This is a genomic window from Thermodesulfobacterium sp. TA1, assembly GCF_008630935.1.
Taxonomy (GTDB): Bacteria; Desulfobacterota; Thermodesulfobacteria; order Thermodesulfobacteriales; family Thermodesulfobacteriaceae; genus Thermodesulfobacterium.
The window spans coordinates 564,182-621,852 of the sequence record NZ_CP043908.1 but is presented as its reverse complement, the minus strand read 5'-3'; the positions used below and the strand labels follow the sequence as shown (position 1 = coordinate 621,852).

General features: G+C 35.9%; 55 protein-coding genes and 1 tRNA gene (1 of these 56 cut by a window edge). 19 read left to right on the top strand and 37 right to left on the bottom strand.

The genetic code is table 11. The annotated features are described in order from the left end of the window. The 5 genes from F1847_RS03270 to rpsU form a co-directional block, all read right to left on the bottom strand. On the bottom strand, positions 1–439 hold the beginning of the coding sequence (locus tag F1847_RS03270; RefSeq protein WP_150071672.1) for an Lrp/AsnC family transcriptional regulator. 536 nt of this gene lie to the left of the window's left edge; only the first 439 of its 975 coding nucleotides appear in the window; its start codon is at positions 437–439; its stop codon lies off the left edge, out of view. A gap of 3 nt (positions 440–442) precedes the next feature. After that, complete coding sequence (locus F1847_RS03265) at positions 443–1,984, bottom strand: sigma-70 family RNA polymerase sigma factor (RefSeq protein ID WP_150071671.1); 1,542 nt, start codon at positions 1,982–1,984, stop codon at positions 443–445. An 11-nt stretch (positions 1,985–1,995) separates the two neighbouring features. Beyond that, a complete protein-coding gene (gene dnaG, locus F1847_RS03260; RefSeq protein WP_150071670.1) occupies positions 1,996–3,759 on the bottom strand; it encodes a DNA primase in 1,764 nt (587 codons plus the stop codon). A gap of 170 nt (positions 3,760–3,929) precedes the next feature. Further along, entirely contained in the window at positions 3,930–6,230 is a 2,301-nt protein-coding gene (locus F1847_RS03255) for an endonuclease MutS2 (protein WP_150071669.1), read from the bottom strand. A gap of 29 nt (positions 6,231–6,259) precedes the next feature. Next, complete coding sequence (gene rpsU, locus F1847_RS03250; RefSeq protein WP_028841050.1) at positions 6,260–6,472, bottom strand: 30S ribosomal protein S21; 213 nt, start codon at positions 6,470–6,472, stop codon at positions 6,260–6,262. 140 nt (positions 6,473–6,612) lie between these two features. On the opposite strand from rpsU, the gene F1847_RS03245 reads away from it, so the two are divergent. Genes F1847_RS03245 through F1847_RS03230 form a run of 4 tightly spaced genes read left to right on the top strand, consistent with a single transcriptional unit; the run spans position 6,613 to position 11,448 of the window. Continuing rightward, positions 6,613–8,640: a GspE/PulE family protein gene (locus tag F1847_RS03245; RefSeq protein WP_150071668.1), complete on the top strand. Its 2,028-nt coding sequence runs from the start codon at positions 6,613–6,615 to the stop codon at positions 8,638–8,640. Beyond that, complete coding sequence (gene fdhD / locus F1847_RS03240; protein ID WP_150071667.1) at positions 8,640–9,431, top strand: formate dehydrogenase accessory sulfurtransferase FdhD; 792 nt, start codon at positions 8,640–8,642, stop codon at positions 9,429–9,431. The genes F1847_RS03245 and fdhD overlap by 1 nt, the downstream gene beginning before the upstream one ends. A 1-nt stretch (position 9,432) precedes the next feature. Next, positions 9,433–10,830, top strand: coding sequence for an MBL fold metallo-hydrolase RNA specificity domain-containing protein (locus F1847_RS03235; protein WP_206202426.1), 1,398 nt, complete (start codon positions 9,433–9,435; stop codon positions 10,828–10,830). Between the two features lie 36 nt (positions 10,831–10,866). Then, positions 10,867–11,448, top strand: a complete 582-nt coding sequence (locus tag F1847_RS03230; RefSeq protein WP_150071666.1) for an RNA ligase partner protein — start codon at positions 10,867–10,869, stop codon at positions 11,446–11,448. Between the two features lie 7 nt (positions 11,449–11,455). On the opposite strand, the gene lptE is transcribed toward F1847_RS03230, so the two are convergent. From lptE to F1847_RS03205, 5 genes are all read right to left on the bottom strand, one after another. Further along, positions 11,456–11,992: an LPS assembly lipoprotein LptE gene (lptE, locus tag F1847_RS03225; protein ID WP_150071665.1), complete on the bottom strand. Its 537-nt coding sequence runs from the start codon at positions 11,990–11,992 to the stop codon at positions 11,456–11,458. Beyond that, a complete protein-coding gene (leuS, locus tag F1847_RS03220; protein ID WP_150071664.1) occupies positions 11,949–14,534 on the bottom strand; it encodes a leucine--tRNA ligase in 2,586 nt (861 codons plus the stop codon). The genes lptE and leuS overlap by 44 nt, the downstream gene beginning before the upstream one ends. Further along, positions 14,531–14,731, bottom strand: coding sequence for a ferredoxin (locus F1847_RS03215; protein ID WP_150071663.1), 201 nt, complete (start codon positions 14,729–14,731; stop codon positions 14,531–14,533). The genes leuS and F1847_RS03215 overlap by 4 nt, the downstream gene beginning before the upstream one ends. Next, positions 14,731–15,957, bottom strand: a complete 1,227-nt coding sequence (gene icd / locus F1847_RS03210; protein WP_150071662.1) for an isocitrate dehydrogenase (NADP(+)) — start codon at positions 15,955–15,957, stop codon at positions 14,731–14,733. Before icd ends, F1847_RS03215 begins: the two co-directional genes overlap by 1 nt. A 121-nt stretch (positions 15,958–16,078) precedes the next feature. Further along, positions 16,079–18,445 carry a Lon protease family protein gene (locus tag F1847_RS03205; RefSeq protein ID WP_150071661.1) on the bottom strand — a complete coding sequence of 789 codons (2,367 nt, stop codon included), beginning with the start codon at positions 18,443–18,445 and terminating at the stop codon, positions 16,079–16,081. 388 nt (positions 18,446–18,833) lie between these two features. On the opposite strand from F1847_RS03205, the gene F1847_RS03200 reads away from it, so the two are divergent. Next, positions 18,834–19,247, top strand: coding sequence for a glycine zipper family protein (locus tag F1847_RS03200; protein WP_206202424.1), 414 nt, complete (start codon positions 18,834–18,836; stop codon positions 19,245–19,247). 3 nt (positions 19,248–19,250) lie between these two features. Here the strand turns inward: F1847_RS03200 and F1847_RS03195 are convergent, their stop codons facing one another. The 5 genes from F1847_RS03195 to fbp all read right to left on the bottom strand — a co-directional run bounded on the left by F1847_RS03195 (position 19,251) and on the right by fbp (position 23,556). After that, positions 19,251–20,450, bottom strand: a complete 1,200-nt coding sequence (locus F1847_RS03195) for a pyridoxal phosphate-dependent aminotransferase (RefSeq protein WP_150071660.1) — start codon at positions 20,448–20,450, stop codon at positions 19,251–19,253. A gap of 45 nt (positions 20,451–20,495) precedes the next feature. Next, positions 20,496–21,137: an energy transducer TonB gene (locus F1847_RS03190; protein WP_168194250.1), complete on the bottom strand. Its 642-nt coding sequence runs from the start codon at positions 21,135–21,137 to the stop codon at positions 20,496–20,498. 139 nt (positions 21,138–21,276) lie between these two features. Further along, the gene (locus F1847_RS03185; protein ID WP_150071658.1) at positions 21,277–21,675 is read right to left on the bottom strand and encodes a biopolymer transporter ExbD; all 399 of its coding nucleotides are present in this window, start codon (positions 21,673–21,675) and stop codon (positions 21,277–21,279) included. Between the two features lie 16 nt (positions 21,676–21,691). Continuing rightward, positions 21,692–22,417, bottom strand: a complete 726-nt coding sequence (locus tag F1847_RS03180) for a YkgJ family cysteine cluster protein (protein ID WP_150071657.1) — start codon at positions 22,415–22,417, stop codon at positions 21,692–21,694. After that, complete coding sequence (fbp, locus tag F1847_RS03175; RefSeq protein ID WP_150071656.1) at positions 22,417–23,556, bottom strand: fructose-1,6-bisphosphate aldolase/phosphatase; 1,140 nt, start codon at positions 23,554–23,556, stop codon at positions 22,417–22,419. Before fbp ends, F1847_RS03180 begins: the two co-directional genes overlap by 1 nt. A gap of 98 nt (positions 23,557–23,654) precedes the next feature. Between fbp and F1847_RS03170 the strand changes: the two genes are divergently transcribed. The 8 genes from F1847_RS03170 to dtd all read left to right on the top strand — a co-directional run bounded on the left by F1847_RS03170 (position 23,655) and on the right by dtd (position 28,522). After that, the gene (locus tag F1847_RS03170; protein WP_150071655.1) at positions 23,655–23,951 is read left to right on the top strand and encodes an EscU/YscU/HrcU family type III secretion system export apparatus switch protein; all 297 of its coding nucleotides are present in this window, start codon (positions 23,655–23,657) and stop codon (positions 23,949–23,951) included. Between the two features lie 64 nt (positions 23,952–24,015). Next, the gene (locus tag F1847_RS03165; RefSeq protein WP_150071654.1) at positions 24,016–24,447 is read left to right on the top strand and encodes a glycine cleavage system protein H; all 432 of its coding nucleotides are present in this window, start codon (positions 24,016–24,018) and stop codon (positions 24,445–24,447) included. After that, the gene (gene fabD, locus F1847_RS03160) at positions 24,444–25,397 is read left to right on the top strand and encodes an ACP S-malonyltransferase (RefSeq protein WP_150071653.1); all 954 of its coding nucleotides are present in this window, start codon (positions 24,444–24,446) and stop codon (positions 25,395–25,397) included. Before F1847_RS03165 ends, fabD begins: the two co-directional genes overlap by 4 nt. A gap of 69 nt (positions 25,398–25,466) precedes the next feature. Beyond that, positions 25,467–25,685: a ferredoxin family protein gene (locus F1847_RS03155; RefSeq protein WP_150072749.1), complete on the top strand. Its 219-nt coding sequence runs from the start codon at positions 25,467–25,469 to the stop codon at positions 25,683–25,685. Continuing rightward, complete coding sequence (vorB, locus tag F1847_RS03150; protein WP_150071652.1) at positions 25,672–26,757, top strand: 3-methyl-2-oxobutanoate dehydrogenase subunit VorB; 1,086 nt, start codon at positions 25,672–25,674, stop codon at positions 26,755–26,757. Before F1847_RS03155 ends, vorB begins: the two co-directional genes overlap by 14 nt. Beyond that, on the top strand, positions 26,724–27,482 hold the full coding sequence (locus F1847_RS03145) for a thiamine pyrophosphate-dependent enzyme (protein ID WP_150071651.1): 759 nt from the start codon (positions 26,724–26,726) through the stop codon (positions 27,480–27,482). Before vorB ends, F1847_RS03145 begins: the two co-directional genes overlap by 34 nt. A gap of 12 nt (positions 27,483–27,494) precedes the next feature. Further along, positions 27,495–28,067 (top strand): 2-oxoacid:acceptor oxidoreductase family protein, encoded by a 573-nt coding sequence (locus F1847_RS03140; protein ID WP_150071650.1) that lies wholly within the window; start codon positions 27,495–27,497, stop codon positions 28,065–28,067. Further along, positions 28,064–28,522, top strand: a complete 459-nt coding sequence (dtd, locus tag F1847_RS03135) for a D-aminoacyl-tRNA deacylase (RefSeq protein WP_150071649.1) — start codon at positions 28,064–28,066, stop codon at positions 28,520–28,522. Before F1847_RS03140 ends, dtd begins: the two co-directional genes overlap by 4 nt. Positions 28,523–28,612: 90 nt before the next feature. Here the strand turns inward: dtd and F1847_RS03130 are convergent. The 3 genes from F1847_RS03130 to F1847_RS03120 all read right to left on the bottom strand — a co-directional run bounded on the left by F1847_RS03130 (position 28,613) and on the right by F1847_RS03120 (position 30,109). Continuing rightward, a tRNA-Arg gene (locus F1847_RS03130) sits at positions 28,613–28,686 on the bottom strand. A 57-nt stretch (positions 28,687–28,743) separates the two neighbouring features. Next, on the bottom strand, positions 28,744–29,493 hold the full coding sequence (locus F1847_RS03125; RefSeq protein ID WP_150071648.1) for an NAD-dependent deacylase: 750 nt from the start codon (positions 29,491–29,493) through the stop codon (positions 28,744–28,746). Continuing rightward, entirely contained in the window at positions 29,486–30,109 is a 624-nt protein-coding gene (locus tag F1847_RS03120) for a DUF429 domain-containing protein (protein ID WP_150071647.1), read from the bottom strand. Before F1847_RS03120 ends, F1847_RS03125 begins: the two co-directional genes overlap by 8 nt. 165 nt (positions 30,110–30,274) lie before the next feature. Here F1847_RS03120 and F1847_RS03115 point away from each other — a divergent pair, with 165 nt between their 5' ends. Beyond that, positions 30,275–31,138, top strand: a complete 864-nt coding sequence (locus F1847_RS03115) for a zinc metalloprotease HtpX (protein ID WP_150071646.1) — start codon at positions 30,275–30,277, stop codon at positions 31,136–31,138. 24 nt (positions 31,139–31,162) lie between these two features. Beyond that, positions 31,163–32,896 (top strand): ABC transporter ATP-binding protein, encoded by a 1,734-nt coding sequence (locus F1847_RS03110; protein WP_150071645.1) that lies wholly within the window; start codon positions 31,163–31,165, stop codon positions 32,894–32,896. Here F1847_RS03110 and F1847_RS03105 read toward each other — a convergent pair. From F1847_RS03105 to F1847_RS03070, 8 genes are all read right to left on the bottom strand, one after another. Further along, the gene (locus tag F1847_RS03105) at positions 32,893–33,900 is read right to left on the bottom strand and encodes a glycosyltransferase family 9 protein (RefSeq protein ID WP_150071644.1); all 1,008 of its coding nucleotides are present in this window, start codon (positions 33,898–33,900) and stop codon (positions 32,893–32,895) included. The genes F1847_RS03110 and F1847_RS03105 overlap by 4 nt on opposite strands. Further along, positions 33,897–34,457, bottom strand: coding sequence for an HAD-IIIA family hydrolase (locus F1847_RS03100; protein ID WP_150071643.1), 561 nt, complete (start codon positions 34,455–34,457; stop codon positions 33,897–33,899). The genes F1847_RS03105 and F1847_RS03100 overlap by 4 nt, the downstream gene beginning before the upstream one ends. A gap of 7 nt (positions 34,458–34,464) precedes the next feature. Then, positions 34,465–35,925 (bottom strand): Rne/Rng family ribonuclease, encoded by a 1,461-nt coding sequence (locus tag F1847_RS03095; protein WP_150071642.1) that lies wholly within the window; start codon positions 35,923–35,925, stop codon positions 34,465–34,467. Positions 35,926–35,928: 3 nt separating this feature from the next. Beyond that, on the bottom strand, positions 35,929–36,771 hold the full coding sequence (locus tag F1847_RS03090; protein WP_150071641.1) for a purine-nucleoside phosphorylase: 843 nt from the start codon (positions 36,769–36,771) through the stop codon (positions 35,929–35,931). A 31-nt stretch (positions 36,772–36,802) separates the two neighbouring features. After that, the gene (locus tag F1847_RS03085) at positions 36,803–38,875 is read right to left on the bottom strand and encodes a polyribonucleotide nucleotidyltransferase (RefSeq protein ID WP_150071640.1); all 2,073 of its coding nucleotides are present in this window, start codon (positions 38,873–38,875) and stop codon (positions 36,803–36,805) included. 227 nt (positions 38,876–39,102) lie between these two features. Next, positions 39,103–40,086: an NrfD/PsrC family molybdoenzyme membrane anchor subunit gene (gene nrfD / locus F1847_RS03080; protein WP_150071639.1), complete on the bottom strand. Its 984-nt coding sequence runs from the start codon at positions 40,084–40,086 to the stop codon at positions 39,103–39,105. 2 nt (positions 40,087–40,088) lie between these two features. After that, complete coding sequence (locus F1847_RS03075; RefSeq protein WP_150071638.1) at positions 40,089–40,646, bottom strand: 4Fe-4S dicluster domain-containing protein; 558 nt, start codon at positions 40,644–40,646, stop codon at positions 40,089–40,091. Positions 40,647–40,670: 24 nt separating this feature from the next. Next, positions 40,671–40,928 carry a hypothetical protein gene (locus tag F1847_RS03070; RefSeq protein WP_150071130.1) on the bottom strand — a complete coding sequence of 86 codons (258 nt, stop codon included), beginning with the start codon at positions 40,926–40,928 and terminating at the stop codon, positions 40,671–40,673. Here F1847_RS03070 and F1847_RS03065 point away from each other — a divergent pair. Further along, positions 40,884–42,083 (top strand): IS110 family transposase, encoded by a 1,200-nt coding sequence (locus F1847_RS03065; protein WP_150071129.1) that lies wholly within the window; start codon positions 40,884–40,886, stop codon positions 42,081–42,083. The genes F1847_RS03070 and F1847_RS03065 overlap by 45 nt on opposite strands. A 26-nt stretch (positions 42,084–42,109) precedes the next feature. On the opposite strand, the gene F1847_RS03060 is transcribed toward F1847_RS03065, so the two are convergent. Then, positions 42,110–44,308 carry a molybdopterin-dependent oxidoreductase gene (locus F1847_RS03060; protein WP_150071637.1) on the bottom strand — a complete coding sequence of 733 codons (2,199 nt, stop codon included), beginning with the start codon at positions 44,306–44,308 and terminating at the stop codon, positions 42,110–42,112. Positions 44,309–44,548: 240 nt separating this feature from the next. Further along, positions 44,549–45,829, bottom strand: coding sequence for a cytochrome c biogenesis protein ResB (locus F1847_RS03055; RefSeq protein ID WP_150071636.1), 1,281 nt, complete (start codon positions 45,827–45,829; stop codon positions 44,549–44,551). Between the two features lie 144 nt (positions 45,830–45,973). Between F1847_RS03055 and F1847_RS03050 the strand changes: the two genes are divergently transcribed. The 3 genes from F1847_RS03050 to F1847_RS03040 are packed head-to-tail and all read left to right on the top strand — an operon-like array spanning position 45,974 to position 48,286. Further along, positions 45,974–47,209, top strand: coding sequence for a S41 family peptidase (locus tag F1847_RS03050; RefSeq protein ID WP_150071635.1), 1,236 nt, complete (start codon positions 45,974–45,976; stop codon positions 47,207–47,209). Continuing rightward, positions 47,210–47,845, top strand: coding sequence for a site-2 protease family protein (locus F1847_RS03045; protein WP_150071634.1), 636 nt, complete (start codon positions 47,210–47,212; stop codon positions 47,843–47,845). Positions 47,846–47,857: 12 nt separating this feature from the next. Further along, complete coding sequence (locus tag F1847_RS03040) at positions 47,858–48,286, top strand: EamA family transporter (RefSeq protein ID WP_150071633.1); 429 nt, start codon at positions 47,858–47,860, stop codon at positions 48,284–48,286. Between the two features lie 5 nt (positions 48,287–48,291). Here F1847_RS03040 and F1847_RS03035 read toward each other — a convergent pair whose 3' ends face one another. The 9 genes from F1847_RS03035 to F1847_RS03000 are packed head-to-tail and all read right to left on the bottom strand — an operon-like array spanning position 48,292 to position 57,665. Further along, positions 48,292–49,029: an ABC transporter permease gene (locus F1847_RS03035; RefSeq protein WP_150071632.1), complete on the bottom strand. Its 738-nt coding sequence runs from the start codon at positions 49,027–49,029 to the stop codon at positions 48,292–48,294. Continuing rightward, the gene (locus F1847_RS03030) at positions 49,029–49,862 is read right to left on the bottom strand and encodes an ABC transporter ATP-binding protein (RefSeq protein ID WP_150071631.1); all 834 of its coding nucleotides are present in this window, start codon (positions 49,860–49,862) and stop codon (positions 49,029–49,031) included. Before F1847_RS03030 ends, F1847_RS03035 begins: the two co-directional genes overlap by 1 nt. Further along, a complete protein-coding gene (locus tag F1847_RS03025) occupies positions 49,859–51,694 on the bottom strand; it encodes a VWA domain-containing protein (protein WP_150071630.1) in 1,836 nt (611 codons plus the stop codon). Before F1847_RS03025 ends, F1847_RS03030 begins: the two co-directional genes overlap by 4 nt. Beyond that, a complete protein-coding gene (locus tag F1847_RS03020; protein ID WP_206202422.1) occupies positions 51,672–52,412 on the bottom strand; it encodes an ATP-binding protein in 741 nt (246 codons plus the stop codon). Before F1847_RS03020 ends, F1847_RS03025 begins: the two co-directional genes overlap by 23 nt. Further along, positions 52,409–52,681, bottom strand: coding sequence for a hypothetical protein (locus F1847_RS09275; RefSeq protein ID WP_206202420.1), 273 nt, complete (start codon positions 52,679–52,681; stop codon positions 52,409–52,411). Before F1847_RS09275 ends, F1847_RS03020 begins: the two co-directional genes overlap by 4 nt. 54 nt (positions 52,682–52,735) lie before the next feature. After that, the gene (locus F1847_RS03015) at positions 52,736–53,509 is read right to left on the bottom strand and encodes an ABC transporter ATP-binding protein (RefSeq protein ID WP_150071629.1); all 774 of its coding nucleotides are present in this window, start codon (positions 53,507–53,509) and stop codon (positions 52,736–52,738) included. 1 nt (position 53,510) lies between these two features. Next, entirely contained in the window at positions 53,511–54,512 is a 1,002-nt protein-coding gene (locus tag F1847_RS03010; protein WP_150071628.1) for an iron ABC transporter permease, read from the bottom strand. Continuing rightward, positions 54,499–55,500, bottom strand: coding sequence for an ABC transporter substrate-binding protein (locus tag F1847_RS03005; protein ID WP_150071627.1), 1,002 nt, complete (start codon positions 55,498–55,500; stop codon positions 54,499–54,501). The genes F1847_RS03010 and F1847_RS03005 overlap by 14 nt, the downstream gene beginning before the upstream one ends. Then, a complete protein-coding gene (locus F1847_RS03000) occupies positions 55,470–57,665 on the bottom strand; it encodes a TonB-dependent receptor (RefSeq protein ID WP_168194249.1) in 2,196 nt (731 codons plus the stop codon). Before F1847_RS03000 ends, F1847_RS03005 begins: the two co-directional genes overlap by 31 nt. Positions 57,666–57,671: the final 6 nt, after the last annotated feature.

The following is a 57,671-nucleotide window of genomic DNA, read 5'->3' as shown; positions in this document are numbered from 1 at the left end:
TCCATACAACCGTAGAAATCTTAAAAACCTTTAACGCAGGTAAAAAAAGGTATTCTTTGACTTGACAGGTCTTGCAAAGGGCTTCTGCTTCTGCTAAAAGGTCCTTTCCGGGAGGGACTACCAAAATAAACCAAAGGTTATAGGCATGGTCCCTAAGATAGTTATGGCTTACTCCGTTATGACTGTTTATAATCTCTATCGTTTGAAAAAGATCTTTTTCTTTGGCTTTTACGGCAAAAAGTCCAGATTTATGTCCAAAAAAAGAAGGGTTAAATACCGCGGAAACCTGCCTTATTATATTCTTTTTCTGTAATTCCCTAATCTTTTCTAAAAAAAACTCTTCGTCTAATCCGACCTTTTCAGCCAACCTTAAAAAAGGCCTACGCTCTAAGGGAAAATCCTTTTGGATAACTGATAGAATCTTTTTTTCAACATCCATAAACTAAGAGCCATAGATAAGAAAATTTTTTAAAAGTTTTATCCTCTGTGGATATTTTAGTTTTCTTAAAGCGATGTTTTCTATCTGCCTTATCCTTTCTTTAGTAACTCCAAATTTATTACCTACTTCTTCTAAGGTATAAGATTCTCTTTCTCCTATTCCAAACCTAAGCCTTATAATTTTTTCCTCTCTTGGAGACAAACCTTTAAGTAATTCTCTTATTTTTTCTGACAAGTCTTGATTAAAAGCAATTTCATCAGGTTTAATAGCCTTATGGTCTTCTATAAAATCTCTTAAAGTAGAGTCTTCCTCCTCTCCAACGTTGGTTTCAAGAGAAATGGGTTGTTTCATGATTTTAAAAATGTAGTTCAATTTTTCTATAGAAAGTCCGGTTTCTTTTGAAAGTTCTTCTAAAGTTGGGTCTCTTCCATATTCTTGATAAAATTTGTTTGAAATAATTTTACTTATTTTATAGATAGTCTCTATTATATGAAGGGGGACCCTTATAGTCCTTGTATTTTCTGCTAAATATCGGGTAATCGACTGTCTTATCCACCAAGTAGCATAGGTGCTAAATTTAAAACCTTTTCGGTAATCAAACTTTTCTATGGCTTTAAGAAGACCTATGTTACCTTCTTGTATCAAGTCAGAAAGAAACATACCCTTAGGAGAGTATTTACGAGCTATAGAAATGATAAGTCTTAAATTAGATTTTACTAATTCTTCTTTACAAGACTTTATGACTTGAAAGGCTTTTACAATCTTTTCTCCGCTTTGATATACCTTTTCTAAAGGTTCTCCAAAAAATTCATCAAAGTGTTTAATAAATTTCCTATATTCATTTACTTCTTTAATCAGTTTTTCTAAGTCTATTTTTTCTATAGAAAACCTTTTGGCTAAACGGGGAAAGTTAATCTGTTTCCCATTAACTGAAAAAAGCCTCTCTATCGTGATAGGTTTGATGGAATACTTGCTTTGCAGTTTATTTTTTAATCGGTTTAAGTTGTTAATTCTTTCGTAGGTTTCTAGAATTTCACAGCAAAGTTCATCTAAGAGAAGTTTACTTGGTCTTACTTGATAAATAAGTTCTATGGTCTTTTCAACCAAAAATTCTCTATTTTCTTGGGTATAGAAAATCTCTAAAATGTCGCTTAAATTTTGTTTAAGGGCTTGAAGCCATTTCTCAAACTCTTCTTTTCGTTTTTGCAACTCCTCATAGTCTTTAAAGAGGAGTCCCATTTTACCATGTCGTTCTGACTGAACTACCAAATGAAAAAATTTAGCAACCGTAGCATAGTAGTTAAAAATTTCACTTAAGATTTCCTTTTCTTTTTCTTCTATTGTTTTTCCTATCCTAACTTCATCTTCTTTAGTAAGAAGTTTATGAGCAAAAACTTCCTTAAAATAAATTTTTATTGGATCTTCACTCTTTACTCCGGATTTCTTCTCTTCTTCAGATAACAAAAAATCTTCTGAAGGGAATTCCTCTAAAATTAATTCTTCTTCTTCAAAAAGACAAAAAGTTTTTTTATTTCGGAGGCTCATTTAACCCTCCTTTATTTTGTTAATTTATCTATCCTATTCAGCCCATCTATCTTGCTAATCAAAGTTGTTTTTAAGAGACATAGGCATTGGTCCTTTTCTTCTTTGGCGCCTATGGTTTCTAAATTTTTTATGTTTTCTGCCAATTTTTTAAGCTCTAACTTGATTAAAGATTTATGAATAAAAGTCTTGATGTCATTAAGAACCTCCTCTCGATTTTCAAAAGAGGGGCTAAAAAGAAGGTCGCTTAAGATTGTTTGAAATTCAGGGTCTGAAATATCAGGAAGCTTACCTGGTTCTTTTTTCAAACCTTCGGTTAATTTTTTCAAAAAAAGGGCATACTTAGAAAAACAGCCTTCTAAATATTTTAAAAGCCCTGCTTCCTCTAAAATTCCCAAATCTTCAGGATAACTAACCAAATATTGGGCTATCATTTTTAAACAACTATCTTCTTTAGTCTCTGTTGAATTATTATCACAAGAAGGAATAAAAACTCGAGTTTTATCTGATCTACCTCTTGTGGTTAAACTTCTTAGAATTTCTGTCTCAGGTAAATCTAATCTAAAACTTAATTCCTTAGCTATTTTTTTCCTTAAAATAGGGTCTTCTATCCCTTGAAAAACCTCTATAATTTCACGATAGGCTTTAGAAGAATTTTGTCTAAACATCTCTTGATAACAAGCAACCACAAAAGATACCCCATCTTGGGTTAATTCTTTAATTTTTTCCATAAAATAAGCTCTATCTAAAGATCCCTTTCTAACAAAAGAATCTGGATCTTCCCCTTCTGGCAAAGAAACACACTTAGGTAAAATACCCTCTTTTATAAAAAGAGACACAGCCCTTACCATAGCCTTTTTTCCTGCCTCATCCCCGTCATAAAGCAAAATAATTTCTTCTGTCAAGCCTTTAAGAATTTTAACATGAGAAGTGGTAAGGGCTGTACCACAAGTAGCCACCACATTTCTTATCCCTGCCTCCCATAAAGAAAGAAAATCAAAATAACCTTCCACCAAAAAACAGGTCTTTTCCTTTTTGATATATTCTTTAGCTTGATAAAGACCATAAAGAATTTCTGACTTTTTATAAATCTTAGATTCTGGAGTGTTTAAATATTTAGGTTCATCTTCTTTAAGAAGTGTCCTTCCGGCAAAACCAACACATTCTCCTTTCAGATTAAAAACAGGAAAGATTACCCTAAACCTAAAAAGGTCTACAAAAGAGCCATCCTGCACTTGCCTTATCAAACCTAACTCTTCTGCAGCCTTAAAATCCTCTTTAGAGGTCCTTAAATAACTGGTTAACACCCTACCTTCTTGAGGGGCAAAACCTAAAAGAAATTGTTTTATGGTATCTTCAGAAAGACCTCTTTCCTTAAAATATTCTCTTGCCTCTTCAGCCCCAGGATGAAAGAAAAGTAAATGATTATAAAACTTGGCTACCTTGTAAGCAAGGCCAACCAGCTCATTTTCCCTCTTCTTTTCAGAAAAAACCTTTTCTTCTATGTAGATACCAGCCTTTTCTGCCAGCTCTAAAAGAGCTTCTTTAAAGGTCAAGCCATTTACTTTCATGTAAAAGTTGACTACATCTCCAGCCTCACCACAACCAAAACACTTAAAAATCTGTTTTTCAGGACTAACCACAAAGGAAGGGGTTTTTTCTGAATGAAAAGGACAAATTCCTACAAAATTTCTTCCCACCTTTTTTAACCTTACATAATTAGAAACTACCTCTACTATATCGTAAGCCTCTTTTATTTTTTCAAAAAGTTCCTCCAAGGGCCCCTCTGTAGATCTTTATCGTTTTTTTAAAGCTTAAAAATAGACAAAATTAGTAATCGGCAGGCAATCTGGCGTAATCCTTTAAGGATTAAAATAAACCGAAAAAATTTCATCAAATTTTTTATAATACACTTTTAAAAATATGCAATAGAGGGATAAAATCCTCTTTAATGATTTTTTTCTAAAAAAACCACCGTAACCCCTGTGCCTCCCTTTTCAGGATCTGCAAACCTAAATTCTTTTACCAAAGGATGATTTTTAAGATGGTTTTGAATGGCTTCTCTAAGCCTTCCTGAACCATGGCCATGAATAAGGTGAACCTCAGAGACCTCTTCTAAAAACCCCCGATTAAGTTCTCTTTCTAACATTTCTAACGCCTCATCTACCGTTAAACCTAAAAGATTGACCCTTATCCTAAGATCTTTAGGTGCCTTAGGTTGAGTTTTAGAGTAAAAAGAGTAAGGTGGTTTTTTTTCTACAAACTCGGCTTCTACAGAAACCTTAGACAACCTTTCCAAAGGTAGTTCTAACTTTAGATTACCACATAAAACCTCTGCTATCTTATCTCTGATCTTTATTACTCGACCTTTCTGATTAAATCCTTTTATCAAAACATAGTCTCCTTCTTGGATAGAACCATCCTCGGTTTGGCTTTCTTTTAAAACTTTAGTTATAAATCCCTCAAACTCTTTGATGCCCCATTTTTTACCAACATTTTTTGCCGCAGCCATTTTTTCTATTAGCTTTTTAAATTCTGTTTCCCATTCTTTAAACTTAAGGTCAAGTTTTTGGATATAAGTTTTTTCAAGTTCTTCTTTCTGCTTTTGAAGATGTAGTTCTCTTTCTTTTAAGGATTTTTCTCTTTCTTCTAAGGAGTCTTTAAGTTGTTTTACCTTTTCAAACTCTTTTTCCCATAACTTATACCATTCCCAATATTCTTTGTTCTGTAAATATTCTAAAGCCCTCTCTAAAATTTTTTCTGGAATGCCTATTTTTTTAGCCAGTTCAAAGGCTAAAGAATCTCCGTAAATATCGTAAACCAACCGATAGGTAGGTTCTTTAGTCTGAAGGTCATATTCCATCGTAGCTACTTTTAATCCCTTTATCTTTAAACCTAAAGCTTTTAAAAACTGAGAATGGGTAGTAACTACTACCTTTACCTCTTTATGTAAAAGCTCCTCTAAAACCGCCGCTACCAAAGCCATGCCTTTTTCAGGATCAGTACCTCTCCCAGGTTCATCAAGAAGGACTAAGCTTTTTTCATCTGCTTGGTCTAAAATCTCTTTTAATCCTCTTAGATGAGAGGAAAAAGAAGACTCTCCTTGAAAAATGTCTTGGTCATCTCCGATGTCAGCGAATACCTTACGAAAAATAGGCATTTCAGCCTTTTCTGCAGGGATTAAAAATCCAGTTTGCGCCATCAAGCAAAGCAAACCTATGGTTTTCAAAGAGACAGTCTTACCACCTAAGTTTGGTCCAGTAATAAGAAGTCCATTTTCTAAAGTAAAGTCATTTTTAATAACTTTTCTTTGGTTTTCTTTTGACTCAGACAGCAGCAAAAAAGGATGAACCCCTTGCCAAATTTTAATACTACCTCGAGGTTTTAACTCAGGGAAAACTCCTCGATAAAATCTTCCCAAGGCTACCTTTCCCCAAGCTATTTCAAATTCTAAATATAGGTCTTCAAGCTCAAAAAAGACCTCTTTTTTTAAAAACAACTCCTGGGAAATCTCTCTCAGAATCTTTAATTCTTCTCTTTGCTCTTGATGACGAAGGTCTTCTACCTCGTTTGAAAGGCTTATGATAGAGGCTGGTTCTATAAAAGCCGTAGCTCCACTTGAAGAAAGTCCATGTAAAATTCCCTTTACTTTGTTTTTAAACTCAATCTTAACAGGAAGCACATACCTTCCTTCTTTTTGAGTATAAAGGTTTTCCTGTAAGTATCCCTTTTTGAAAAAGTGTTCTCTAAGCTTATCAAGTTTTACATAGAGAAGGTCTAAAGCTTCTCTAATTTTCTTTCTTATTACGTAAAGCTGATAGGACGCCTTATCCTTTAAACCCTTTCTTTCATAATCAAGCAGCCGGTCTAAGGTTTCCTCTAAAAAACTTAAATTGTGGTAAATCCCGATTAAACGTGAAAAAGGAGAACTTTTTAAGATTCCAGATAAAGTTTTTAAACTATTAAACCATTGTTTAATTTCTATAAGTTCTAAAGGAAGGAAAATAGAACGTTTTTGAGCCTTTTGAAACAGAATTTTTAAAGATTTAAGAGGGAAAAGGTCAAACCTTTCCCCTCTTTCTATACATTTCCAAAGATAATTTGTTTGTTCTTGAAGTAAATAAGCCTTTTCAGGTTCAAAATTAGGTAGTAATTGTTTTACCTCTTGTTTAGCAAAATCACTAACCAAAAACTCAGAAAAATAATTTAAAAGTTTAAACCATTCAAGCTTGACGAGAGATTTTAACACAACCTTAAAAATTTAAGAGCTAATAAAACTTATTTTTCTTTAACCTTTTGCTGTAGCTTTTTAAGCTTTTTCATCAATTTTTTACGGGCTGCCTGCATCTTTTTTCTACGTCTAACCCCAGGCTTTTCGTAAAACTCTCTCTTTTTAACCTCAGAAAGTATTTTAGTCTTTTCTACCAGTCTTTTAAACCTTTTTAAAGCCTGCTCCAAAGACTCTCCATCTTTAACGACTATCCCTGCCAAAAGATAACCCCTCCTTTTTTAAAATTTTGGTTTAGTCTAACTGGTTTTCTGAGTTTGTCAAGGTTTTAAAGATAATTTTTATGGTAATTATTATCCAAAAGAGGTTGTATTTTAAAAATTGTCTAATAAAATTAGAAAGTATGGAGAAGACGACAAAAGAATTAAAAGATTTACTCTATGCTAATCTCAACAATTTTATCGTCTTTAAAAAAATCTTAGAAGAATATGAGTTAAAAGTTCAACCTTACGAGCTTTTAGATACCCTAATAAACCTTCTTCAAAAAAAGGACCAACTTACTAAAGAAGTAGAAATTTTTCTTTTAGACAAGATTGCCCAAGTTTGTGAAAAAATTTATGAATTTCAAAAAGCCTTTAACCTCTATAAACAGCTTTTTATTTCTACTTCTAACCCTAAATACTTAGAAAAATCAGAAAAACTCCAGATTTTTAAAAAATTTGAAAAACTCAAGTTTGTGTTAAAAAAGCTCAACCTTACACAAGAAGAACTTTTAAAACTTTATACTGAAAGTTTAGAGACCAACAAAAGTATAGAATCCCTTTTGATAGAACGATATAAAGTTCCTAAATTAGAAATCCTTGACTCTGTAAAAAATGCCTATCAAATACCTGTTTTTGACTTAAGGAATTTCCAAAACTATTCTAAATTATCTCAAGTTTTAGGTATAAAAAAACAGTTTTTTTTAGATTGTCTCTGCATACCTCTAAAAGAAAAAGAAACCGGTCGTATCTATCTTGTATGTTATGACATCGAAGATCAAGAAAGCATAGAAAAGGTTAAAAAGGTTCTTCAACTTTCTTCTGAAAATATAGTTTTAAGCTTTGCGATAAAAGAAGACATTATCTCGCTTATAGATAACTATTTTTCAGAAGGGGCTTTTCCTTTACCAGAAGAAATCGGTATAGAAGAGGTACAAGAAGAAGAGGAGCCAGAAGATTTAGCGTTAATAGATAGTGCTATCGTTCAATTGGTTAACTATATTATAGAAGAGGCTTATAAAAAAAGGGCTTCAGACATACATTGGGAAAGTTTAACCGGAAAAAAGGGGCTTCAGGTAAGGTTCAGGGTGGACGGTGAATGTTTCCATTACACCACCATCCCTGAATCTCAAAAAAAACAGGTAATTTCCCGTATTAAAATCACGGCAAATCTTAATATAGCGGAAAAAAGACTACCTCAGGATGGAAAGATAAAATTTAGAACTAAAGAAGGTAAAGAGTTTGAAATAAGGGTAGCTACCATCCCTACGGTAGACAACAACGAAGATGTAGTAATGAGAATTTTAGGAGGTATAGAATTTAAAAATTTAGAAGAAATAAACCTTTCAGAAGAAAACTATCAAAACTTTAAAAAGATTTTAGACTATCCTTATGGATTGATTTTAGTGGTTGGTCCTACTGGTTCAGGAAAAACTACCACCCTTCATGCCGCTTTAAAATATCTCAACAAACCTAATAAAAAGATCTGGACAGCAGAAGATCCGGTAGAAATCGTACAAGAAGGACTTCGTCAAGTCCAGGTTAACCCTAAAATTGGTTTAACCTTTGCAAAGGTGCTTAGAGCTTTCTTAAGGGCAGACCCAGACATCATCATGATAGGAGAAACCAGAGACGAAGAAACTGCCCACACGTTAATAGAAGCCTCTCTAACCGGACATTTAGTCTTAAGTACCTTACATACTAACAGCGCTCCAGAAACCGTTACCAGGCTTTTAGGGATGGGCATAGACCCTTTTAACTTTGCAGACGCTTTACTTGGGGTGCTTGCTCAAAGACTTGCCAAAAGGCTTTGCCCAGAATGTAAACAACCCTACACCCCTAACGAAGAAGAAATAGAACGTATTAAAAGAGAGTATGGAAATCATCCAACCAAACCTTTAACTGATGAAATAATTAACCAGGCTACTTTCTTTAAACCTGTAGGTTGTCCAAACTGCAACGATACGGGCTTTAAAGGTAGGATAGCTATTCATGAACTTCTTATACCAGATGAAGAGTTAAAAAACTATATCATCAAAAACAAGCCGGCTAATGAAATCAGAAATTTAGCTATCAACAAAGGGTTTACTACCCTGAAACAAGATGGTATTATAAAGGTTTTAAAAGGAGAAACTACCTTAAAGCAGGTGCTTGCTGTAACCGTTAGATAATGTCCTTAATCCAACCGACCAAACTAAAAAAAATCTTTAAAGTAAAAAACACCGGAGAAATCTCTCAGCTTGAAGATTTGGTCGCAGTAGAAACTAAGATAAAACTTTTGATTAACGACCAAGAAATTTTATCTCTTTCTGCAACCCCGATGCACCTTAAGGAATTGGTAGTAGGATTTATTCTTACAGAAAATCTGATTAAAGACTCTTGGTGTCCAGAAGAACTGGAATTTGTCGAAAAAAACGATGAACTGATAGTTAAAATCTATACCTATGAAAAAGGAGACCTTCCTTCTAAAACTCTTACCTCAGGCTGTTTTGCCTCATACAGTTTTCTAAATGAAATACCTCCTTATCAAACCTTTGATTTTAAGGTTGATATTCAATCTATTTTTAATTCATTTAAAACTTTTGTTAGGATGGCAGAACTTTTTAAAACTACAGGTGGGTTTCATTCGGCAGCCCTTTGTGATCAAGAAAACCTACTTTTCTTTACAGAAGACATAGGAAGACATAACGCTGTAGATAAAGTCTTAGGCTACGCTCTTTTAAGGAGGCTTTCTTTAGAAGATAAGCTTATCCTTGTAAGTGGTAGAGTTTCTTCAGACATGGTTCTGAAGGTAGGAAGATGGAGAATACCTTTTTTGATAAGCCGTAGTGCCCCCACATCTTTAGCGGTTGAGCTTGCAGAAAAAATAGGTTTAACTCTTATAGGCTTTTTACGAGGAGAAAGGTTTAATGTTTACTCCCATCCTCAGCGGATAAAAAACTTAGAAAACATGGGAGGATAAAATGAGTATAAAGATAGGTTTTTACGGTGGGGCAGAAGGGGTAACAGGAAGTTGTTTCTTATTAGACATAAGAAACACCAAAATCTTGGTTGACTGTGGACTTTTCCAAGGATTTGAAAGCTCAAAAAATCAAAACCACTTTCCTTTTGACCCTAAGGAGGTCTCTTATCTTATCCTTACGCATGCCCATATAGACCACTGCGGAAGGCTTCCTCTTCTGGTAAAAGAAGGATTTAGAGGAAAAATCATCTGCACCAAACCCACCGCTCAAATCGCTAAAATAATGCTTCTTGACGCAGCTAAGGTGATGAAAGAACACTACAAAACCCTTTACAAAAAATCAGTAAGAAAAGGGTTAGACCTTCCTCCCCCTCCTCTTTATGACGAATACGACGTGTTAGAATCGTTAAATTTTTTTAAAATAATCATAAATTTTGATCAGCCGCTGATTTTAAAAGACAGAATAAAAATCGTGTTTAAAGATGCAGGTCATATCCTTGGTTCTTGCTTTGTTCAGATAGAAGACTTAGAAACTAAACAAAAGATCACCTTTTCTGGAGATTTGGGGAATAAAAACAAACCTATCGTAAGAGATTTTGACTATCCTTTGCCTACAGATTTTCTCTGTATAGAAACTACCTATGCCGATAGAGACCATAAATCCTTTGAAGAATCTAAACAGGAGTTGTTAGAGGCTATTACTGAAACCTTTAAAAGAGGTGGAAATGTCTTTATTCCTACCTTTGCCCTTGAAAGAGCTCAAGAAATCCTTTACACCTTAAGAGAGTTTTACGAACAAGGGCTTCTTCCCCAGTGTCAAGTTTTTTTAGACAGTCCTCTTGCCATCAAAGCTACCAGAATTTTTAAAGATAATCCCGAATTTTTTGACGAAGAAGCCTATAAAATTTTTACCCATAAAGACCCGTTTGATTTTCCTTATCTTGTCTTTACAGAAGACGTAGAAGAATCTAAACAAATAAATAATGTCAAATCAAGGGCTATAGTAATCGCAGGAAACGGGACGATTACTGGAGGTAGAATTCTTCACCACTTAAGAAACAACATCTATCGTCCTGAGTGCAGTTTAGTTTTCGTAGGGTTTCAGCCTAAAGGAACCCTGGGAAGATTTATCGTAGATGGGGCTAAAAAAATCCATATTTTAGGTGAGGAATTACCTGTAAGGTTAAAGGTTTATACGATAAACGGATTTTCTTCTCATGCGGGACAAAAAGAATTGTTAGACTGGCTCTCTCGTTTAGACCAAGTGAAAAAACTATTTTTAGTCCATGGAGAACCTGAAAAAATGGAGATCTTTAAAAAAATGCTCTCAGAAAAATTTCCAGAAAAATTTCCAGAAATATACATTCCAAGTCTATATGAGGAGATAGAATTGAACTAAAAACATCAACCTAAACCAATGCAAAAAGAGGAAAACATGGAAAAAGAGAGGTTAGTACCAGATACAAGTATTTTTACTAATCCAGATGTTTACAAACAATTTGGTGAAAACCCTTCAGAAGCTTTTACTAACTTTCTTCTAATGGTAGCTGAATTAGAAGGGGAAGTAAACGTGTATATTCCAAGCTCTGTGTTTGAAGAATTAAAAAGAATGCTTAGCCATTTAAAGCTTCCGCCTAAAGCAAGGTCTGTGCTTAAAGTTAAATCACCTAAAAAGTATGAACTTTATATCCCTGCTTTTTTGATGTATGAATTTATAGAAGAATTAAGAAATAGGATTAACAAAGGGCTTAGGATAGCTGAAGAAGCAGTGAAGGCCTCAACCTACAAAAAACCTGAAGAGGTTCTTAAATTTTTAAGAAGAAGATATAGAGAAGTTTTACGAGAAGGGATCGTCGACAGTAAAGAAGACTTAGAAATAATCCTTTTAGCCCTTGAGCTTGATGCCCTCGTTCTTTCTGCAGATAGAGGAGTCCTTAACATGGCAGACAAATTAGGTCTAAGGTACCTTGAACCGCAAGACATAAAGGAAACCTTAGAAGGGTTTAAACTTTGGTAAAAAGTGTTTAAAGTTTTAGTTCATTAAACATAATGTCTTGAAGGATAAGCTCAGCTAAATCTTGAGAAAGAACTTTTAAAGCTTCTTCTCTGCCAGGGTCTAAAAAAGTAACTACTTCTGATTGATTTACACGATAAATTTCATAACGGTTTATAGTCCGTTTTAAAAGAACCTTTCCGGTCTTTTGTTCTATAAGCTGATATTCTCCCTCAAAATTGATCTTTCTTTCTTTAGTAATCAAAAAGGTTTCATAAGAGACTGGGTCAAAATAAATCTTTTTTACTTCTCCTCTTAAAACCAGATCTGCCTTAGTTTGGTCATAGACAGGAACCAAAAACTTTCCTTGAGCAAACTTATGTCTTAATGCATAAGCTACATACTCACCTAAGGAGGTTTCAGAAGAGTAGTTTTTCCAGGGAGGAATATAAATAGTCTTCCATTCTTCCTTCAGATATAAAGGCCGTTGATAAACGCTATAACCACAAGAAAAAAGGAAAAGGCTAAACCACAAAATTAATAAGCTTCTTAGGTACAAAGACCACATTTTTTATGGTTTTACCCTCCAAATATTTTTTTACCTTAGGCCTTTCCTTTATCATCGCTTCTATCTCTTCTTTGGTGGCCTCAACAGAAACCTCTAACTGATCTCTTACCTTTCCGTTAACCTGAACTACAAGAATATAAGTCTCGTCCTGTAGCCAAGCCTCTTCATATTCAGGAAATCTTTCTAAAGAAACAAAACCTTTTCTTCCAAGCTCTTGCCATAACTCTTCAGCCAGATGAGGACATACAGGAGATATTAAAAGCACTACTTTCTCTAAACACTCTTTTAATAGTTTTTTGTGCTGTAAGTTATTGAGGTCTAAATCATTTAAATGGTCTTGAAGGAAATTTAAGAATTCCATAATAGCAGCAATCCCTGTGTTAAACCTAAGCCTTTTTTCAAAATCTTCAGACACTTTTTTGATGGTTTTGTGCAGTTTTTTTCTAAGCGGTACTAACCTTGTCTCAAGCCCACTAAAATCTTCGGAGGTATATTCTATTTCTCTTAAAACCTCAGCATACTCTAAAACAAGATTATAAAGTCTTTTCAAAAACCTATAAGCTCCCTCTATACCATGGTCACTCCATTCAAGGTCTTTTTCAGGAGGAGCGGCAAAGGAGATAAAAAGTCTTACAGTATCTGCCCCATATTTCTTTACCATAACATCTGGGTCTACTACGTTACACTTACTTTTTGACATCTTCTCAAACTTACCCACAATAATGTCCTGCCCACAACCATCCTTTAAACACTTTCCTTCAGGAGAAACTTCCTCTGGATAAACCCATCCATGCACAGGACATTTATAGGTTTCTTTGATAACCATCCCTTGAGTAAGGAGGCTTTTAAAAGGCTCGTTGAGATTAAAATAACCAAGGTCCCTCAAAACCTTGGTGAAAAACCTGGAATAAAGTAGATGCAAAATCGCATGTTCTATCCCACCGATATATTGATCTACAGGTAACCAGTAATGAAGGTCTTCTATGTTAAAAGGTTCAGGATAATCAGGACAGGCAAACCTTGCAAAATACCAAGAGGACTCCATAAAAGTATCAAATGTATCTGTTTCTCTTTTTGCTGGTCTACCACATTTAGGGCAGGTGGTATCAACAAACTCAGGTAAATTAGGTAAAGGAGACCTACCGGTAAAGTCTATCTGAACATCTGTAGGTAAAACTACCGGAAGGTTTTCAATTTTTTCAGGAACGATACCGCAATTCTCACAGTATATCATGGGAATAGGGCAACCCCAATATCTTTGCCTTGAAACCCCCCAATCCCTAAGCCTATAGGTTGTTTTTTTACGACCTAAACCTTTTTCCTCAAGATAAGCGGTTATTTTAGCCTTTCCTTCTATACTTGGAAGTCCTGTAAAAGGACCTGAATTTACCATGATACCAGGTTTTTCATAGGCTTCTTTGAGGTCTTCAGGGCTTAATTCTATCCCTTCTGGTTGAATAACCACTTTTATAGGAAGGCCATATTTTTTAGCAAACTCAAAGTCTCTCTGATCATGAGCAGGAACACACATAATAGCTCCTGTTCCGTATTCCATAAGCACAAAATTAGCAGCGTATACAGGAATTTTTTCGCCGGTTAGAGGATGAACGGCATAACTTTCCAAAAATAAACCCTCTTTTTCTGCCATACCAGCTTCGATCTCTCTTCTTTCTTTTCTAACCTTGTCTATAAATTTGTCTAAAACTTGGGTTAATCCTTTTTTTTCAGCCAATTTTTTAGCTAAAGGATGATCAGGAGAAAGAGAAATAAAGGTTGCTCCATAAAGGGTATCAGGACGAGTGGTATAAACTATCAAATCCTCTTCTATGTCTGGAAGGAAAAACTTAATTTCAGCCCCTTCACTTTTTCCTATCCAGTTTCTTTGCATCACGATGACCTTTTCAGGCCAATATTTCTCAAGCTCATCCAGATCCTTTAAGAGTTCTTCTGCATAAGCGGTTATCTTTAAAAACCAACCTTCCATTTCTTTATAAGTAACCTCAGTACCACAACGCCAGCAACCACCATCTTCTACCTGTTCATTAGCAAGCACAGTATGACAAGAAGGGCACCAATTAACCAAAGAAGTCTTCCTATAAGCAAGCCCACGCTCATACATCTCGATAAAAAATCTTTGTTCAAATTTATAGTAGTTTGGGTCGCAGGTAGCCAATTCTCTTTTCCAGTCATAACTAAAACCAAGCTTTTTAAGTTGGTTTTTCATGTACTCTATGTTAGAATAGGTCCATTTCGCAGGATGAACCCCGTGTTTTAAGGCGGCGTTTTCTGCAGGAAGTCCAAAGGCATCCCATCCCATAGGATGGAGCACATTATAACCTTTCATCCTTTTTACACGGGCTAAGATGTCCCCTAAGGTATAATTCCTCACATGACCCATGTGTATCCTTCCTGAAGGATAAGGGAACATCTCAAGAACATAATATTTAGGTTTAGAGGGGGCTGTCTTTGCCTCAAAAACCTTATGTTTTTCCCAAAGTTCTTGCCATTTCTTTTCTATCTCAGAAAAATCATATTTTCTCATAAAGGCACCTCCTCAGCAGAGATGGCTTTTACAGGACAGTTTTCTATGGCTTCTATACAATTACATATCTTACATCCTTCTAAATTATATACTAAAGCCTTCTTTTCTGGCCCCCAACTAAAAACCTCAGGACATACCTCTATACAATATCCGCACCCGATACAAAGCTCTTGGTCTACTTCTAAAGAAAAAATCATTACAATTTTTCCTGATAAATGTTTTCTACTATAGCCTCGGCAAACTCTGAGCACTTAACCTCTTTTGCCCCCTCAAGTTGCCGAGCTAAGTCATAGGTAACTATCTTTTGTTGAATAGTCTTAGCCAACCCTTTCCATATAAGCTCTGCAGCCTCTTTCCATCCAAGATACTCAAGCATCATCTTACCAGAAAGTATAAGAGAAGAAGGATTAACCTTATCAAGCCCAGCATACTTAGGAGCAGAACCATGGGTAGCCTCAAACACCGCATACCCATCTCCTATGTTAGCCCCTGGTGCCATCCCTAATCCACCTACCTGAGCGGCTAAAGCGTCAGAAAGATAATCTCCGTTTAAATTAGGAGTAGCAAGTACTCCATATTCTTCGGGCTTAAGTAAAGCCCACTGAAACATAGCATCTGCTATCCTGTCGTTTATAACTACCATCCCCTCAGGTAAACCTTCAGAAAACCTTTCTTTTATCTCTTCCTCTAACACTACCTTATCAGCAAACTCTGTTTTAGCTACCTCATAACCCCAAGCTCTAAAAGCACCTTCTGTATATTTCATAATGTTACCTTTATGTACCAAAGTAACCGTTCTATATCCGTTATCTAAGGCATATCGAATAGCTTTTCTAACCAACCTTGAAGTCCCAAATTTACTTATGGGTTTTATCCCTATACCAGAATCTTCTCTTATTTCTTTTTCAAAGTTCTCCCTGATGAACTCTATCAATCTTTTTGCCTCCGGGGACCCTGCAGGAAATTCTATTCCGGCATAAACGTCTTCAGTATTTTCTCTAAAAACTACCATGTTTACTTTTTCAGGGTTTTTAACAGGCGACGGGGTGCCTGGAATCCACCTCACAGGCCTTACACAGGCATAAAGATCAAGTACCTGTCTTAAGGTAACGTTTAAACTTCTAAACCCTCCACCTACCGGGGTGGTTAAAGGACCTTTTAAAGCTACTACCGAACTTTTGATAGTCTCTAAGGTCTCTTCCGGAAGATAATTACCTGTCTCTTTAAAGGCTTTTTCTCCTGCCAAAACCTCTTTCCACAAAATCTTCCTTTTTCCTCCATAAGCCTTCTCAACAGCAGCATTTAACACCTTTAAAGTAGCCCTCATGATATCAGGACCAATTCCATCTCCTTCTATATAAGGAATCTCTGGGTCATCAGGCACGATAAGCGATAAGTCTTCAGCAATTTTTATTTTACCCATCTCCTCCCCCTTAACAGAATAATAGTCTTGTTTGTTTCAAATCTACCACATCTTGATTAAACTAACAACGTATAAACTGTTTGATTTTAAAAGATTTTATTTTTAAGTCTAAAAAAGAAACCTATTTCTTAGATTTTTTCTTTTTAGAAACCTTCTTAGAAGGTTTTACTTTTTCTTTACTAAGTTCATAAAGCTTTTTAAGTCCTTTGCTAACCTCTTTATGAAAATTTTCAGCCTTCTTTCCGGTAAGAAGCTCTATAACATCATCTATAGTTTCTACAGTGTAAACATGAAATGTCCCTTTTTCTATCTCCTCTAAAATCTCATCGTCTAAGAGAAGATTATCAAAATTTTGACGAGGGATAATAACTCCTTGATTTCCAGTGAAATTTTTAACTTTACAAACTCGGTAAAAACCCTCTATTTTTTCTTTAATACCTCCTACAGGTTGAATGTTGCCAAACTGGTCTATAGAACCTGTAATCGCAAGATTTTGTTTGACAGGAATTTTTGATACCGCCGAAAGAATAGCCATAAGTTCTGCGGCTGAAGCACTATCTCCTTCTACTGGTTCATAAGCTTGTTCAAACGTTAAAGTACAGGAAAACTGAAGAGGAAAATCAGTGCTATAACGATTATAAAAATAAGAAGAAAGGATAAAGACCCCTTTAGAATGGATCGGACCGCTCATGTCTATTTCTCTTTCTATATTGACCACCCCTCGGCTTCCTGGAAAAACATTGGCGGTTATCCGAGAAGGTCTACCAAAACTATAGTCTCCAAGCACATATACACTAAGCCCATTGACTTGACCGACTTTTTCTCCTTCAACCTCTATAAGGATTTTTCCTTCTTTTATCAATTCTCGTATCTTTTCTTCTATGATGTTAACTCGATAAATACGTTCCCTAATCGCTTGTTTTATTTCTTTTTCTGTAATATACTGAGATTGAGAAAACGTGTTTGCCTCTCTTAGAAGGTCTATCAAATCCTGAATGATCAAATTTATCTTTTTTCTATTCCCTGCTTGATAAACGGCATACCTAAAAAGTTCGCTAAGTCCTGAGCTATCAAGGTTTTTCAATTTTTCTTCGTCTATTATTTTTTTTACTACCTTGGGAAAAAGAGAGATTACTTCTTCATCTATAGAAACTACTGGCTCAAACTCTGCTTTAAGCTTAAAAAGCTGAGGAAATTCAGGGTCATAGAACATAAGAAGCTGATAAAGATAAGGGTCTCCTATTAAAAAAACTTTAGCAGAAAAAGGTACAGGTTCTGGCAAAATACCTATATGGGGAACTGGTATCTCCTCTATCATCCCTCCCATAAGGTGTAATTCTTTATGAAGAAGGGTTCTTTTTAAGAGGATCCATACATAAGGATTTTTTAAAACCTCCCAAAGGTCAAGAATTACATACCCTCCGTTGGCCTTATGAAGGATACCTGGAGCTAAGCTTAGATGGTCGGCATAAAGAATACCCATCTCTGCCTTGTAGTTTATCTGTCCAAAAAGACCTTTAAGGGTAGGTATCCTTTCATAAATAACCGGAGCACCTTGGGTTTGGGAGTTATCAACCAGCACGTTTACCCTAAACATGTTTAACGCGCGGTTGATGTTGTTTTGAATCATTACATTACCTTTAAGTTTTTCCCAGTCTATAAATATTTGAATGTTCTTAACCAACTCTTGTTTTAAACTACGCAAGTATTCTTGGAAACCCTCTACCTCAGAAAATTCCTCTTCTAAGGGTTTACAAGCTTTATCAATCAAATTTTCGGCTATTTTCTGGCGCAGTTTTAAAAGGTTTTCTCCTAAGAGATTGTCAAGTTCTCTTAATTTCCTCAAATAATCTCTAAACTTAGGTTCAAAAGCCTCAAGGTTTTTGTGATACTCTTCTCTAAGTTGAGGATTGTTTAAAAGTTCTTCCTGAGAAACAGGGGCTTGTACCCTAAAAAGAGGCATCAACCTTACTCCCTCAGGACCAAAAAGCACCATTAAGTTATAAGACTTAGCTTCTTCTACTAATTGATTTATAATTTTCTCTTTCTGAGAATCTATCTCTTTAGTAAGGACGTTTAACTCTTCCTCATACTCTTTACCTTCGAAGGCCTTAAAGGTTTCTCTTTTTAAAAATTCTAAAATGTTTTCTATATGATTAGCAAACTTTTTTCCATACCCAGAAGGTAAAATTAGAACTTTGGGTTTATAAGGGTCTTGAAAGTTGTTTACATAACAGATGTCTTTTGGGGTAGGTTTAGAAGAGGCTATCTCTTTTAATCTCTTCAGGGTATAACGACTTCTTCCGATACCATTGGGGCCACAGACATAAACATTATAGTCTTCTTGATCTATGTTTAAAGCAAGGTCAAAGGTCTTTTCGACCCTTTTCTGTCTAAAATAACACTCCTCAGGTTTAATATCCTCTGTGCCAGAGGAAAACTCTACCTTTATTCTAAGATCCTCTTTTTCTACCTTTTTCCAGCCCATAATGGTAAGATTTTAAAATAAAAAATCTAAAAAGGCAAGCCTTTTGTAAAGATTATCCTAATTAACCTTCTATATACATTTCTATCTATCTCTTATACGATAGAAACTAACCACATCAAGGGTTGCTAATCTCATCGACTAAACCTTTTCTTTATTATCGATTTATAAAGTTCCTTCTTTTATTGCAAAATTACCGCAGATTCTCATAGTTAAGTCTAATTCCATGTCTATCCTTTAGTTTATTCTTGAAAGTTTTCTGAGCCTCATAGTGTTTTTGTAATTTTAAGTTGAAAGGATAGCACATTATACTTTTGTTGGTTGACTTAAAAAGAATATGGATTACCTTTTAAAAAGGTAGATTAATTCAAAAATAGTAGGAGGTATTCTTATGAAAAACAAACTTATGCAGTATGTAAGCTTTTTGGTATTGTTTTTTTTTATCGGGTTTTTGTTTACAGGTTGTGTGCCTGAAACCAGTCAAAAAACCAAAGAAGGAGCAACCATTGGGGCGGTAGCCGGGGCGGTTATCGGGGCTTTGATAGATAAAAACAACCGTTGGAGAGGGGCGGTTATAGGTGGGGTTATCGGTGGGGTTATCGGAGGAACAGCTGGAAGTATCATGAACAAGGCAGCTACTGAAGCAGCAACCACAGGAAAACCTGTAGAATATGTAAGCGAAGATAAAGTTCAAAGGGTTTATGCTACTCCTGTAGGTAAAAAAGATAATTGTGAAGAAGTAAAAGTACAATATTACGAGTACGGTAATTTAGTTAAAGAAGAAACCAAATTGGTTTGTAATTAACCCTTAGTTTAGTTCTGCCAAGGCCTGCTTTATTCTTTGGCAGGCCTCTTTTAACTTTTCTTCTGAGATAGCAAAAGAAACCCTTACAAACCGGTCGTCTCCGAAGGCAATCCCAGGAACCACAGCTACCTTGGCTTCATCTAAAAGATATTCTGCCAAGTCCAAAGAACCATTTATTTCTTTACCTTCCTTAGTTTTTTTCTTGTAATAAGCAGAAACATCGGCAAATAGATAAAAAGCCCCCTGCGGCTCTAAAAACTTTATACCTGGGATCTTTTTAAGTTCCTCACAAAGCACCTTTGCCCTCTGTGCAAAAATACGGCACATTTTTTCTACCTCTTCTTGAGATGAAGTAAGGGCTATTTCGCAGGCTTTTTGGGCAAAATTAGTAGCATGTGAGGTGCTCTGTCCCTGAATATTAGCACAAATCTTTATAATTTCCTTAGGACCAACCAACCAACCTATTCTCCAACCTGTCATAGCATAAGTTTTAGAAACCCCGTTTACCAAAAAAACCCTATCTCTTAAATTCGGGGCCACAGATAAAATATTTTTAGGTTTGGCAAAATCAAACCTTAGTTTGTCGTAAATATCATCACTTAACACCCAAAGGTTGGTTCTTTTTAATACCTCAGAAAGCTCTTTTAAAAACTTATCAGAGTAAATACAACCTGTTGGGTTTGAAGGACTGTTGAGAATGATACCTACGGTATTAGGGGTAATAGCGGCTTCTATGTCAGCGATAGAAGGCTCAAAACGGTTATCCATGTCAGAAGGGATAAACTTAGGTATACCACCTGCAAGCTCAACCATCGCAGGATAAGAAACCCAATAAGGAGAAAGGATTAATACCTCATCTCCTTTGTCTACCAAGGCTAAAAGAAGATTAAAAATAGCCTGCTTAGCTCCTGTAGTAACCAAAACCTCCTCTGGAGTATAATCAAATCCATAGTCTTCTTTTATCCTATAACAAATAGCCTTTCTTAGGGTTAAAAGTCCATAGGTTGGTATATATTTAGTAAAACCTTCGTCTAAAGCCTTTTTACAACTTTCTTTAATATAAGAAGGGGTATCAAAATCTGGCTCCCCAGCAGAAAGATTGATAACATCAACCCCTTGGGCTTTTAAGGCTTTAGCTTTAGCGTCTACCGCTAAAGTAGCAGAAGGTTTTAAATTTTTAGCTCTTTCAGAAAGTTTTAACATAATGTTTCCCCCTTTCAAATTATGGTAAAAACTATTTTAAAAAATTTACTGAAGTTTGCCAACCCCTTCTCCTCTAAATTCTACAACCACCTGAACAGGTCTATCAATCGGTAAAGGTGAGGCGCTTTTTAAACATCTTTCTACTGCAACATTAAAATCATTAACCGAAGATTTTTTTAAAAAGGTATAACTTAAGATCTTTCCATCAGGAGCGATGTTTATCTTCACCATGGCTGTTAGGTCTTTTTGATTTTTAAGATAAATAGGGATTTCAAAGTGATTCTGTAATTTTCTTTTTATCAAAAACAAATACTCTGAACTTAAAGACTGCCCTCCTTTGGTCCCATGTCCAACTTGTCCTAAAGATGACCCTCCTACCTCGGATTTCTCTTTAGGTCCTTTGAGAGAAGCTTTATCCTCAACTGCCCCTCCACCTTGTTTTAAGCTTGCAAGCTTTCGGTTTAAAAGACCTATTTCCTCCTTAGAAAGATCTAACCCTTTTTGCTTAGCTTTAGCTATTTGGGCTATTCTTTCTTCTAATAATTTCTCTTCCTTAACCTCCCTTCTACCAAGGGTTTCTTCTCTTTTAAAAGAAGCTCCCTTAGCCAAAGGTTCAGGCTGATTAAACTGAATTTCTTCTAAGCTTTTAAGTGCTGTGTGCGAAGAAAAGCTTTCTGAATTTACCATCTCAGAAAGCACCTTTACTTTTAAGGGTTCGGACTTATCGGATAAAAAACGGAGGTTAGAAAAAAGCAAAAACAAAAAACAAAAATTAAGCAATAAAGAAAAAAAGTAACAAGATAAGTCAGACTTACTAACCATGTTTTTAGTGTTCAGATTGGGTTAACAAACCTAACTCAGAAAAACCTGCTTTTTTTAACTCAGAAAGCACCTTAGCCACCACTCCGTAAGGGCAATCTTTATCAGCCTCTATTTGAATCTCTTTAGCCAGATCCTTTTTTCTGGCTTCTTCAGCCCATCGGGATAACACTTCTAAGCTTATTTCCTCTCCATAAAGTTTAATATTTCCTTCTTTAGTAACTGTAATTTTAACAGGTTGGGTTTCTTTTTGAGTTATAGGAAAATCCTTAGTCTTAGGAAGTTCGACCTCAATACCAGAGGTAAGAAGAGGAGCGGTTATCATAAAAATGATAAGAATAACCAATACTACATCGACCAGAGGGATGATGTTTATATCAGCCTGTAAGTCTTTGCCAATTTTCATACACTAAAACAGTAATTTACCATAGGTTTTCTTCAGAAAGAAGCACATCACGAATATAAACTATCCCTTTTTCTAAAAGCTTTTCCTCTGAAAGTTCAAGGTCCTCTTTAGAAAACCCTGCTACCTCTCCCCTTCTAATCATCTCTTTTAACTCGGGTAGGTTGTAAGAAAACAAAAAAATCCACTCAAGCAAATCGGCGGTTAAGGGAGTATCTAAAAATTTTTGTCTTTTTGAGACCACCTCTCCCCACAAGTCATTATAGTATAAATATTCTTCAAGGCCTTGTTCTTTAAGATAGTCTATAATCTTAATACTTCTTTCTTCATAATGACCTTTACAATGGGTCTCTCTTATGATTTTAAAAATTTCCTGTTTTTCTCCATTTTCATTTTGGGATATATACCTTGCTAAAGGATAAAGCCTGCAAGAAGAAGGCCTGTCCTGATAGACCTTACATCCCTCTTTTTCGTCTAAGAAAGGACAGGCCATAGAATATGGGTCCATGTTGATAGAAATCACCGGAAGTTGAGTGACCTCACCTATATAGGCTTCTCCAAACTTTTCTACAAACTCTTCTACTGAAAGGTTTAAAGCCCTTCTTAATCTAAGAAAATCATAGGGTGTAAGCACTAATTTTACGTCATAACAACAGCGGTTAAAACAAACAATACCTTTATAGCAGTTAAACTTTATTTGGTCTTCCCGAGAAAAATCTTTGGGGTCAAAGATAAACTGATGCATTATTCGGCGATCTCTCCTTCAGAAGAAAATTTAGGTTTTCCTGTTTCTACCAATTTAAACCTATCTTTTAACTTTTCGAGCACCTTAGGAAGGGTGGTGTATTCCATTTCTTCAGGAGGAAGTCTATGAAGTTCGAAAATCCCTTGACGTCTTAAAATGTCAGCCATCTTATTACATTCTTCCCTGGCTTTATCAAATGCTGGGTCATCGAAAAGATCTGATGGACCGACCAGATAACCATCTGCTATCTGATAACCAGCAGCTATTACACGGGGAGGACCATCAAACCTGGTAGGTTTAGCATTTTTAAAAGAAACCGGCATAAGAGGACCTGTGTGAGACCCTCTCATCCATCCTTCTACCAGCCAAGGCCTGGCAAAGGGCTCTAAGATTTCTCCTACCGCTGGGAAACCGCTTTGAGCTCTCACAATAAGGACCGGGTCGTCTTTTCCTACATACCTTCCTGCCATAAAAGAAAGCTTTTGAGTGGAGGCAGCAGCAGCTATCTCTCCGTCAGACTTTCTATAAACCGCCCTAACTACATATCGACTGGTAGCACCTATAAAAACTAAAAGGTCATAAAGCTCTTCAGGGGTTTTAAGTTGAATCCCCATACCGGTATAAGCATCCATTACATCAAAAATAAAACCTTCGTGCATAGAAGGATCTATTACCAACCCTGCGGTATTCATCGGATCAGCAAACATTTCATAAAGAGGAAGGTTCCAAGCACTGGGAGAGGTTTTATCTGCAAAAAAGACGATGACAGGTTCACTTTTCCTCTCCACAAACTCCATCTCTGCTACCCCTGGACCCATCCCTTTAACGTTTCCTGAAAAGGCATCGCTAAGAAGATCCTGCCCTGCCCCATACATCTTTAATTTTTTGGCAACCTCTGTCCCTTCTTTAAAGGCATTCCAAGCAAGTTCATGCACGTCAGAAGAATCAACCCCTTTAGTATGGGTCATAACCAAGGCTATATCATCCCCACAAACTAAAACTGAGAGGTCCCTTATTATTCCTCTATCTTTCCCTTCCTCGGCTACTTCTCTTACCTTAGCAAGCACATCTTTATGGACTGAAGAATGACCTACAAAACCTCCTATGTCTGCCTTTATCACCGATAATGTAAGTTTCATAATACCCTCCTTTACAAATTTTAAATTTTACCGAAAATAAATAAAAAATACTTTTGGAATGAATTATAGCACACACTTATAAAAAAGTAAACCTTAAAATGAAAGACCTAAACAAACAAAAAACCGCAGTAGCTATTAAGTATGAGCCAGAAGAAGAAGCGCCAAAAGTAGTAGCTAAAGGAAAAGGTTACCTTGCAGAACTTATTCTTGAAATAGCTAAAAACAATAATATTCCTATAAAAAAAGATTCCAAATTGGTCCAAGAACTGTATAAACTTGAGATAGAAAAACCTATTCCTCCTGAACTTTATAAAACAGTAGCTGCTATATTAGCTTGGGCTTACAATCTTAATCAGAAATTAAAAGATAAATTTATCAAAAATTTTCTTAAATAAAGTCTTGTCAATTTTAAAAAATTCGTTATAACACTCTTTTAACACATTCGTACGGAGGTTTTTTATGTTTAAGGTTCCTGAAGATCGCCTCTATACGGAAGGGCATCTATGGGTGAAAAAGAAGAAAAAAAAGTTGGTACGAATAGGTATTACTGAATATTTTAGTCTTAAAAATATGGAAATCATAGACATAGACCTTCCTGAAGAGGAAGAAGAGTTTGAGAAAGACGAAATCTTCGGAAGTATTGAAACCATAGAACAGGTTTTCGACCTTTTGATGCCTGTTTCTGGTAAAGTGGTTAAAGTTAACGAGAAGGTTTTAGAGGACATAGAAATCCTCAACGAAGACCCATTGGATGAAGGTTGGCTTATCGAGGTGGAAATGGTCAATCCAGGTGAACTCGAAGAGCTTTTACCTCCGGAAGATTATGAACTACGTCTCGAAGACTTAGAAGAAGCAGGTACAGAAAAGTTTTTGGAGGAAGAAGAAGAATGATTGCCTGTATATTTCCTGGACAAGGTTCTCAGTATATAGGTATGGGAAAAGAATTTTATGACCATTTTTCTTATGTAACAGACCTTTTTATAAAAAGCGAAAAGATTACAGGTATCCCGGTTAGAAAATTATGTTTTGAAGGACCGATGGAGGAGCTTACCCAAACAGAAAACCTGCAAGTATGTCTAACAGTGATTAACCTCGGTTGCTTTGCTGTATTTGTGAACGAGGTTTTAAAGGGTGATAAAAGTAAAATTTCTTTTGTAGCCGGTCATAGTCTGGGAGAATACAGTGCCCTTTTTGCGGCTGAGGTTTTATCACTTGAAGAGGTTCTTTTAGCCGTTAAGCTTAGAGGAAAGGTTATGCAAGAAGCAGGTGGTAAAACCCCTTCTGGAATGTATGCTATCATCGGATTAGAAAAAAACGAAGTCGAAAACCTCATAAATCAAGTCGAAGGCTTGGTAGTGGTGGCTAATTTTAACTCCCCTAAGCAATTAGTCATAAGCGGTGAACTTAAAGCCATAGAAGAAGTAGCCCAAAAAGTTAAAGCCTTAGGAGGGAAGGCTGTAAAACTGAAGGTAAGCGCTGGATTTCACAGTCCTTTTATGAAAGAAGCAGAAGAAAAACTTGCTCCCTTCTTAGAAAATCTTTCTTGGGAGGACCCTAAAATACCTGTAGTAAGTAATGTCTCCGGTAAGATTGAAACCGAAGCTGAAAGGCTTAAAACCCTTATGAAGTCTCAAATGACCTCTTCTGTAAGGTGGACTGACTGTGTTCAGTGTATGTACCAAAATGGGGGGAGGACTTTCGTGGAACTTGGTCCTAAAAAGGTATTATGTAATCTCATCACCCAAACTTTAGAAAACCAACCTTTTCACTGTTTTAACTTAGAAAATTTAGAAACTTTATCAAACTTAGAAAAGACTTTACAAATAAATTTGGTAAGATAAAATTAATAGATTATTTAAAAATAAAAGTAGGCCAAAACCCTCAATAAATTTTGTTAAGGAGGTAGTAAAATTTTTAAGATAAAGATAGATGAAAACAGATGTAAGGCTTGTGGATTATGTATTCATTTTTGTCCAAAACAGGTTTTAGACTTTTCTGAAAAACGAAACCTTCAGGGTTATAAAGTAGTTTATGCTAAAAACCCTGAAGCTTGCACTATGTGTGGAGTTTGCTATCTTGTATGTCCTGATATAGTTTTTACTAGAGAGGATCAAGATGAAAAAAGATAAAAAGATTTTAGTCAAAGGCGTTGAGGCTATCGCTTTAGGTGCTTTAGAAGCCGATTGTAAATGCTATTTTGGATATCCTATCACCCCACAAAACGACATTCCAGAATTTATGTCAAGAGAACTTCCTAAGAGGGGTGGGGTATTTTTGCAGGCAGAAAGCGAGCTTGCAGCCATCAACATGGTGCTTGGTGCTTGTGCTACCGGGACGAGAGCTATGACCAGTTCTTCAAGCCCTGGGATTTCGCTTATGTGTGAAACCTTTTCTTACTTAGCTGCCCTTGAATTACCAGCAGTAGTGGTTAATGTGATGAGAGGTGGCCCTGGTTTAGGGGGGATTGAAACCTCTCAAGGCGATTATTTTCAAGCTACCAAAGGCTCTGGTCATGGAGATTTTAGATTTTTGGTGTTAGCCCCGTCTAATGCTCAAGAGGCTTATGAACTAACCGCTAAAGCCTTTGAGCTTGCAGAAAAATATAGAAATCCGGTAATGGTGCTTTCTGACGCAATTTTAGGACAGATGAAAGAACCTATTGTTCTAAAAAAATTAAACATCAAAAAATATCCTATAGAAACTTGGGCTTTAACCGGAGCTAAAGGTAGAGAAAGTAGGTTTTTTAGAAGTTTATTTTTAGATGCTGAAGAGCTTAGACAACACAACCTTAAGCTTATGAAAAAATATCGCTTGATGAAAAAAGAAATAAGATATGAAGTAGATGTGGATAAGGATGTTGATGTATTGGTTGTAGCCTTTGGTTCTATGGCAAGGATAGCCAAGGAGGCTATCACAGACCTTCAAAACAAAGGTTATCAGGTAGGATATTTTAGACCTATTACTTTATATCCTTTTCCAGAAGCTCCTTTAAAAGAAATCGTTAGCCAAACTAAAAAATCGATAAAGATTTTAGTCCCTGAACAAAACTGTGGACAGATGGTTGAGGATGTAAAATTGGCGGTTGAAGGTAAAGCCGAGGTAATTTCTTTAGCTTATCCTCCAAGCGTAGTCCCTTTTCCAGAAGACCTAAAAAAGGAGATTAAAAAATGCCTAAGCCCTTCGAAGTCCCTAAAAGCTTAAAAAAGACCCCTTTTCACTATTGTCCTGGATGCCATCATGGAATAGCCCATAGGTTGGTTTGTGAGGTTATAGATGAGCTGGGTATCCAAGATAAAAGTTTAGCTATTTCTTCTATCGGATGCTCGGTTTTTCTCTATTTCTACATAGACGTAGACATGACCGAAGCCCCTCATGGAAGGGCTTGCGCTGCAGCTACCGGTGCTAAAAGGGCAAGACCTGATTTAATAGTTTTTACCTATCAAGGAGATGGGGACTTTGCTGCCATAGGTTTTAACGAAAGTTTTCAAGCAGCTGCAAGAGGAGAAAAAATTACCGCTATTATGATTAACAATAACATATATGGAATGACAGGGGGGCAGGCCTCCCCTACTACCCTTCCAGGACAAAAAACCACTACTACCCCCACAGGAAGAGACCCAGAAATTTTTGGCTACCCTCCTAAGGTTGCAGAAATTTTGGCCAATCTTGAAGGGGTTGCCTATTCAGCTAGAGTAGCCATGAACACCCCTAAAAGGATAGTTGAGACTAAAAAAGCCATCAAAAACGCCTTTTTAGCCCAAATACACGATTTAGGGTTTGGTTTTGTAGAAATTCTTTCTACCTGTCCTATCAACTGGAAGATGGACCCTGTGTCTGCGGTTAAACAAGTAGACAAGGTAGTTGAATACTTTCCTTTAGGTGTTTTTAAAGATAATGTAACTTCTTTTTTAAAAAATCAAAAATAAGGGGAGAAGACCTTGAGGTTAGAACTTATCGTGGCAGGTTTTGGAGGACAAGGAGTCCTTTTTGCAGGAAACTTAGTAGCCCAAGCTGCTATGCTGGCTGATTATCATGTAACCTATTTACCTGTTTATGGACCTGAAATGAGAGGAGGAACTTGCAACTGCACGGTGATCATCTCTGATTCTCCTATAGCCTCTCCTTTGGTGCTTAATCCTTCGTTTTCAATCATACTTAATCTTCCATCTTTTCTTAAATTTATACCAAGGCTTAAAAATAAAGGTAAAGCTATCATCAACTCAGATTTAGTAAAACCTGAAGAAATAGACAATTTAGCGATTTTACAACAAAAGTATAAACTCTATTTTGTGCCAGTAAATTCTTTAGCTGAAAGTTTAGGTTCTCCGATTTTAGCCAACATTTGTGCTTTAGGTGCCTTTTATCAGATATCTAAGGTTTTTTCTCGAGAAAACTTTAAAGAAGCTATAAAATACATGTTAGGGGAAGGGAAAGCTCATCTTATAGAACCTAACCTGAAAGCCTTTGAGCTTGGGGCTAAGTATATCGAAGAACACTATCAAAATCGATGAAAGCTGTTATTCAACGAGTTAAAGAGGCCTCTGTTTCTGTAGAAGGAAAAATTGTTTCTCAGATAAACCAAGGTCTTTTGGTTTTAGCTTGTGTAGAAAAAGGAGACGATGAGAAAATCGTTGATTGGATGGCTGACAAGGTCATTAACTTAAGAATTTTTCCAGACCAACAAGGAAAATTTAACCTAAGCTTAAAGGATTTAAACGGTGAAATTTTGTTGATTTCAAACTTTACGGTATGTGGTCATCTTAAAAAAGGAACCCGCCCTTCTTTTCATTTAGCAGAAGAGCCAACTAAGGCAGAGGCTACTTTAAGACTGTTAGCAGAAAAAATCAGACAAAAAGGGTTGATGGTAAAAGAAGGAATTTTTGGGGCTCATATGGAGATTTTTCTTGTTAACGATGGCCCCGTAACCATTGTTTTAGAAAAAACTAAACCCTCTAAAGAGGGTTAAAACCTTTAGTAAATTTTTAAAAGAGACAAGTTAGTTTAGCAAATCTTTAATGATGCAAAAATTTTTATAATTCTTATCTTAAAATAAAAACGCGCCCGGCAGGACTCGAACCTGCAGCCTTTGGATTCGTAGTCCAATGCTCTATCCGATTGAGCTACGGGCGCTTTTTCCTTACAGCTTGTTTAAAATATAACAGTTTTTTAGGTTAATGCAACCTACCCTTAATTATAAAAAAAACTTAAATTTTTAAAAAACTCACCTGCCTTTTCTTTGAAAAAATAGTCGGTAATGCTGTTAGTATAGGCACTTTCCTCAGGGTTAATTTCTATTATTTTGGCCCCAGAGCGTTTAGCTTCATAAGGAAGGTAAGCAGCAGGATAGACTACCCCAGAAGTCCCGATTACTATAAGTACTTTACAGCTTTTTACAAGCTCAAAAGCTTGACTTAAGGCTTTTTCTGGAAGAGGCTCTCCAAAAAACACTATGGCAGGTTTTAATGGTTTATTACATCTTTTGCATTTAGGATAAGGTGTTAACTTAAGGTATTCTTCTATAAATGGATACTCTTTTTCACAATCAAGACAAACCAATCTATCCCCACTTCCATGAAGTTCTATCACTTTTTTACTACCAGCCTTTTGATGAAGGCTATCTATATTTTGAGTAATAACTGCCTCAAGATAGCCTTTGGTTTCAAATTCTGCAAGCACTAAATGCGCGAGGTTAGGCTTAGCTTCGCTAAAACACCGATACATTTCTCTTAGCATAATCCATACCTTTTCAGGATTTCTTAAAAAAGTTTCTATATAGGCATATTCTTCAGGATTATATTTACTCCATAAGCCTTTTGCCCCTCTAAAAGGAGGTATTCCACTTTCTACTGAAATACCAGCTCCTGTAAAGGCAACCACCCCTCCTTGTTTTATAAGATCCGCTACCTCTTTCATTAAATCTTGCTTAATTTTATCCATTGTTTTTACTCCTTTTTAAAGGCTTAGGGATGATAATACAACCATCTCTACCTGTTAATTCTAACGCCAACCCGGATTTTTGTAAAATTCCTGTTAATAAACAGGCTATACCGTCGAGCTCATCTTGAGTATAAGGTTTTTCTTCTAAAGATATCCCCAAACAGTTTAAAAATTCTTTAAAAAAACCTAAAATAGCTTGTTTATCCTTTCTCTTGATTTGATAAACATCATAAAAAGCCCCTGGAAACACTTCGTAAACCTCTCTGTTTTTTGAAATTAAAAAATCTTTAATCTTCATACCTCTCAGGGTAAGCTTTCTCATTCCGCCAAGGGTAATAGGAAAAAATTTAATCTTTAATTCTTTAAGCTTTAGATCACATTCTCTAAAATGTTGATCGGTCTTTTGTTCTATGTGGGACCTACCGTAAGGTAAGCTTAAGGGGGCATCTATATAGATATACCTAAACTGAACCGCCTTTTCTAAAAGAGGCTCATCTTCATAAACTAATTGAGTTATTAAAACACCATCCTTAATGTAAGCTAACCCAGTAGGCCTTTTAGGAGAACCAGCAAGGTCTATCCCTAAAAACTCTTCTAAGTTTATTTGGAAAAACATTTTTACTCCTTTACTTAAATTTATTTTAGCCTATCAACCATACCCTTTAGTAATCCTTTTATCCCCACAAAGTACTTGACATCCAAGTTTTTTTTGTTTATATTTTTTACTTAAAATCAATAAAAATCAATTACAAACTAACTACAGATTGTCGGAGGGAAGTTTATGGTAAATTTTATAAAGACTTTTTTGTTCCTTGCTATTCTTACAGTTCTTTTTATTTTTGTTGGAAAGCTGATAGGTGGACAAACTGGGATGACTATAGCCCTCGTTATGGCGGGTTTGATGAATTTTATAGCCTATTTCTTTTCTGACAAAATCGTTTTAGCTACCAGTGGGGCTGTGCCTGTGGAAAAGCATGAGGACCCCGAGCTTCACGCGATGGTTGAAGAAGTAGCAAGAAGGGCTGAAATTCCTAAACCTAAGGTCTACATGATACCTGTGGAAACACCTAATGCCTTTGCAACCGGAAGAAATCCCCAAAACGGAGTAGTAGCAATTACCGCAGGAATTAGAAAGCTTCTTTCTCCTGAAGAGCTTAAAGGGGTTATAGCCCATGAAATAGCCCATATTAAAAACAGGGATATACTGATTTCTACTATCGCGGCGGTATTGGTAGGTGCTATAACTTATTTAGCTCATATGGCTCAATGGGCGATGATGTTTGGAGGTCTTAGTAGAGACGAAGAGGACAGAAATAATCCTCTTGCACTTGTGGTCACCTTGGTGGCTATCATAGTTATCCCTATAGCTGCTACTCTTATTCAGTTAGCTATAAGCAGAAGTAGAGAATTTTTGGCTGATGAAACCGGGGCTAAAATCATTAAGAATCCTTTAGCCTTGGCTCGTGCTTTAGAAAAACTTGAAAACTGGAATAGAGCTTATCCTATGGATGTAAATCCTGCAAAAGCTCAAATGTTTATCGTAAATCCCCTTTCTGGAAAAACTCTTTTTAAACTTCTTTCTACCCACCCACCTATAGAAGAAAGAGTTGCAAGGCTTATGCAACTATCTAAAGAAATAAGATAATACGTTTTTCTTGTAGAGGTTTTCTTGCCTTCAGAACTTTATTTTTTTTTAAGAAAAATTTTCTCTCTAATCAAACCATTTTGGAAAACATTTTTCCTTGGACTTTTTTTTGCGGTCATTAGTTCCCTTATTACTGGAGCCAGCACCTGGGCGATTAAACCCATCTTTAACTTTGTTTTTGTGGAAAAACACTACGAATACTTTATCTTTGTTCCTCTATTAATGGTGGTAGTCTTTAGCTTAATGGGTATTACTTCTTTACTTCAAGCTTATTTTATGAAATCAGTTTCGGCTGGGGTTATAAACAATCTTAGATTAAAACTATTCCAAAAATTTCTATGTCTACCTGTAGAAAAAATTGCTGGGCAAAGTCATGGACAGGCGGTATCAAAAGTAATAAACGATACCGCCCAAATAGAACCTATTTTAGGAGAAGCTTTAACCACAATTTTTCAAAGTTCTTTTTCTGTGATAGTGCTAATAGCTGTTGCTTTATATCAACGATGGGACCTGACTTTGTTAGCTTTTATTACTTTTCCTGTAATTATCTTTGGCAGTAAGGCCTTAGGTACTAAAACCAGAAAGGCAAGAAAACTTGCTCAAGCCTCAACCGGAGAGCTAACCCACAAAATGCAAGAACTCCTACAAGGGATTAAAGAGATTAAACTTAGTCCCTCTCCTGAAAAAGTAGTAGACCTGTTTGCCAAAGAGCTTAATCGATTTTACCGTTGGAGCCTTAAAATTACCAAATATAGAGAAGGGTCCAAAAGTTTAGTAGACATAGTTACAGGAATAGGAGGGGCTATTATTATAGGATATGGGGGCTTCCTTACCATAAACGGTGCTATGAGTCCAGGAAGTTTTCTCTCAGTATTAACCGCTATCCTTCTTATCTTCAATCCTATAAGAAAACTTTCCAGGTCTTATACCTATCTCAAAGAAGCCCAAGGAGCTTGGATAAGGATAGAAGAGGTGCTTAACCTTCCGGTTGAGTCAGGAGGAAATCTTAAAGCCTTTTCCCCCAGACAAGGGTTTACCTTTAAAGAGGTTTATTTTCGATATTTCTCAGCCCATGATTGGGTCTTAAAAAACGTCAACCTCTTTTTACCTGCTAATAAGATTATTACTTTTGTTGGACCCAGTGGTTCTGGAAAAACCACCTTAGCTTCCCTTCTCCCCCGTTTTTTTGACCCTCAAAAAGGAGAAATTCTGTTAGACGGATACAATCTTAAAGAATTTGAATTAAAGAGTCTAAGAAATCTTTTTGGAATGGTTCTCCAAGAGCCCTTTTTGTTTAATCTTAGTATAAAAGAAAACCTTCTTATGGCCAAACCTGAGGCTTCAGAAGAAGAAATCATAGAGGCCTGTAAATTAGCTAAGGCTCACGATTTTATCTTGGACCTCCCTTATGGTTATGATACAGTGTTAGGAGAAGAAGGTTTTAACCTTTCTGGAGGTCAGAAACAAAGGATAGCCCTTGCTAGGGTTTTCCTCAAAAAACCTCCGATTATTATTTTAGACGAAGCTACCAGCCAGCTTGATTCCATCACTGAAGAGGCAATTCAAGAGGCATTAGACCGACTTAAAGGTTCTCACACCATCATCGTCATAGCCCATAGACTCTCAACGGTTACCAAGGCAGACCTTATATTTGTGTTTGATAAAGGTGAAATCGTCTCTCAAGGTACCCATCAAAAACTGCTTGATATTTCTCCTCTTTACAGGAACCTCTATCAAACCTTTCAAAGGTGCGTCTAACCTAAAAACTCTTTCATAGTCTGAAACACCTGTTCAGGTAAAATAGCCTTCATACAATCCCAATGACGACATTTCTTTTTAAAACATGGACTACAGTCTAAAGGACTTTTTAAAACCTTAAACCTTCCTCCCCAGGGACCGGTTCTCAAAGGAGAAGTAGGACCAAAAAGGGCAACCGTAGGGATTTTTAAGGCTGAGGCAAGATGCATAGGACCTGTGTCTACGGTGACGACAAGCTGACTTTCTTTAATAAGCCTAACAAGTTCCTTTAGACTTAAAGTGCCTACCAATGATTTAACCGCCTCTCCTTTATTTTCTATCATCTTGGCCCAATTTTTAAGGGTTTCTTCCTTAGGTCCTCCTGTAATATAAATCCTAAGCCCAGGATAAGTGCTTAAGGTAAGTTCTATTAACCTTTCCCAATAGTCAAAAATCCACCACTTAGTTTCCCATCTGGCTGAGGGGATAAAAACTATATAAGGTTTTTCAATAAGGTTTTGAGGAGGAGATAAGCTGGGCCAAACTACCTCTGGGATGGTCTCTATATCAGAGGAAAAATCTGGGTCTAGCAAACGAACCGCTTGAAAGGTCAAGTTTAAATAACGTCTAACTGCATGAATTTCCGGGTCATAAGCAGTTAGCCTTACATTATAAAAAAGGGGACTTAATTCTCGATGATTTTCAAAACCTACTTTCAACTTAGCCTTAGCAAGACCTATAACCATTCCACTTTTAAACAGTCCTTGATAGTCTATAGCTAAGTCATATTTTTGTTCTCTTAACCGCCTGATAAAGGAAACAAATTTAGCCGGATTTTTAAAAATCTCTTTAGAAAAAATAACTACCTTTCTTAGATAAGGATGTCCTGTTAAAACCTCAGCGTTTCTTTCGTCAACCACCCAGTCGACAATACTTTGAGGATAATTCTCTTTGATTAAGGTCAAACTGGGAAGGGTCTGGATTACATCGCCTAAGGCTGAAAGTTTTATCAACAAGATTTTCATTCGGTGAAATCTTTAAGAATAATTTCTGCTGCTTCTTTTAGGTTTTTAGCTATCCAATCTGGATAAATTCCCTTTTTAGGGGCTACATACTTTAGTTCACCTTTTCCATATCCGGTTAACACAAGTATAGTCTTTAATCCCAACCTTTTTCCTGTTTCGATGTCTACGATTTTATCTCCGATAAAATAAGATTTAGTAAGGTCTATCAGATGTTTTTCTAAAGCTTTTAAAACCAGACCAGGGTTCGGCTTCCTACAATCACATCCCTCGTTTGGTCCGTGAAAACAGACTAAAAAATCATCTAATTTAACTCCTTTTTTAGCAAGCCTCTTTTGGATTAACTTGTTCGTTTCAAAAACTAAACTTTCTGGGAAATAACCTCTTGCTGGTCCACTCTGGTTAGTGATCACTATCAGTTTAAACCCTTTATCTTGTAGAAGTTTTAACCCTTCAGCAACTCCAGGCAAAAGACGGACCCTTGAAAGGTCGTTTATATAACCCATCTCTTCATTGATCGTGCCGTCTCTATCTAAAAATACAGCTGTTTTTTTTTCCATAAGGACCTTAGGTTAAAATATGAAATTTATATTCGTAGATTAAAAATTCTTTGTTTGGTTTTAAGATAGTGCTAAAACCGTATTTTTTTTCTAAATCCTCAAGATAATGGATCTCTTCTCCTATGACTTCAGAAAGCTCAGGATGGATTTCTATCTCTATTTTTTTGTTTTTTATATGGGGTGCCATTTTGATAAGTCTTCTTAAAATTTCATAATAAACCGTCTTTTTACTTTTAATCGTACCTTCACCATGGCAATAAGGACAACTTTCTAAAAATATTTTATAAAGAGAATCCCTTTTTCTCTCGCGGGTCATCTGTAAAATCCCAAAGGGAGAAATGGGAAGAAAGCTGTTTTTAGCTTTATCCTTTTTTAACGCCTCTTTTAAAGTTTGAACGACTAACTCTTGATGTTCAGGATTGTCCATGTCTATAAAATCTATGATGATAAGACCTCCGATGTTTCTTAGCCTAAGTTGGTAGGCAATTTCTTCTGCAGCTTCTAAATTAATCTTATAAACCGTTTCTTCTAACTCTTTAGTCCCGGTATACCTTCCTGTATTAACATCTATGGCAGTAAAAGCTTCACAGGGCTCGATTACGATAAACCCTCCTGATTTAAGCCAGACCTTTCGAGAGAGTATCTTCTTTATATCAATCTGTATACCGTAAGCAGAAAAAATGTCTTCTTTTCCTTGATAAAGGGTTACATAAAAGGCTAAATTAGGAAAATAGCGCTCTAAAAAATTTTTAATCTCGTTAAAAAACTCTTTATCATCTACGATTATCTCAGAGATATCTTTGGTAAAAAGGTCTCTTATTGCCCTTAAGGCGATGTTTAATTCTTCGTATACCAAAGCCGGAGCTTTGAATTTTTCTGCTTTTTCTTTGATTTCACCCCAAAGACAAAACAAAAAATCCATCTCAGTTTTAAGCTCTTCTTCGGTAGCACCTACCGCAGCCGTTCTTATAATCCAACCTGTATTAGGTGGTTTTATCCTTTCTAAAATCTCTTTTAACCTAACCCTTTCCTTTTCATCCTTTATTTTCCTTGAAATTCCTATTCTATGCATGTAAGGAAGGTAGACCAAATAATGTCCAGGTAATGTTAAGTTAGTAGAAACTCTTGCTCCTTTATTGCCAAGGGGTTCTTTAATTACCTGGACTAAGATTTCTTGTCCTTCCTTTAAAATTTCATGAAGGTTTGTAGTAAAAACTGCATCTTTTTCCCATTCTATTTCTGAAGAAGGCATGATGTCATCACCAAACAAAAAAGCGGTGCGTGCAAGTCCAAGGTCAAGAAAGGCTGAATTAATCCCTGGTACTACTCTTACTACTCTACCTTTATAAATGTTACCTACTAAACTTTTTTCTGATGGTCTTTCTACATAAAATTCAACCAACTGTCCGTTTTCTACCAACCCTACCCTTGTCTCAAAGGGAGTATAATTAATAAGCAGTTTTGCCATGACTTATAACTTAAGCTCCTTTAAAAACTCTCGTATGAGTTTTTCTAAGCGTTTTTCTGCTTTTTTAGACTGTTCTACCACTTCAGAAAAAAGAATAGGTTTAAAGTTATCTGGGTCGTTTACGTTTGAAATCACAGAAACACCTAAAACTTTTAATCCTGCATGAACCGCTACTATTACTTCTGGCACTGTAGACATCCCTACAGCATCTGCACCTATTAATCTCAAAAACCTCGTTTCAGCAGGAGTTTCAAGACTTGGGCCAGGCACCGCTACATAAACCCCTTCTTTTATCTCTTCTCCTAAGGTTAAAGCTACCTTTTTAAAAATCTCCCTTAGCTCCGGGTCATAGGCACAGGACAAATCAGGGAATCGTGGACCCCATCCCTCATAATTGGGTCCCCTAAGAGGGTTATCAGGAATAAGATTTATATGGTCTTTTATAAGCATTAAGTCTCCTGATTTAAAGGTTAAGTTTAGACCTCCTGCAGCATTAGAAACAAGATATATCTTAGGCTTAAATAGGCTTAAAACCCTTAAAGGAAAGGTTATCTCTTTAGCTGAATAGCCCTCATAAAAATGGAACCTTCCCTGTAAAACAACAACCTTTTTGCCTTCCAAAATACCAAAACAAAGCTCTCCTTTGTGGGTTTCAACCGTAGAAAAAGGAAAATTAGGCAATTCTCGATAAGGAAATACCGCTACTTTGTTTATTCGGTCTCCTAATGAAGCAAGACCAGTCCCTAAGGTAATTATAATATCTGGTTTAAAAGGGGCTACTTTTTTAAAATACTCAAAAGTCTCTTTTACTTTTTCTAAATAACTTTTGCCTTCTCTTTCATTCATTTTTGCAATTCAAGCTGATTAATTTTTAATTTTATTCATTCTCAAGTCTATCCGTAAACTTAGGCCTCCCAAGGTCGTCTATCTCTATTACCTTAACCCTAACCACTTCCCCTATACTGTAAACACTCCTTAGGTCCTTAGGAGGATTAACCATTTTAGAAACATGTAGTAGACCTATTTTTCCTGGCAACACCTCAATAAAAAGTCCATAAGGTTCTACCCTTGTTATTTTACCTTCATAAACCTTTCCTATTTCCACTTCTGAAACCAAAGCTTCTATCATTTTTTTAGCAAGGTCTACTTCTTCTTGGGTTTGCCCGGTGATACTAACCTTTCCTCCTTCTAACACCCAAACAGTAGTGTTGGTTTTTTCTTTGATCTCTTTAACCGTTTTTCCACCTGGACCTATGATAAGATGGATTTTTTCTTCAGGAACGGTAATAATCTCAATTTTTGGAGCATACGGAGAAAGAGTCTTTCTCGGTTCAGGTATAGCTTCATACATTTTATCTAAAATAAAATCCCTAGCCTTTTTAGCCTTTAAAAGCGCTTCTGCTAAAATTTCTTTAGTAAGTCCTTTTATCTTAATGTCCATCTGAATACTGGTAACACCATCTCTGGTACCAGCAACTTTAAAATCCATGTCTCCAAGTTGGTCTTCTTCTCCTAAAATATCGGTGATCACCAACGATTTACCCTCTTCTAAAATAAGTCCCATCGCAATCCCTGCTACATGCTTTGGAATAGGGACACCTGCATCAAACAGTGCCAAAGAACCAGCACAAACCGTTGCCATAGAAGAAGAACCGTTTGATTCAAAAACATTAGCAACCACCCTTATAATATAAGGAAAGACCTCTTCAGCAGGAATAAGAGGTTCTAAAGCCCTTTCTGCTAAAGCACCATGTCCTATCTCCCTTCTTCTCGGAGGTCCCCAAGTCCTTGCTTCTCCAGTGCAAAAGGGAGGAAAATTATAATGCAGCATAAACCTCTTAAAAATCTCTCCTTCATAAATACTTTCTACCAATTGAGCTTGTTCTCTTGAACCTAAAGTAACGCTTGCAAAAACCTGAGTTTGTCCTCTTGTAAAAACTGCACTACCATGAGGCCTTTCAAAGGGATGAACCTTAATAGTTATAGGTCTTATCTCATCAAGAGTTCTTCCATCAATCCTTCTTCCTTCTTTAAAAAGTTTTTCTCTCATTACTTTGCTAATCAACTTTTTATATTGATACCCTAACAGTGCTTTTGAGCTAACTAGATTTTCATAAGAACTTATAAACTCCTCAAAAATTTGATTTAAAACGCTTTTTCTTTGAAGCTTGTCTTCAAGACTCAAGGCTTCAACTACTCTTAGTCTTGCAAAATTTTCTAAAGCTTCAACCAGACTAAACCAATCAGTAGAATACTCTATACTCACTTTAGGTTTACCTAACTTTTCTCTAAGAGTTTTCTGAGCTTCTATCAGAGGTTTAACTCTATCTAATACTAAATAAAGCGCATCAAGCACAACCTCTTCCGGAACTTCTTTTCCACCACCTTCTACCATCACAATGGCATCTTCAGAGCAAGAAACGATCAGCTCTAAATCAGCCTGTTGCCTTTGCTCATAGGTTGGGTTTAAAACAAATTCTCCGTTTATCCTAACTACCCTAATCCCTGCTATAGGTCCTTCAAAAGGTGCTTGAGAAAGAACTAAAGCAGCTGAAGCTCCTGTGATGGCCAGCACATCTGGGTCGTATTTTTCATCAGCAGAAAGGGTCAAAGCTGTAATCACTACATCATAAAAAAAACCTTCTGGAAAAAGAGGTCTTACCGACCTGTCTATCACCCTAGAAACCAAAATCTCTCTATCGGTAGGCTTTCCTTCTCTTTTAATAAAACCTCCAGGTATTTTCCCCCAGGCAGAAGCTTGTTCTCTATAATCTACTGAAAGGGGAGTAAAATCTACTCCTTCAACCAAAGACTGTCCCATAACCGCTGTTACTAAAACTGCGGTATCTCCTTGTTTTACTAATACTGAGCCGTCAGCAAACTTGGCGTATTCACCAGTTTCTATAATAATAGGATCACCTGAACCGATATCTACTTCCACTTTTTCCATACATTACTCCCCTTTAATTTTTTTGATTAGTAAGTTTAGATTATAACACAAAAAATGCAAGAATGTTTTGAATATCTCTAAAAAACTTAATTTGGTTGTTAAAAAAACTTTATCCCCAGGGCTATAAGGGCGGAAGACTCCACCTTTTCTTACTCACAAACGAAGTCCCTTGTCTCACTTGTCTATAAAGACAATAACCCTTGGGGTATAAAACAAGTTTTTATTTTTTATATACTTAATTTTATCACCTGTCCTGCATACACTATAGCCCCTCTAAGGATTAATGTTCCTGCAATCACTAAGATTGCGGCTATATTCATCCTCAAAATCTGTCCTCTGGTAAATTGATGAGGAAATCCATGTTCCTCAAACTCAGTAATTTCTCCGATTTTCATACGTAAAGCAAGAGGTAAAAACAAAAAGATTAAAATCAATGCCAAGGTATAAATAAAATATTCTCCTTTAAAAGAAAAGAAAGGTTCTAAAGCCCTCTTATAAGGTGCTGAAGAAACATACAATCCATAAAAATAAAGAGGGATAAGTAATAGCTCTATTACAATGAGCCAAACGTCTATCTTAGTAAAAAGATACTTGATTTCTACATCTCGAGCTATGATGACTATCAAAGCTGCTCCTGCTGAAAGGGCAGAAACCAAAAACAAAATAGGAAGGGTTGCGTTGTTCCACAAAGGAACCGCCAAAAAGGATGCTAAAAGAATACCGGTATAAATAGCTAAAAAGATACCGGATACAAAGTTTATCTTGGCGATAAGCCTCATTTTAGGCTTTAGTCTATCTGAAAACCGTTTCAAAAATTCAAACTTCAGATAATGCTTTTGTTCTTCCGGTATCACAGCAAGAATATATAAAGCATTAAAAAAAAGAACTAAAGGTACTCCCCAAGTACCCCAGGACATAAGAGAAAGTGGTTGAAAAGTCAAATAACCCCAATAAAGATGCCAAGGAGCCTTAATCTCAAGGATAATAAAAAGAGCACCAACAGCAAGCATCACAAAAGAAATCAAAGGAGCCCTTACACATTTTGCCAGCTCTTCCACCGTTTTACTGTGTCTAAGGTTAGCAATAGAACACATAACTAAAGTGCCTGCAGCCAACCCTCCTAAAAATAAATATAATACTATTCTCCAATCCCAAACTTCAAAGTGAGGGAAGGTTATAGAGTTGGTCCCGGTTATGGTTATCTCTAACATGGTTAAAACCCCCCTGGGAATTTTTTGTTGATGTAAAAAACCCTGGGCTTAGTCCCTGCCCATTCAAGCCTTACGGCTGCTTCATATCTTTTCAAAAGTTTAGCCACATCACTTTCTGGATCGTCTAAGTCTCCAAAAATTCTTGATTTTCCCAAGCAGGTTTCTACACAGGCAGGCTTTTTCCCTTCTTTTATCCTGTGTTGACAAAAAGTGCATTTATCTGCGGTCCCATCAGGACGAATATATCTTGCATCATAAGGACATGCCAAAATACAAGCCTTACAACCTATACATTTTTTGTGGTCTATCTGTACGGTTCCATCTTTTGCTCTATGAGACGCCCTGGTAGGGCAAGCATCTATACAAGGAGCAATTTCACAATGATTACAAAGTTCTGACCTAAGCTCCATCCTAAGGTAGGGAAACTCTCCCCGAGCCTCTTCTACCACCCTTGTCCTAAAATAACCATCTGCTACTCCATTTTCTTTTTTACAAGCAATTACACAAGCCATACAACCTATACATTTTTCTACATCTATTACCATAACGTATCTTGGCATTTTTTTCCTCCTGCAATTTTTATGTTAAGGTTTGTTTAACACATTTTGTTTTGTATAATAAAACAAAAGCTTATAAGTTAGAGAGGGACAGGGACTCCATTTTTGGTAGGCCTTTGAGCCTCTTAAGGAGTATGTCCCTCTGTCCCTCAACACCCGATAAGTTGGTTGGGCTACCAAAGCCCCAGCTACTCGGGAGGATGGTGTGAGGGACAAAAATCTTAAAAAGGAGGTAGCATCATGACCCATTACATCGGTGTTGACATTTCTAAAGATAACTTCCACTTCTGCATCCTTAACCATGAAGCTAAAACCCTCTCCTCCGGCAAACTCTCTATGTCTCTTCAAGGCTTCTCTGATTTCTTTAACCTTCTCAAAACCCTCTCTGACCCTATCGTTGTTATGGAATCCTCTGGTAGGTTCCACATCCCCCTTTACTGCTTCCTCGTTGAAAAAGATATCCAAACCTTCATCCTTAACCCTAAAATCGTCCACAGATTCTTTGAATTTATCTCCGCTAACAACCCCTCTAAATACGACACAAAAGATGCCAAAATCCTTGCACTCTTCGCTCTTAATAACCCTGAATTCCTTAAATCCTATCCTGAAAACTCTGAACTCCGTAGTGCTTCTCGTCTTATCCAAAAACTTAAACATGAACTTGCTGAAGCTAAAACTCAAATCAAATACGCCCTCACTGTTCTTTTCCCAGAAGCTGAAAAGCACTTTAATATTTACTCCCACTCCTTCCTTAACATACTCCTTAAATTCCCCTCTGCTAAAACCCTTAAAAAAGCTAAACCAAATGAAATTTCCGAAATTATTAAATCCTCTGTTCCTAAAGGTAAAACCCCTTCCTTTTCTCCCGATGAAGTCATAAACCTTGCTAAAAACTCTATCGGGGTTGACAATCCTTATCTCTCTCAAACTCTTATCATCTACATCGAAAAACTCTTTTTCCTTGAGCCAAGAATAAAAAAGCTTGAAGAGATGCTTGTAGAGAAAATGGATGAAGACCAGCAAGAACAAATTAAGCTCATTTCCTCTATAAAAGGTATTTCCTCTAAACTTGCAAGTCTCTTTTTGGCTGAAATCAGAGACGTAAAAAGATTTTCTAATGCCAAAAAGCTCATAAAGTTTGCGGGCACAGACCCAGTAACAAAACAATCTGGTAAGTATAAAGCTAAGATGAGCATATCTAAGCAAGGGTCGAGCTTTCTCAGAAATGTTCTTTTCCAGATGGCGGTAGGTGTAGTAAAATGGAATTTTTACTTCAGATCCTATTTTATACGTAAGAAGAAAAACTTTGGCAGTTATAAGAAAGCTATGATAGCAGTTGTAAACAAACTTATAAGAGTTATCTATGCAATTTGTAGAAAAAAAACTTTCTTTAATCCTGCTTTTTCTAAGTTCCCTGTTCTGGAGGTCTCTCATGTTTAATTCCTATTTTCTGATAGTTGACTCCTTTAAGCTTTCTCTATCTTAACAAAATTTACTCTCATACCTACACTACCAGAAACCGGGTCTACCGCATATCTGGTAATCAACTGTTGGTCGTCTGCCCCGTTTAAATATGCCCTTTTTAACATAGGAGAAAAACTACCAAATCCGTGAGGAACATACACACAATCCGGCCTAATCCTTTCGGTAACCTTTATTTTTACCCTATTGCTTTTTACACCATCCTGATTAACCAGCACCACATAATCTCCGTTCTTTAATCCAAGTTTTTTGGCTACCTTAGCGTTTACCCAAGCAGCATTTTCTTTCATGAGCTCCCACAAAGATGGGTTGTTGGTGGTTCTGGAAAAGGTATGCACAGGTACCCTCCCATAAAGGAGCCTAAAGTAACCCTGAGGCGGTTCTTCATGTTTGGTATATTGGGGAATTGGAGGAAAACCAGCCTCTTCCAACTGCTTGCTATAAAGCTCTATTTTTCCAGATGGAGTTTTAAACTTAACCTCAGAGGTGCCATCAAGATAAGGATTAGCTGTATCTGGTATTTCTATGTAACCTTTCTGTTTTAGTTCTTCAAAACTTATTCCAAGGACTTGACATTTCGCTTTAAGATAGTCTTCAAAATCCTGATAAGGGAAATAGTCCTTTAAACCGAGCCTTATTCCCAATTCCTTGGCTATCCACCACCCTGGTTTTGTATCATACATTGGATTGACTACCGGCTGTCTTAAAGCTAAACCTATGCTTCTTTCTTTCACTTCAAAAATATCATCATACCTTTCTAAATAAGTACATTCTGGAAGCACCACATCTGCATAAAGTACATGGTCAAAAGGCATCATGTCAACGGTTACTACAAGGTCCAACTTTTTGATGGCCTCTATAGTATCTCTTTGGTTCGGAGTAGACTTTATAAGATTGGTTCCAGTAATCAACCACCCTTTTATAGGATAAGGGTTCTCGGTTAAGGTTGCTTTAATGATTTCAGGGATAACACCTTCTTCTTCGGTAAAAGGATAAGGGCCTTTGTTTATCTCTGGTTTTTGATGCTCTGGGTAAGGGACTCCACAAAAGTCTGAGAGATCATAACCAGTTAAAGGATTTTTAGGAGGAAGGTATATTCCACCAGGTCTTCCATAAGCTCCAAGAAGAGCTGTAAGGATGGCTATAGCTCTTATCCTTTGGGTATTGTCTTCATACCAAGCGGTGTGTCTTCCAGGATGGATTACTACAGAGGGTTTGTTTTTCCCCATAATCCTTGCGGTTTCTATTATCAAACCAGCTGGAATTTCGGTTTCTTTTTCAGCCCACTGAGGAGTATACTCTTTTACTGCTTCAGCTAACTTTTCAAACCCTACGGTATATTTAGCCACATATTCTTTGTCATAGAGTCCTTCGTTAATGATTACGTTTATCCAAGCCAAAAGTAAAGCTAGATCAGTAGCCGGTTTTATCGGAAGCCAATACTTGGCTTTACTTGCTACGGTAGAAAACCTTGGATCTACCACGATTACCGTAGCCCCATTTCCTAAGGCTTCTGTAAACTCTTGGCACATAGAATTATGTGCATTTTCTCCTATATGAAAACCTATCAGTACGATAACCTTGCTATTTTTTAAGTCTACCCTTTCAGGATTACCTACAGGAGACCCAAAAGTAAGCTTAAAAGCAATATCTCTTGCCCCTCTACAAAGAGCATAAGAGGGCATACCTAAATTAGGAGACCCATAAGCCCACAAAAGATGTACAAAATAAGTGGAAATGGTTCCATGAGTAAAAAGAGCCATAGCTTCGGGCCCATAAGTTTCCTTTATTTTTAACATCTTTTCTGCTACATAATTGAAAGCCTCATCCCATGAAGCTTTTTTAAACTTTCCTTCTCCCCTTTCTCCTACCCTTATCAAGGGATGTTTAAGTCTATCTGGGTCATAAAGAAGACCTATTCCTCCATGACCTCTAGCGCAAAGTTTTCCTCTTGATTGAGGATGTTCAGGATGTCCGTCAAGCTTGACCACTTTTCCATTCACTACCTTAGCTATAACCCCACATCTCCAAAAACACATTTCACAAACCGTGGGAACATATACCGGCTTATCTTCAGGCTTACGACCTAAACCTAATAACTTATCTACCTGTGTACCCCCTATTATCCCAACCCCGGTAGACGCAACCGCTATCTTCAAAAAATCCCTTCTCGACCAAACCATGCTTAACCTCCTGTTTAACCTTTTATCCGCACCTTATTTAAAAAGTTTAAAAAAAAGATATAAAAAGTCAAGATTAAAAAGAGGTTTTAAAGAAAATTTAAAAGAGTCAAAATTTTAGTTATCTAATTAAAAAACACATTATTGAGATATACTTTAAACTTATCTAAACCTAATAAATTACAAACTTCTTTTGAGACCCTGAGAACTTTCTAATGATAAACTAAAGAAATAGTCATAAGCTCAACTCTCAAGTTTTTTAATAAGTTCGTTTAGTTTTAAGGTAAGACCGCTTTTATCTCTCTTAGCCATCCCACCTACTTTTATTAATATTTTTTCTCCGTCTTCTTTTAAGAAAACCCAAAGGGTTTTTGGTTCTAAAAAGTAAACTCCTATCAACCCTAAAATCATCAACAAAAACCCTGCATAAACCAACCAAACCCCTGGGTCTTTTTTTACCTGAAGCACACTCATGTAAAACTTACCGGCTAAGTCTTTAAGCTCAAACTTACCTATCTTTTCCTTTATTTTAAACTCAGAGGGTTTTCCTTCTATGGCAAAAATCTCGTCTCCTTCCCCAGTTTCTTGGTCTAAAAGATTAAATTTAGCTACCAAAAAACCTTGATGGGCCATATAGGCCTCAAGTATTAGCACATATCTATCGGCTATTTCTACAGGTAGAGTTGGGTCAACAATTTTTTCAAAGGTTTTACCGTCTAAAGTTATTTTTACATTAAATTTAGGAATTTCTTCATAACTTGCTTGATAAAAAGCAATTCCTTTATGTTTGGCAGGATGGTTAACCTTTATCAAAGCGTCAACGGTGTTATTGCCTTTTTCTATAAAAGTAACGTTTGAGATATATTCCTTAGGGGTTCCGTCTGGATAGACTTCAAAAATAAACTTGTTAAGCCTTACTGAAAAATCAAGAAAGAGGGGGTTTTCTTTTTTAAAAAGAACTACTTGATTAGAAGCTTCTCCTTCTAATAAGTACATGTTTCCTCTAAATCCCCAGATAGCACCTACAACAGCCCCTATTATCATTAAGACCAAAGAAAAATGCACTAAATAAACCGATAAATAACCTATACGATTTTTGTCTTGATAAAACAAAAGACCTTGAGAGGTTTCTTTTTGAGCGAACCCCAAGTTTTTTAATAAACTTATTAATTGAGAAAAGTCTTTTTTTACTTTTATTTCTTGGGTATTAGGTAATCTTTGGGGGTCTACCTCTTCTGGATTTTTCTTAAAAAGTTTCCAGCTCACTTTAAAACGTTTTACCGAACAGGTAATAAGGTTTATCATAAAAAAAAGGAGTAAAAATACATACCAAACAGAATGGTAGGCATCATTAAGCTGTAATAAAAGAATAACTCGACCAAAGGTTTCTCCATATTTCATTAAGTAAAAATCTGGGGGCTGAACTTGAGGGATTATAGTTCCTAAAATAGAAAAAAAGGCTATAAGAAAAAACAAAACTACTGCAACCTTAACTGAAGAAAAAAAATCCCAGATAGTCTTCATCTTTTACCCCTTTCTGTGTTTTAAAAAGCTCTCTTAAAAATAACATAGAAAAATTTTAAAATCAACACCTAAGCTTACCTTGAAAAAATTGTGATTTAGGTTTTAATGGAAGTTGAGAGTAAAACTTTCTTAAAGGGAGCATGTATGAAAAATTTTAAAAATAAAAAACTCCTTTATCCTATATTAGGTATTCTTCTTTTATTAGCCGTAGCCTTTTCCAACGGATTTACTAAAGAAAAAAACGAAGAGATCTACAAATACCTCAAACTTTTTTCTCAAGTATTAAAGCTTATAGAGGACAACTATGTAACCGAAGTATCTCCCAAAGACCTTATTTATGGTGCTATAAACGGAATGTTAAACTCTTTAGACCCCTACTCTTCTTTGATGAAACCTGAAGAATTTAAGGAACTTGAAATCGAAACCAAAGGAAGCTTTACGGGAATAGGGATAGAAATTACCATAAAAGACGATGTAATAACTGTAGTGGCTCCGATCGAAGACACCCCTGCTTGGAAAGCTGGTATCAAGCCAGGAGATAAAATTCTAAAAATAGAAGACAAACCTACTAAAGGAATGAGTATTACTGAGGCTGTCAAACTGTTAAGAGGCCCTAAAGGAACTAAGGTTACTTTAACCATACTTAGAAACGATAAAGACATAAAAGAAATTACCCTTATCAGAGATGTAATTCCTATAAGAAGTGTAAAGTATAAACTTCTTGAACCAAATTATGCCTATGTAAGGATTACCAACTTTCAAGAAAAGACCCATCAAGAGCTGATCAATGCTTTAGAAGAACTTGAAAAACAGCAACTAAAGGGTCTCATTTTAGACCTTCGTTATAATCCAGGAGGTCTTCTCTCTTCTGCAATAGAGGTAGCAGACGAGTTTCTTGAAAAAGGTCTCATTGTTTCTGTAAAAGGTAAGGCAAAAAACTCAGAGATGACCTTTGAGGCTAAACCTAATCCAAGCAACAAAAAGCATCCTTATCCTATCGTAATCCTTATCAACCATGGCACGGCTTCTGCCTCTGAAATAGTTACCGGTGCGTTAAAAGACCATAAAAGAGCCCTTGTGCTTGGACAAAAAAGTTTTGGTAAAGGTAGGGTCCAAACGGTCATCCCTCTTGACGATGGTTACGCAGTTAAGTTGACCACTGCCTTCTACTATACCCCAAATGGGGTTTGTATCGATACGATAGGAATTGTGCCTGACATCGAAATACCTATGGTTGAGTTAGCAGCCAAAGAAAAATCTAAAAACAAAGACGAAGAAGACCTAATAAAACCTTGGACTTCACCTGAAGAGGATTTTCAGGTAAAAATGGCTCTTTCTATTTTAAAAAACCTAAAAGAAATTTCTAAGCTTAATTTTTAAATGTTTGACCCTAAGGTTTTTATACTTTTAACTCCGGTTTTATTGCTGGCTTTAACGGTGCACGAATTTTCTCACGGTTTGGTAGCCTACCTTTTAGGAGACCCTACCCCTAAGCTTGCTAAAAGACTTACGTTAAATCCGATCAAGCATCTTGACGTTTTTGGAACTTTAACGTTGTTTATTACTCAGGCTATAGGTTGGGCAAAACCTGTGCCTATTAACCCTAACTACTTCAAAAATCCTTGGAAAGACATGGCCCTTGTTTCTTTGGCTGGGCCGCTTTCAAACATCCTACTTGCTTTTCTCTTTGGGTTTTTGTTTCATCTATTTTATGGATTAAACTTAAATTATACTTCTTTTGCGGTTTCTCAACCTCTGGCCCTTATGTGTTTTTTAGGGATAAAAATAAACTTAGGTTTAGCTATTTTTAACCTTTTACCTATTCCTCCTTTGGACGGAAGTAAAATATTGGTTAAATTCTTACCTAAAACCTGGAGGTTTAACTATCTAAGACTTGAATTATTCGGGTTTATTTTTATCTTGATTTTAGCTTTAACCGGGGTGCTTGGAAGAGTAATTTATCCTATATTAAACTTAGCTACCAATTTAGTTTTAGGACTTACTAACGTTTTTTAGGCTTTACAAACCATGGAAAAATCAACGTTAATACTCTGGTTGATTACCATAATCCTTTGGGGAATATGTCCTATAATAGAAAAAATCGGGCTAAAAAACGTAGACCCTCTTATGGCTCTTTTTGTCAGAACCTTAGTCGCCCTTATAGGGCTAAGCCTGGCTGTTTTCTTAACAGGGACCTTTAAGCCTGAAGTCCTAAACTTTAAAAACATAGCTGTTTTATCTTTAAGCGGTATCTTAGGTGGTTTTTTAGGGATGTTAACCTATTTTACCTTACTTAAATCTCAAAAGGCCTCTCAAATAGTGCCACTAACTTCTGTGTATCCGTTGATTGCAACCTTTTTTTCCGTTATTTTCCTTAAAGAAGAAATACACTTAAACAAAATCATAGCGGTATTTCTTATAGTATCTGGAGTTTTTCTTTTGTTTAAAAATCCTTAAAAAACTTATTCGCTGTAGTTTTTAAGAGACCTAAACCCTAAAACAAACAAAATCACACTATAAAAAACCAGCATCAAAACACAAATCCATGCAAGGGTATCAAAAAATTCCTTTCTTATAAGAATGTTGGTATAGGTTAGAGGTAAAACATAGACTATAGGTTTTAAAAAAATCGGAATACGTTCTATTGGGAAAAAAGTCCCACAAAAAAAGCCCATCGGAAGGATAAAAAAATTAAAATAAGTTGCTGTCTCCTCGTGTCCTTTGGCAGACATACCTACCAAAAAACCAAGGTTTGCAAACAAAAAACAGTTTAAAAAGAGGGCTACTATAAAAGGTAGACTTAGACCAAAATGAGGACAGGTAACATAACCCACCAGGATGATTAAACTTGCGGCAAAAAGCCCTTTTATCATGCCTGCAAGGACTTCTCCGACGATTATAGAACTATAAGAAATAGGAGCTAAATAAAGTACCTGAAAGGTTTTAAAATAAAGACGATTGAGGTTTATAGAATTAGCGATCCAGGTATAAGAGTTGGTCATAGAGGTCATAGCCACAAGTCCTGGTATAAGAAAGCTAAGATATCCTTTCTCCCCCATTTGAACCATCCTTCCGAGACCAAGTCCAAAAACGATAAAATAAATAATAGGAAGCATCATAGCAGACAAAAGATAGCCAAACTTTAAAAGCCTCCTTCTAAAAATCAAAAGTTCTCGCAATAAAACAGGATACCAATCCACTATTCTATCCTTTCTCCGGTAAGTTTGATAAATACATCTTCTAAGTTAGTTTCTCTTATAACTAAAGGCAGGTCATTTTTCTTGGCAAACTCGTAGGCCTCTTCTTTGGTCTTAAACATCCAAAGGTTTATATTACCTTCTTGGTCTATGTACTCTACCGTAAAAAGACCTACAGATTTTTTAAGTTCAGACGGAGACCCAAGGGCAATAAGTCTTCCCTTAGCTAAAATTCCAACCCTATCACAAAGCGCTTCTGCCTCTTCTATATAATGAGTAGTAAGAAAAACGGTCTTACCTTCTGCCTTCGCTCTTTTTATTATTTCCCAAAGATGTCTTCTTATCTGAGGGTCAAGCCCTATAGAAGGCTCATCTAAAAATAAAACTTTCGGGTCTGAAAGCAAGGCTCTTGCAAGAAGAAGTCTTCTTTGCATACCACCTGAAAGCTTAGAAACCAGCGTATCTTTCCTTTCCCAAAGCCCCATCATCTCTAATAAGTTTTTGATCTTGACCTTTAAATCCTTTATTTTATGAAGTTTTCCATAAATAAAAAGATTTTCGTAAACCGTTAAGTCTCTATCTAAGTTATTTTCCTGTGGAACAACCCCGATAAATTTTCTAATTTCATAAGGTTCTTTTATAACATCAAAACCGTTGATAAAACATTTCCCCGCATCAGGCTTAGTTAAAGTGATTAAAACCTTTACTGTAGTTGTTTTCCCTGCTCCGTTTGGGCCAAGAAGTCCAAATATTTCACCTTGTTTTATCTCAAAACTTATCCCATCAACTGCCTTTATTTTCCCATAATGTTTAACAAGTCCCTCAACTTTTATCATAACTTATAAGCCCTTGCAATAGCTAAAAGACTATCTGCTTTTAAATCTTCAACTAAATAATACCTTGCATTAAGCCATTCTGCAACCTTAAAAGCAATATCCATCCTTATAAATTTGTTTTTCTTTTCTGTATCTATAACTATAAAATCAGCAGATGAAATACTACTTAAAAGACTACAAAGACTCTGAAGTTCTTCAAAAACAGACTTTCCAGTTAAAGAAACATTTGCTTTTCCATCAGTAATAAGGAAAATCAAAAACCTACTATAAGGCTCTTTTAGTTTTAATCTTCTTATTAAATTATAGGTTTCCATAAGTCCTGCTGAAAGAGGGGTTTTCCCACCGGTTGGAATTTCTTTTAATCTTTTTAAAGCAAGTTCATGAGAAGAAGTTGGAGGAAGAACAGTTTCTGCCCTATCTTTTCTAAAAACAATCATAGCTATTTTATCCCTTTTTTGATAGCAATCCATAAGAAGAGAAAGAATAGCTCCTTTAGTTTGTATCATTCTGTTTTCTACTCCCATAGATCCAGAACCATCAACTACAAAAATAACGATATGCCTCATTTTTCTCTCTTTTTCTTTATATCTTAAGTCCTCTTCTTTTATAATAAGTTTGTCCTTTCTTCCTCTTACAATCTGAAAGGGAGAAGCAGCTCTTATGGTTGCAGAAATCGCCACCTCTTCTCTTTCTTGAATAAGGCTTCTAACAAACCTTCCTCCCCTTCCTTTTATCTTAGTTTTGGTTCTTCTTCCTACAGCCTCTCTTATAATCCTATCCTTTTTAAGTAAAATCCTTTTCACTTTAAAGCTTTCTCCAACCGGAAAAACTTCTTCCTTTTCCTGAGAGAATCTTTCAATACTTCCTTCTGGAAGGGAAGATAAAGGTTCTTTTTGTTTTGTTTCTTTTTTCTCTTTTTCTTGATTTTGTTTTTGTTCCTCCTTTTCCTCTTGAGGCTCTTCCTCTTGTTGAGGAGGAGGTGGTGGCTCAATCAATCTTTTTCTGTGCACCAAAACAAGGGGAGCAACCTCATCTACATATTCCTTTTTTACCTCTTTTTCTCCAAGATAGGCGGTATAGGCTTTTACCGCATGCATCAAAAAAATATCAGCCCTGTGTCCAGCTACAGCAGATTTCAAAGCTAATTCTATAATATAGTCCTTTATCTCATCAGGTAATTTTACCTCTTTTATCAACTCTTTAGACCTTAAAATCCCTTTAACAATTTCTTCCTCATCTTTTCTTAAATTTCCAAAATCTTGAAGATTAAGCCTTATAATTTCTTTTCTCCTTTCTTTATCTTTAATATCATCCATAATTACACACATACCAAACCTATCAAGAAAATGGCTTGAAAACTCCCCTTCCTCTAGGTTCATTGTTGCAAGAATTATAAAGTTTGCAGGCTCTCTAAGGGTTATACCCTCTCTTTCAACTATATTCTCGCCTCTTGATTGAACCTCAAAAATCAAAGAAAGTATATCGTTCGGGAAAAGGTTTATGTCTTCAACTAATAAAAACCCTCCTTGTGCCTTACCAAGAAGCCCCCTTTGATAAATCCTTTTTCCTTGGTTTAAAGTTTCTTCAATATTAATCCCTCCCAAAAGGGCTTCTTCAGTAACACTCATCGGAACTTCAATAAAAGGATAGTCTAAAAAAGAAACTATCTTTTTAAAAGCCTTTAAAAGGGTTGATTTACCGGTTCCTTTTTTTCCGATAAAAAGGACACCTCCACATCTGGGTTCGATCGCATTTAAAAGAAGAGCAAGTTTTGCTATATCCTGAAAAATAAAATCTGAAAAGCTTAAACTATATTTTTTCAAGTATGGCATGTAATTTTTCTACCTCATTTGAGATATCCTCAAAAGGAAGTCTTTTTAGCCTGTGTCTTAAGGCTAAGGGAGCAACTTTTTTAATTTCTTCTCTAATTATTTTATTTTTTCCATTAAAAGCTGCATAAGCTCTGGCAGATTTTAGCATCACAATGTCTGCTCTATGACCATCAAGATTTAACTCTGAAGTTATTTCAACTACTTGAGAAAGGGCATCATCACTAATTTCTACTTTTTTAAGATTTTCTTTTGCTTTAAGTATTCTTTCTAAAAGTTTTTTTTGTTCAGGCTCCCATTTTTTAAAAAATTCCTCTGGGTCATCATCAAATTCTGCCTTTCTTTTAAGAACCTCCTTCCTTAAAGCTTTATCTCTTAAAGTATTCACTTGAACACAAAGACCAAACCTATCAAGAAGTTGAGGTCTAAGCTCTCCTTCTTCCGGGTTCATCGTACCTACAAGAATAAATCTCGCAGGATGAGTAAAGGATATACCTTCCCTCTCAACTGTATTTATCCCCATTGCAGCTGAATCAAGAAGAAGATCTACGATATGGTCTTCAAGTAAATTAACTTCATCGATGTAAAGAAAATTTCTGTTTGCTTCTGCAAGAATTCCTGGTTCAAATTTTTTTTCTCCTTTTTTAATAGCATGTTCAATATCGAGGGTCCCAACCACTCTATCCTCAGTAACCCCAAGAGGAAGTTCAACCACCTTCATTTTCTTTTTTCTGTTTCGAGAGGGATTTCATTTTTTATTTTTTCAAGACAATCACTACAAAATGGACCCTCCGGAGAACAATTAAACCTACATCCCTTTACTACTTCAATCTCAGGAAGAAGGTCTGCTAAAGCACGAACTGTTGTTGATTTAGCAGTCCCTTTTTCTCCCATTATCAAAACACCACCAATACCTGGATCAATTACGTTTAAAATAAGGGCAAGCTTCATCTCTTCTTGATTAACGATTGCTGTAAAAGGAAATATCACCTTAAAACCTCCTTCATCTTACCTTTGGTTTTGTAAACTTAGTCAACCTATTTTTTATTTTAGCTTGGGACAAATCAATTTTTGCCCGTTAAAGCAAAAATTAATAACCTCTACTTCATAAACCCTTTTAATTAATTCTTCTGTTAAAACTTCTTTTGGACTTCCTTCTGCTATCTTATTTCCTGAATTAATCACCACTATTTTATCTGAAAAAAGGCTTGCAAGATTTGGGTCATGTAAAGTCATAACAACTGTAAGTCCTTTTAAAGTTGCAATTTCTTTTATTTTCTTTAAAACATTTATCTGATTTTTAAAATCAAGATGACTTGTTGGTTCATCAAGAAGCATCACTGGAGCCTCTTGAGCAATAGCCCTTGCAATAAGAACAAGCTGCCTTTCTCCACCACTTATCTTAGTATAAGGAACATCTTTTAATTGTCTAATTCCAACAAGTTCTAATGCGGTTTCTACTTTCTCATAGTCTTTTTTACCAGGAGATGAGAAAATTCCTACATAACTTGCTCTTCCCATAAGAACCACATCAAAAACAGAAAAAGGAAAGGCAGGCTCATGATCTTGTGGAACAACTGAAAAATACCTTGCTCTATTTTTGTAAGATAATTTATTAATAGTTATTCCATCAACTTTAATCTCTCCTTTATAGTTTTTCCAAATCCCAGAAATGCACTTAAAAAGTGTAGTTTTCCCAGAACCATTAGGTCCTAAAATAGCAGTTATAAAGCCTTTCTCTGCGGTAAAGCTTATTCCTTTTAAAATATCACGTTTTTCTCCTTTATGCCTAAAATAAATTTCTCTTACTTCAAGCATGCTATTTACCCCAAGCTTCTTTACCACCACGTTTCATTAAATAAATAAAAAATGGTGCACCAGTTAAAGCAGTAATAATACCAACGGGAATATCAAAACTTGTAAGAGTGCGAGATATAGTATCTGCTGCAATCATAAAAGATGCCCCCGCAGTGAGACTAAGTGGAAAAAGAACTTTATGATCAGGCCCAATAAGCATTCTTACTAAATGAGGAACCATAAGTCCTACCCATCCAATAATCCCACAAAGGGAGGTTGCTATAGCTACAGCTAAGGTTGAAAATCCAATAAAAAGAAGTCTGTCTCTTGCAACATTAACTCCAAGAGCTTTTGCTTCTTCCTCACTAAGGCTCATCACATTTAGCCTCCAACGCATAAGAAAAATAGGAAATAATCCGAAAACAACTCCCAAAAGAGAAACTTTTACTCCTCTCCAATCAGCAAGTGAAAAACTTCCCATAAGCCAATAAACGATACTTTGAAGCTTATGAGGATCAACCAAAAACTTAACAATAGATACCAAAGCAGTAAAAAAAGCTGAAACAATGACTCCAGAAAGAATAAGAGGAAGTCTACTTACCTCGCCTTGTGTCTGGGCAACAGTATAAGCAATGACTACCGCAGTTATTCCAAAAATAAAGGCCATAAATTGAACAGGAAGAAAGCTTAAAAACCCAATGGTTATAGCACATCCAAAGGCTGCTCCAGCTGAAATGCCAAGGATAAAAGGATCAACAAGAGGATTCCTAAATATTCCCTGAAGGGTAACCCCTGCTCCAGAAAGACAAGCACCAACAATCCCAGCAAGTATAACCCTTGGTAACCTTATATCAAATATTATCGCCTTTTCTGGAATATCTCCTATATTAAAAATATGAAAAGTTTCGTTCAGTAAAATTTTTAAAACCATGAATGGGCTAACTCCATAAGCACCAAGAAAAAGAGCTACCCATGCAACAACAAAGGGAGAAATTAAAATCACTAAAGCCTTAATACCCCTCATATTTCTTTACCTTATAATAAGAAATACCAAAAACTTTTTTATAAAAATTATCCGCAACTTTTTCAAAATCTACGTCTTTAAAATATTCAGGATAAACCTTCATTGCCATGTAAAGTGCAATTGGTGCAAGTCTCGGAGACCAAGTTGACCACCTTGGAAGTTTATAAACCTTATGCTCTCTTACAGCTTTAATAGCTTTCCATTGAGAATTTTTATAAAGCCAAGATTCATTATACCCAGCAGAACCCCATATAAAAATTACATCAGGATCCCATTTAACTATTTTCTCAATTGATACCTCTGCATTTCTACTCTGAATAGAACCAGCTGGATTTATTCCTCCGATTAAATCTATAATATCGTTTGTAATACCAATTCCACACGAAACAGTAGTCGGTTTCCCACCGAGATGTATTATTTTTTTTCTTTTTTCAGGTGAAATTTTTGAAACTCTTTTTTTAATAAGGTTTAATATCTTTTCCATTTCAGAAATCACTTCTTCTGCTCTTTTTTCTTTCCCAAAAAGTTTTCCATGCATCCTAATAACTTCATAAAGCTCAGAAAGACTATCAGGCCAAATTCCTATAACTTTAATACCCTTTTGTTCAAGAAATCTTATTGTATTTGGACTATATGTCCAAGTGATAACAATATCTGGCTTTAACCTTAGCACTGCTTCAACATTTAAATCTGAGCCAGCGCCAACGGTTGGTTTTTTAAACAAAGGATTTTCACTTACAATTGCTTTATAAAGATCGCAATTTTCCTCTGCCCACCTTGAAACCCCTGTAACCTGATTCCATAAGTTTAAAGCTGGAATAAGCTCATAAGTTATCCCCATAACCGCCCTCTTAACAGGAACATTAACTACAACATTTCTTCCAAGCTTATCAGTAACTCTGAAGGTTGAGGCTTGTAAAACCTCAACCCATGTAAAGCTTAAACTAAATATCAAAACTAAAACTTTAATGAGAACTCTAAAAACCATTGCCTTTCTGGTGCCTTATAATATTGATAGTATTTTCTATTAAAAATGTTATCTACCTCAAAACTTAACTTTGCAAATTTTGAAACCTGGTAAGAAATTCTTCCATCAACAACAAAATATTCATCATAAGAACCGTAAACATTTTTAACCTTATCAGAATTATCGTCATTGACATACCATTTATCAACATATCTTCCAATAAGAAATGCTTGAAATTTTGATTTTTCAAATTCTAATCCAATATTTGCCATCCATAAAGGTGTATAAGTAAGTCTTTTTCCAACTGTTTCTGGTTTTGCTTTATTTTCTTTGATTTCAGAATCAGTATAGGTAAAGTTTGTAAAAAATCTTAACCATTTATCAAGCTTTTGCTCAAACTCAAATTCAACACCGCGAGATTCTGCTTTACCAACATTTACCAATTCCTGATATGTAGCATTAACAGTTTTACGGTATATTAAATCTCTCATATAATTTTCAAAATACGTCAAAGAAACTCTTGCACCTTTCCAAAGTTTTTGCTCAACTCCGATATCCCAAGATATAACTGTTTCAGGGTCTAAGTAAGGATTCCCAGCATAAGTAATTCCTGTAGCAGTACTTGTCCAGGTTCTATAAAGTTCATATACTGTTGGAGGTCTAAAAGCTTTTCCAATTGAACCACGAAGTATTGTTGATTCAAAGGGTTTATAGACTAAACCAAATTTAGGGCTAAAAGAAGATGCAGAATGTGATGGATATTCTATTGGATAACCTTTTTTCCCGACATCATTTACATATCCGTCATAAGTTTTCCACCAGTCTTGTCTAAAGCTTATATAGAGAGTTAAATTATTTAGAAGCATTATTTCATCTTGAAAAAAAACTGCATAAGTCCTATCTTTACCTTTTGATTCATATTTTAAGGTCGTTATTGATTCTCTATCTCTCCAGTTTCTTAGATATTTTCCCTTTGTGTGGGCATGTCCATGTCTATAAGAGCCACCAAATGTAATAATCTGGTTACTAAAAATGGGAAGACTAAATTGGATATCTACCATATAAGCCTCTGATGGAGTATTTGAAACATATCCACATGCTGATGGAGAACCTATACAACCAGTTCTTGTTGCATTAGAAAGTGTAGTAATATACCAATCCTCTTCAACATTTAAATATGATAAATTTAATTTCATTACAATGTCTTTAAAAAGCTTTGACTCAAATCCTGAGGAATATGTATTTTGAATTCGACCCCCACCTCCAGGTAAAAAAGTATTTTCTCTTACTCTACCATATCCCCAAACAGGAGCTCCAGTTGTTGCATTAAATATATACGTATGTGATGCATCATAATCATAATTGTAACGATTTCTCATAAAAGTTAATCTTAATTTCGTATCTTTTGTAAACTCATACTGTGCTTTGATTGTAATTCCATCATCCCACCAAGTATTATCTCCTTTATCTCCAATTAGATAAGCTTTCTTTCCTTCTCTTGTTAAAGTTTCTTTATAACCAATAATTCCTGTAGGTGGTTTTGTTGTTTGAACATTAAAATCACTTGGATAACCATTCGTCCATTGTCCACCATAACTTAAAAAAATGCTCAATTTATCAAATAATTTATCCCCATAGGATATATAAATTCTTCTTAAATCATCCATTGCTTTCCCACGCTTCCAGCTTGAGCCATATCCTGTTTTTAAAAGAATTTCTCTTTTTTCTGGCATCTTGGTTATAAACTGAACAACTCCACCCATAGCATAACCACCGTAAAGAGAAGAAAAAGGCCCTTTAACAACTTCAATCCTTTCAAGGTCTTCTGGATAATATCCTCCCATTTTGACACTACCAGTATAAGGATTATTTAATATCACTCCATCCATAAGAATAAGCGTTCTCTTTTGTTCAGGAATTCCTCTTAAAGTAATTGCAAAAAGAGTATCCATTAAACCTTTTCCTCTTCTAATAAAGACGCCAAAAACATCATTTAAAGCCTCATCAATTGTTTTTGGGGCTTTAAGTTCAATTTTTTTCTTTGTAACCACATTTACGCTTGCAGGTGCAACCTCAACAGGAATTTCAACCCTTGTTGCTGTTACTATTACCTCAGGAATCTCCTCAGTTTTTTTAACCTTTTCTGCTTTAACTTCTTCACCAAAAATTGGATTAACTACAAACAAACTTAA

Bases quoted from the DNA above. Each gene is read 5' to 3' on its own strand.
- F1847_RS03265 (WP_150071671.1), bottom strand. From the start codon at position 1,984: ATGAGCCTCCGAAATAAAAAAACTTTTTGTCTTTTTGAAGAAGAAGAA.
- F1847_RS03245 (WP_150071668.1), top strand. From the start codon at position 6,613: ATGGAGAAGACGACAAAAGAATTAAAAGATTTACTCTATGCTAATCTC.
- fdhD (WP_150071667.1), top strand. From the start codon at position 8,640: ATGTCCTTAATCCAACCGACCAAACTAAAAAAAATCTTTAAAGTAAAA.
- F1847_RS03235 (WP_206202426.1), top strand. From the start codon at position 9,433: ATGAGTATAAAGATAGGTTTTTACGGTGGGGCAGAAGGGGTAACAGGA.
- F1847_RS03230 (WP_150071666.1), top strand. From the start codon at position 10,867: ATGGAAAAAGAGAGGTTAGTACCAGATACAAGTATTTTTACTAATCCA.
- lptE (WP_150071665.1), bottom strand. From the start codon at position 11,992: ATGTGGTCTTTGTACCTAAGAAGCTTATTAATTTTGTGGTTTAGCCTT.
- leuS (WP_150071664.1), bottom strand. From the start codon at position 14,534: ATGAGAAAATATGATTTTTCTGAGATAGAAAAGAAATGGCAAGAACTT.
- F1847_RS03215 (WP_150071663.1), bottom strand. From the start codon at position 14,731: ATGATTTTTTCTTTAGAAGTAGACCAAGAGCTTTGTATCGGGTGCGGA.
- icd (WP_150071662.1), bottom strand. From the start codon at position 15,957: ATGGGTAAAATAAAAATTGCTGAAGACTTATCGCTTATCGTGCCTGAT.
- F1847_RS03205 (WP_150071661.1), bottom strand. From the start codon at position 18,445: ATGGGCTGGAAAAAGGTAGAAAAAGAGGATCTTAGAATAAAGGTAGAG.
- F1847_RS03200 (WP_206202424.1), top strand. From the start codon at position 18,834: ATGAAAAACAAACTTATGCAGTATGTAAGCTTTTTGGTATTGTTTTTT.
- F1847_RS03195 (WP_150071660.1), bottom strand. From the start codon at position 20,450: ATGTTAAAACTTTCTGAAAGAGCTAAAAATTTAAAACCTTCTGCTACT.
- F1847_RS03190 (WP_168194250.1), bottom strand. From the start codon at position 21,137: ATGGTAAATTCAGAAAGCTTTTCTTCGCACACAGCACTTAAAAGCTTA.
- F1847_RS03185 (WP_150071658.1), bottom strand. From the start codon at position 21,675: ATGAAAATTGGCAAAGACTTACAGGCTGATATAAACATCATCCCTCTG.
- F1847_RS03180 (WP_150071657.1), bottom strand. From the start codon at position 22,417: ATGCATCAGTTTATCTTTGACCCCAAAGATTTTTCTCGGGAAGACCAA.
- fbp (WP_150071656.1), bottom strand. From the start codon at position 23,556: ATGAAACTTACATTATCGGTGATAAAGGCAGACATAGGAGGTTTTGTA.
- F1847_RS03170 (WP_150071655.1), top strand. From the start codon at position 23,655: ATGAAAGACCTAAACAAACAAAAAACCGCAGTAGCTATTAAGTATGAG.
- F1847_RS03165 (WP_150071654.1), top strand. From the start codon at position 24,016: ATGTTTAAGGTTCCTGAAGATCGCCTCTATACGGAAGGGCATCTATGG.
- fabD (WP_150071653.1), top strand. From the start codon at position 24,444: ATGATTGCCTGTATATTTCCTGGACAAGGTTCTCAGTATATAGGTATG.
- vorB (WP_150071652.1), top strand. From the start codon at position 25,672: ATGAAAAAAGATAAAAAGATTTTAGTCAAAGGCGTTGAGGCTATCGCT.
- F1847_RS03145 (WP_150071651.1), top strand. From the start codon at position 26,724: ATGCCTAAGCCCTTCGAAGTCCCTAAAAGCTTAAAAAAGACCCCTTTT.
- dtd (WP_150071649.1), top strand. From the start codon at position 28,064: ATGAAAGCTGTTATTCAACGAGTTAAAGAGGCCTCTGTTTCTGTAGAA.
- F1847_RS03125 (WP_150071648.1), bottom strand. From the start codon at position 29,493: ATGGATAAAATTAAGCAAGATTTAATGAAAGAGGTAGCGGATCTTATA.
- F1847_RS03120 (WP_150071647.1), bottom strand. From the start codon at position 30,109: ATGTTTTTCCAAATAAACTTAGAAGAGTTTTTAGGGATAGACCTTGCT.
- F1847_RS03115 (WP_150071646.1), top strand. From the start codon at position 30,275: ATGGTAAATTTTATAAAGACTTTTTTGTTCCTTGCTATTCTTACAGTT.
- F1847_RS03105 (WP_150071644.1), bottom strand. From the start codon at position 33,900: ATGAAAATCTTGTTGATAAAACTTTCAGCCTTAGGCGATGTAATCCAG.
- F1847_RS03100 (WP_150071643.1), bottom strand. From the start codon at position 34,457: ATGGAAAAAAAAACAGCTGTATTTTTAGATAGAGACGGCACGATCAAT.
- F1847_RS03095 (WP_150071642.1), bottom strand. From the start codon at position 35,925: ATGGCAAAACTGCTTATTAATTATACTCCCTTTGAGACAAGGGTAGGG.
- F1847_RS03090 (WP_150071641.1), bottom strand. From the start codon at position 36,771: ATGAATGAAAGAGAAGGCAAAAGTTATTTAGAAAAAGTAAAAGAGACT.
- F1847_RS03085 (WP_150071640.1), bottom strand. From the start codon at position 38,875: ATGGAAAAAGTGGAAGTAGATATCGGTTCAGGTGATCCTATTATTATA.
- nrfD (WP_150071639.1), bottom strand. From the start codon at position 40,086: ATGTTAGAGATAACCATAACCGGGACCAACTCTATAACCTTCCCTCAC.
- F1847_RS03075 (WP_150071638.1), bottom strand. From the start codon at position 40,646: ATGCCAAGATACGTTATGGTAATAGATGTAGAAAAATGTATAGGTTGT.
- F1847_RS03065 (WP_150071129.1), top strand. From the start codon at position 40,884: ATGACCCATTACATCGGTGTTGACATTTCTAAAGATAACTTCCACTTC.
- F1847_RS03060 (WP_150071637.1), bottom strand. From the start codon at position 44,308: ATGGTTTGGTCGAGAAGGGATTTTTTGAAGATAGCGGTTGCGTCTACC.
- F1847_RS03055 (WP_150071636.1), bottom strand. From the start codon at position 45,829: ATGAAGACTATCTGGGATTTTTTTTCTTCAGTTAAGGTTGCAGTAGTT.
- F1847_RS03050 (WP_150071635.1), top strand. From the start codon at position 45,974: ATGAAAAATTTTAAAAATAAAAAACTCCTTTATCCTATATTAGGTATT.
- F1847_RS03045 (WP_150071634.1), top strand. From the start codon at position 47,210: ATGTTTGACCCTAAGGTTTTTATACTTTTAACTCCGGTTTTATTGCTG.
- F1847_RS03040 (WP_150071633.1), top strand. From the start codon at position 47,858: ATGGAAAAATCAACGTTAATACTCTGGTTGATTACCATAATCCTTTGG.
- F1847_RS03030 (WP_150071631.1), bottom strand. From the start codon at position 49,862: ATGATAAAAGTTGAGGGACTTGTTAAACATTATGGGAAAATAAAGGCA.
- F1847_RS03025 (WP_150071630.1), bottom strand. From the start codon at position 51,694: ATGCCATACTTGAAAAAATATAGTTTAAGCTTTTCAGATTTTATTTTT.
- F1847_RS03020 (WP_206202422.1), bottom strand. From the start codon at position 52,412: ATGAAGGTGGTTGAACTTCCTCTTGGGGTTACTGAGGATAGAGTGGTT.
- F1847_RS03015 (WP_150071629.1), bottom strand. From the start codon at position 53,509: ATGCTTGAAGTAAGAGAAATTTATTTTAGGCATAAAGGAGAAAAACGT.
- F1847_RS03010 (WP_150071628.1), bottom strand. From the start codon at position 54,512: ATGAGGGGTATTAAGGCTTTAGTGATTTTAATTTCTCCCTTTGTTGTT.
- F1847_RS03005 (WP_150071627.1), bottom strand. From the start codon at position 55,500: ATGGTTTTTAGAGTTCTCATTAAAGTTTTAGTTTTGATATTTAGTTTA.